This is a genomic window from Sphingomonas faeni, assembly GCF_024273235.1.
GTDB classification, from domain to species: Bacteria; Pseudomonadota; Alphaproteobacteria; order Sphingomonadales; family Sphingomonadaceae; genus Sphingomonas; species Sphingomonas faeni_A.
The window spans coordinates 1-57671 of sequence record NZ_JANBVH010000011.1 but is presented as its reverse complement, the minus strand read 5'-3'; the positions used below and the strand labels follow the sequence as shown (position 1 = coordinate 57671).

48 protein-coding genes and 1 riboswitch (1 of these 49 running past the window's edge) are annotated in these 57671 nt (G+C 67.3%); of the genes, 30 read left to right on the top strand and 18 right to left on the bottom strand.

The features are described 5' to 3' along the window. Both NLI89_RS08010 and NLI89_RS08005 read left to right on the top strand, forming a co-directional pair. Positions 1-1862: the 3' portion of an HAD-IIB family hydrolase gene (locus tag NLI89_RS08010; protein ID WP_254686552.1), read on the top strand. The gene continues 244 nt to the left of window position 1, outside the view; 1862 of the gene's 2106 nt are visible here — the last part of the coding sequence; its start codon lies off the left edge, out of view; its stop codon occupies positions 1860-1862. Then, on the top strand, positions 1859-2716 hold the full coding sequence (locus tag NLI89_RS08005; protein ID WP_254686551.1) for a glycosyltransferase family 2 protein: 858 nt from the start codon (positions 1859-1861) through the stop codon (positions 2714-2716). Before NLI89_RS08010 ends, NLI89_RS08005 begins: the two co-directional genes overlap by 4 nt. Positions 2717-3043: 327 nt before the next feature. On the opposite strand, the gene NLI89_RS08000 is transcribed toward NLI89_RS08005, so the two are convergent. Beyond that, the gene (locus NLI89_RS08000) at positions 3044-4144 is read right to left on the bottom strand and encodes a glycosyltransferase (RefSeq protein WP_254686550.1); all 1101 of its coding nucleotides are present in this window, start codon (positions 4142-4144) and stop codon (positions 3044-3046) included. Further along, positions 4141-4965: a hypothetical protein gene (locus tag NLI89_RS07995; protein ID WP_254686549.1), complete on the bottom strand. Its 825-nt coding sequence runs from the start codon at positions 4963-4965 to the stop codon at positions 4141-4143. The genes NLI89_RS08000 and NLI89_RS07995 overlap by 4 nt, the downstream gene beginning before the upstream one ends. A gap of 323 nt (positions 4966-5288) precedes the next feature. Between NLI89_RS07995 and NLI89_RS07990 the strand changes: the two genes are divergently transcribed. The 3 genes from NLI89_RS07990 to NLI89_RS07980 all read left to right on the top strand — a co-directional run bounded on the left by NLI89_RS07990 (position 5289) and on the right by NLI89_RS07980 (position 10203). Then, positions 5289-8141, top strand: a complete 2853-nt coding sequence (locus NLI89_RS07990; protein ID WP_254686548.1) for a TonB-dependent receptor — start codon at positions 5289-5291, stop codon at positions 8139-8141. A 211-nt stretch (positions 8142-8352) separates the two neighbouring features. Next, complete coding sequence (locus NLI89_RS07985) at positions 8353-9267, top strand: response regulator (protein ID WP_254686547.1); 915 nt, start codon at positions 8353-8355, stop codon at positions 9265-9267. Positions 9268-9363: 96 nt separating this feature from the next. After that, positions 9364-10203 (top strand): amidohydrolase family protein, encoded by an 840-nt coding sequence (locus NLI89_RS07980; protein ID WP_254686612.1) that lies wholly within the window; start codon positions 9364-9366, stop codon positions 10201-10203. 22 nt (positions 10204-10225) lie between these two features. Here the strand turns inward: NLI89_RS07980 and NLI89_RS07975 are convergent, their stop codons facing one another. Further along, positions 10226-11074, bottom strand: a complete 849-nt coding sequence (locus NLI89_RS07975) for a type 1 glutamine amidotransferase (RefSeq protein ID WP_254686546.1) — start codon at positions 11072-11074, stop codon at positions 10226-10228. Between the two features lie 214 nt (positions 11075-11288). Between NLI89_RS07975 and NLI89_RS07970 the strand changes: the two genes are divergently transcribed. The 4 genes from NLI89_RS07970 to pnuC all read left to right on the top strand — a co-directional run bounded on the left by NLI89_RS07970 (position 11289) and on the right by pnuC (position 17504). Then, entirely contained in the window at positions 11289-13271 is a 1983-nt protein-coding gene (locus NLI89_RS07970; RefSeq protein ID WP_254686545.1) for a glycoside hydrolase family 127 protein, read from the top strand. A gap of 49 nt (positions 13272-13320) precedes the next feature. Continuing rightward, a riboswitch (TPP riboswitch) is annotated at positions 13321-13430 on the top strand. 138 nt (positions 13431-13568) lie between these two features. Continuing rightward, on the top strand, positions 13569-15794 hold the full coding sequence (locus NLI89_RS07965) for a TonB-dependent receptor (protein WP_439144494.1): 2226 nt from the start codon (positions 13569-13571) through the stop codon (positions 15792-15794). Position 15795: 1 nt separating this feature from the next. Beyond that, positions 15796-16938, top strand: coding sequence for a phosphotransferase enzyme family protein (locus NLI89_RS07960; protein WP_254686544.1), 1143 nt, complete (start codon positions 15796-15798; stop codon positions 16936-16938). Then, positions 16935-17504, top strand: a complete 570-nt coding sequence (pnuC, locus tag NLI89_RS07955) for a nicotinamide riboside transporter PnuC (protein ID WP_254686543.1) — start codon at positions 16935-16937, stop codon at positions 17502-17504. Before NLI89_RS07960 ends, pnuC begins: the two co-directional genes overlap by 4 nt. Before the next feature lie 9 nt (positions 17505-17513). Here pnuC and pcaF read toward each other — a convergent pair whose 3' ends face one another. Genes pcaF through pobA form a run of 8 tightly spaced genes read right to left on the bottom strand, consistent with a single transcriptional unit; the run spans position 17514 to position 25040 of the window. Further along, positions 17514-18716: a 3-oxoadipyl-CoA thiolase gene (gene pcaF, locus NLI89_RS07950; RefSeq protein WP_254686542.1), complete on the bottom strand. Its 1203-nt coding sequence runs from the start codon at positions 18714-18716 to the stop codon at positions 17514-17516. A gap of 2 nt (positions 18717-18718) precedes the next feature. Next, entirely contained in the window at positions 18719-19921 is a 1203-nt protein-coding gene (gene pcaDC / locus NLI89_RS07945) for a bifunctional 3-oxoadipate enol-lactonase/4-carboxymuconolactone decarboxylase PcaDC (protein WP_254686541.1), read from the bottom strand. 4 nt (positions 19922-19925) lie between these two features. Continuing rightward, positions 19926-21083: a lyase family protein gene (locus tag NLI89_RS07940; protein ID WP_254686540.1), complete on the bottom strand. Its 1158-nt coding sequence runs from the start codon at positions 21081-21083 to the stop codon at positions 19926-19928. Next, positions 21080-21763, bottom strand: coding sequence for a protocatechuate 3,4-dioxygenase subunit alpha (gene pcaG, locus NLI89_RS07935; RefSeq protein WP_254686539.1), 684 nt, complete (start codon positions 21761-21763; stop codon positions 21080-21082). Before pcaG ends, NLI89_RS07940 begins: the two co-directional genes overlap by 4 nt. After that, a complete protein-coding gene (gene pcaH, locus NLI89_RS07930; protein WP_254686538.1) occupies positions 21753-22481 on the bottom strand; it encodes a protocatechuate 3,4-dioxygenase subunit beta in 729 nt (242 codons plus the stop codon). Before pcaH ends, pcaG begins: the two co-directional genes overlap by 11 nt. Then, positions 22478-23155, bottom strand: coding sequence for a 3-oxoacid CoA-transferase subunit B (locus NLI89_RS07925; RefSeq protein WP_254686537.1), 678 nt, complete (start codon positions 23153-23155; stop codon positions 22478-22480). The genes pcaH and NLI89_RS07925 overlap by 4 nt, the downstream gene beginning before the upstream one ends. Then, entirely contained in the window at positions 23152-23862 is a 711-nt protein-coding gene (locus tag NLI89_RS07920) for a CoA transferase subunit A (protein ID WP_254686536.1), read from the bottom strand. Before NLI89_RS07920 ends, NLI89_RS07925 begins: the two co-directional genes overlap by 4 nt. Then, positions 23859-25040, bottom strand: a complete 1182-nt coding sequence (pobA, locus tag NLI89_RS07915; RefSeq protein ID WP_254686610.1) for a 4-hydroxybenzoate 3-monooxygenase — start codon at positions 25038-25040, stop codon at positions 23859-23861. The genes NLI89_RS07920 and pobA overlap by 4 nt, the downstream gene beginning before the upstream one ends. A 125-nt stretch (positions 25041-25165) precedes the next feature. On the opposite strand from pobA, the gene NLI89_RS07910 reads away from it, so the two are divergent. Further along, complete coding sequence (locus NLI89_RS07910; RefSeq protein WP_254686535.1) at positions 25166-26044, top strand: helix-turn-helix domain-containing protein; 879 nt, start codon at positions 25166-25168, stop codon at positions 26042-26044. 5 nt (positions 26045-26049) lie between these two features. Here NLI89_RS07910 and NLI89_RS07905 read toward each other — a convergent pair whose 3' ends face one another. Both NLI89_RS07905 and NLI89_RS07900 read right to left on the bottom strand, forming a co-directional pair. Continuing rightward, entirely contained in the window at positions 26050-27378 is a 1329-nt protein-coding gene (locus tag NLI89_RS07905; RefSeq protein WP_254686534.1) for a sensor histidine kinase, read from the bottom strand. Beyond that, positions 27375-28049 (bottom strand): response regulator, encoded by a 675-nt coding sequence (locus NLI89_RS07900; RefSeq protein WP_254686533.1) that lies wholly within the window; start codon positions 28047-28049, stop codon positions 27375-27377. Before NLI89_RS07900 ends, NLI89_RS07905 begins: the two co-directional genes overlap by 4 nt. Before the next feature lie 95 nt (positions 28050-28144). Between NLI89_RS07900 and NLI89_RS07895 the strand changes: the two genes are divergently transcribed. The 10 genes from NLI89_RS07895 (at position 28145) to NLI89_RS07850 (ending at position 38623) form a co-directional block, all read left to right on the top strand. Further along, positions 28145-29407 (top strand): efflux RND transporter periplasmic adaptor subunit, encoded by a 1263-nt coding sequence (locus NLI89_RS07895; protein WP_254686532.1) that lies wholly within the window; start codon positions 28145-28147, stop codon positions 29405-29407. Further along, a complete protein-coding gene (locus NLI89_RS07890; protein WP_254686531.1) occupies positions 29404-32592 on the top strand; it encodes an efflux RND transporter permease subunit in 3189 nt (1062 codons plus the stop codon). Before NLI89_RS07895 ends, NLI89_RS07890 begins: the two co-directional genes overlap by 4 nt. After that, positions 32589-34010 carry an efflux transporter outer membrane subunit gene (locus NLI89_RS07885; RefSeq protein WP_254686530.1) on the top strand — a complete coding sequence of 474 codons (1422 nt, stop codon included), beginning with the start codon at positions 32589-32591 and terminating at the stop codon, positions 34008-34010. Before NLI89_RS07890 ends, NLI89_RS07885 begins: the two co-directional genes overlap by 4 nt. Positions 34011-34013: 3 nt before the next feature. Beyond that, on the top strand, positions 34014-34640 hold the full coding sequence (locus NLI89_RS07880) for a hypothetical protein (RefSeq protein WP_254686529.1): 627 nt from the start codon (positions 34014-34016) through the stop codon (positions 34638-34640). 106 nt (positions 34641-34746) lie between these two features. Further along, on the top strand, positions 34747-34968 hold the full coding sequence (locus tag NLI89_RS07875) for a hypothetical protein (protein WP_254686528.1): 222 nt from the start codon (positions 34747-34749) through the stop codon (positions 34966-34968). A gap of 212 nt (positions 34969-35180) precedes the next feature. Beyond that, positions 35181-35546 (top strand): hypothetical protein, encoded by a 366-nt coding sequence (locus tag NLI89_RS07870; RefSeq protein WP_254686527.1) that lies wholly within the window; start codon positions 35181-35183, stop codon positions 35544-35546. A 94-nt stretch (positions 35547-35640) separates the two neighbouring features. Next, on the top strand, positions 35641-37032 hold the full coding sequence (locus NLI89_RS07865; RefSeq protein WP_254686526.1) for a mechanosensitive ion channel: 1392 nt from the start codon (positions 35641-35643) through the stop codon (positions 37030-37032). A 40-nt stretch (positions 37033-37072) separates the two neighbouring features. Continuing rightward, positions 37073-37357, top strand: a complete 285-nt coding sequence (locus NLI89_RS07860) for a CsbD family protein (protein ID WP_254686525.1) — start codon at positions 37073-37075, stop codon at positions 37355-37357. A 139-nt stretch (positions 37358-37496) separates the two neighbouring features. Continuing rightward, a complete protein-coding gene (gene aqpZ, locus NLI89_RS07855; protein ID WP_254686524.1) occupies positions 37497-38357 on the top strand; it encodes an aquaporin Z in 861 nt (286 codons plus the stop codon). Next, positions 38354-38623, top strand: a complete 270-nt coding sequence (locus NLI89_RS07850) for a hypothetical protein (protein ID WP_254686523.1) — start codon at positions 38354-38356, stop codon at positions 38621-38623. Before aqpZ ends, NLI89_RS07850 begins: the two co-directional genes overlap by 4 nt. Before the next feature lie 100 nt (positions 38624-38723). Here NLI89_RS07850 and NLI89_RS07845 read toward each other — a convergent pair whose 3' ends face one another. Beyond that, complete coding sequence (locus tag NLI89_RS07845) at positions 38724-39218, bottom strand: Hsp20 family protein (protein ID WP_254686522.1); 495 nt, start codon at positions 39216-39218, stop codon at positions 38724-38726. A 421-nt stretch (positions 39219-39639) separates the two neighbouring features. On the opposite strand from NLI89_RS07845, the gene NLI89_RS07840 reads away from it, so the two are divergent. Both NLI89_RS07840 and NLI89_RS07835 read left to right on the top strand, forming a co-directional pair. Continuing rightward, positions 39640-40674, top strand: a complete 1035-nt coding sequence (locus NLI89_RS07840) for a L,D-transpeptidase (RefSeq protein WP_254686521.1) — start codon at positions 39640-39642, stop codon at positions 40672-40674. After that, positions 40671-43379 carry a cation-translocating P-type ATPase gene (locus NLI89_RS07835; protein WP_254686520.1) on the top strand — a complete coding sequence of 903 codons (2709 nt, stop codon included), beginning with the start codon at positions 40671-40673 and terminating at the stop codon, positions 43377-43379. Before NLI89_RS07840 ends, NLI89_RS07835 begins: the two co-directional genes overlap by 4 nt. Here NLI89_RS07835 and NLI89_RS07830 read toward each other — a convergent pair. Further along, positions 43371-43940, bottom strand: a complete 570-nt coding sequence (locus NLI89_RS07830; protein ID WP_254686519.1) for a GNAT family N-acetyltransferase — start codon at positions 43938-43940, stop codon at positions 43371-43373. The two genes, NLI89_RS07835 and NLI89_RS07830, sit on opposite strands and share 9 nt — an antisense overlap. Positions 43941-44179: 239 nt before the next feature. On the opposite strand from NLI89_RS07830, the gene NLI89_RS07825 reads away from it, so the two are divergent. The 5 genes from NLI89_RS07825 (at position 44180) to NLI89_RS07805 (ending at position 48011) form a co-directional block, all read left to right on the top strand. Beyond that, positions 44180-44761, top strand: coding sequence for a hypothetical protein (locus NLI89_RS07825; protein ID WP_254686518.1), 582 nt, complete (start codon positions 44180-44182; stop codon positions 44759-44761). Between the two features lie 65 nt (positions 44762-44826). Continuing rightward, positions 44827-46263 carry an ATPase domain-containing protein gene (locus NLI89_RS07820; RefSeq protein ID WP_254686517.1) on the top strand — a complete coding sequence of 479 codons (1437 nt, stop codon included), beginning with the start codon at positions 44827-44829 and terminating at the stop codon, positions 46261-46263. Next, positions 46260-47309 (top strand): sensor histidine kinase, encoded by a 1050-nt coding sequence (locus NLI89_RS21865; protein WP_254686516.1) that lies wholly within the window; start codon positions 46260-46262, stop codon positions 47307-47309. Before NLI89_RS07820 ends, NLI89_RS21865 begins: the two co-directional genes overlap by 4 nt. Positions 47310-47364: 55 nt before the next feature. Next, a complete protein-coding gene (locus NLI89_RS07810) occupies positions 47365-47730 on the top strand; it encodes a response regulator (protein ID WP_254686515.1) in 366 nt (121 codons plus the stop codon). An 8-nt stretch (positions 47731-47738) separates the two neighbouring features. Continuing rightward, a complete protein-coding gene (locus NLI89_RS07805) occupies positions 47739-48011 on the top strand; it encodes a DUF3253 domain-containing protein (protein ID WP_254686514.1) in 273 nt (90 codons plus the stop codon). A gap of 60 nt (positions 48012-48071) precedes the next feature. Here NLI89_RS07805 and NLI89_RS07800 read toward each other — a convergent pair whose 3' ends face one another. After that, positions 48072-48692: a TetR/AcrR family transcriptional regulator gene (locus NLI89_RS07800; RefSeq protein WP_254686513.1), complete on the bottom strand. Its 621-nt coding sequence runs from the start codon at positions 48690-48692 to the stop codon at positions 48072-48074. Between the two features lie 85 nt (positions 48693-48777). Between NLI89_RS07800 and NLI89_RS07795 the strand changes: the two genes are divergently transcribed. From NLI89_RS07795 to NLI89_RS07785, 3 genes are read left to right on the top strand one after another with little or no spacing between them, the layout of a single operon-like run. After that, the gene (locus NLI89_RS07795) at positions 48778-50211 is read left to right on the top strand and encodes an efflux transporter outer membrane subunit (RefSeq protein WP_254686512.1); all 1434 of its coding nucleotides are present in this window, start codon (positions 48778-48780) and stop codon (positions 50209-50211) included. Further along, a complete protein-coding gene (locus NLI89_RS07790; protein ID WP_254686511.1) occupies positions 50211-51413 on the top strand; it encodes an HlyD family efflux transporter periplasmic adaptor subunit in 1203 nt (400 codons plus the stop codon). Before NLI89_RS07795 ends, NLI89_RS07790 begins: the two co-directional genes overlap by 1 nt. An 11-nt stretch (positions 51414-51424) precedes the next feature. After that, positions 51425-52999, top strand: a complete 1575-nt coding sequence (locus NLI89_RS07785; RefSeq protein WP_254686510.1) for a DHA2 family efflux MFS transporter permease subunit — start codon at positions 51425-51427, stop codon at positions 52997-52999. Positions 53000-53029: 30 nt separating this feature from the next. Here NLI89_RS07785 and NLI89_RS07780 read toward each other — a convergent pair whose 3' ends face one another. Continuing rightward, complete coding sequence (locus NLI89_RS07780) at positions 53030-56050, bottom strand: ligand-binding sensor domain-containing diguanylate cyclase (protein WP_254686509.1); 3021 nt, start codon at positions 56048-56050, stop codon at positions 53030-53032. A 279-nt stretch (positions 56051-56329) separates the two neighbouring features. Beyond that, positions 56330-57592 carry an IS701 family transposase gene (locus NLI89_RS07775; RefSeq protein ID WP_254686508.1) on the bottom strand — a complete coding sequence of 421 codons (1263 nt, stop codon included), beginning with the start codon at positions 57590-57592 and terminating at the stop codon, positions 56330-56332. Positions 57593-57671 lie beyond the last annotated feature (79 nt).

The window sequence follows — 57671 nt, the reverse complement described above, 5'->3', positions numbered from 1 at the left end:
TCGTCCGCCTGCCGACCGCGTCCGACGCCTATCTGGTCAAGGAAGACCTGTGGACCGAGCATGACAGCCTGGTCGAGGCCCTCGTCGCGCATATCGCCACGCTCAACCGCACACCCGACGTCATCCACGCGCATTATGCCGATGCTGGGCTGATCGCTGCGCGAGTCTCGTCGCGTACCGGCATTCCCTATGTCTTCACCGCGCACTCGCTGGGCCGCGTGAAGCTGGCCGCGTTCGACCGCGATTGTGCGGAGACTGCCGGGCTGGATCGCCGCATCGCGATCGAGGAGGAGGCGATTGCCGGCGCCGCCGCGATCATCGCCTCTTCGCGCGACGAGGCGGAGGTCCAGTATGCTGATTATGCTGCCTATGATCCCGGTCGGATCCGCGTGTTCGCGCCCGGCAGCGACCTCAAGCAGTTCGCGAACTGCCGTGCCGACCTGCGTGTCGATGCGTTGATCGACCGGTTCCTCGACGATCCTTCAAAGCCGGTGATCCTCGCCATCGCGCGCCCGGTGACCAAAAAGAACCTTGCCGCGCTCGTTCACGCCTATGGCCGCTCGCCCGCGTTGCAGGCCGCGGCGAACCTCGTGATCCTGGCGGGTACGCGCGACGACAGTGCGACGCTGGAGCCCGAGATTCGCGACAACATCGCTGAGCTGCTCCAACTGATCGACCGCTACGATTTGTACGGCAAGGTCGCCTATCCCAAGCAGCATCGTCCCGACGATATCGCCGCTGTTTATGCCTACGCTCGCACTCGACGTGGTATCTTCGTCAACCCGGCGCTCAACGAACCGTTCGGGCTCACCTTGCTCGAAGCCGCGGCGAGCGGGTTGCCGGTGGTCGCGACCGACAGTGGCGGTCCGAACGATATCGTCGAGACCTGCGGCAACGGCATCCTCGTCGACCCGCGCTCGGCCTCCGCGATCACCGATGCGATCCTCAAGATCCTCGACGATCCCTCGCTCTGGTCGCGCTATTCGGCAGCCGGGTCGGTCGCGATCCGGGCCTATGATTGGGACCGCCATGTGCAGCTTTATGTGGGGCTGCTCGAAGAGGTCATCGGCGCCTCCGCACCACCGGTCGCCGAGCGCGAAACGGCTTTGCTGCTCGTGTCCGACATCGATGGAACGCTGATCGGTTGCGCGCAGGGCGTCGGCGACTTCGCTGCATGGCACGAGGCGCAGACTGACGTCGCGTTCGCGATCGCCACCGGGCGCAGTTTCCACAGCGCGATGGCGGTGCTCGGCCAGCATGATGCGCCACGCCCCGAAATCCTGATCACGTCGGTCGGGTCGGAAATCTATTACCGGACGGTGCGCGGCGCGGTGTACGATCGCGACACCGAATGGGACGGGATCATCGCCGCAGGCTGGGATCGCGAGGCGGTTGCTGCGCTGATCGGGCAATATGCAGGGCTGACCCCGCAAAGCCCGCTCGAACAGCGCCGGTTCAAGCTCAGCTATTTTGCCGACGGCGACATGGCGGCGGCCGAGCGCGTCCGCGCGCTGCTGGCGGAGCACGGCCATAGCTGTTCGATCATCCAGAGCCATGGCCGCTATCTCGACGTCCTGCCGCACGCCGCGTCTAAAGGCACCGCGGTCGAGCATGTCCGCCGCCGCCTCGGCCTCGAACCGCGCCAGGTGATCGTCGCAGGCGACAGCGGCAACGATATCGAGATGCTGCGCTCGTCACGGCACGCGATCATCGTCGCGAATTATTCCGACGGCCTAGGCACGCGCGCGGACCTTGCGCACGGCTATGTCGCGGTCGGCCACCACGCGCGCGGGGTCATCGAAGGCGTGGCGTATTTCCGCGCCGCAGCCGGACACGGCGAACGGATCAAGCAGGCGTCGTGAGCGTCAGCGCCCTGACGCTGGTCCGCGGCCGCCGCACGCATCTGGTCAACCTGATCGCCGGGCTGAACGCATCGACGCGCAAGCCCGACGAACTGGTGGTCGCGTATATGCAGGACGCGCCGCATGCCGATCTGCCGGCGACCGATTTCCCGATGCGCAATGTGTTCGTCGAGGGCGACGAGATGCCATTGGCCGCTGCCCGCAACCGTGCCGCGGCGACGGCGGTCGGCGAGCAGTTGATTTTCCTCGACGTCGATTGCGTGCCGTCGCCGACCTTGGTCGAGCGCTATGCCGAGACGGCAGGTTGGCCGGGCGGCATTCGGCTCGGCGAGGTGCTCTATCTCCCGGCGGGGGCGATCGATGGCGCGATCGACGTCGATGCGCTCGACCGGATCGGCGTGCGCCACCCTGCCAAGCCACCGATCGCGACCGACGAAATTCGTCCTACGCCCAGCCACGGCGAACTCTGGGGCCTGTCGTTCGCGTTGTCTGCTTCGGACTGGGCGCGGGCAGGGGGCATGGACGAGCGCTATGTCGGCTATGGCGGCGAGGAAACCGACTTCGCCGCGCGGCTGGAGTGTGCCGGCGTGCCGATGTGGTGGATCGGTGGCGCGCGCGCGTATCACCAGCATCACGTCGTCCACACGCCCGCCTTCCAGCATTTCGACGCGATCGTCCGCAACGCGCGGTTGTTCCGTGCGACCTGGGGGCGGTGGTGCATGGACTATTGGCTGGGGCAGTTTGCCGAGCGCGGGCTGATCGCGTGGGATGCGGATACGATTACCGTGTTGCGGGGGCCTACCGCGGCGGAGGTCGCTGCGTCGAGGATGCCGCCGGAGACGCTGTTCAGTTGATGCGAGGTGTGCGTGGCTTCGACCGCCTCTTGAGTGCGCCGGCTCCCAATACGTCACCCCAGCGAAAGCTGGGGTCTTCCGCGTCGCAGCCGACGGGAGTCCCATGACGAGATCCCAGCTTTCGCTGGGACGACGGGTGGAAGAAGATGGGGGCGGGGGGCAGACACGGAAGCCAGCACCTCTCGATCCTCCCCCGCCAGGGGGAGGTGACTGGCGTAGCCAGACGGAGGGGGCGGTAGGCGACACATTTGTTCCATGTCCTTCCCCTCCGTCACCTTCGGCGCCACCTCCCCCTGGCGGGGGGATCGTCTACCCCCGGGAACGTGCTTATCCTGCCGCCCAGAGCGATACCGCCAGCTCTTCCAGATACGCCGCCGCGACCTTCGCCGCGTCGTCGTCATACAACCCGGCCAGCGCCCCGGGATCGAGCGCCTTCGCAGCGTCCAAAATCCCCCGCCACGGCGCCAACGCCCCGGGCCACGCCGGCAGCGCAACCGCCGCCCCAAGCTCCGCCAGCCGCTCCGCCTTGCGTGTCTGCTCGCCGAAATACCGCCACTCGGGCGCGCACACATAAGGCCGCCCGACGCGCGCGATCTCGTGCACCGTGTTGTCGCCCGCCGACGCGATCACCACGTCCGCCGCGGCGATGTGGTCGGTCACGCCCGGCACCCAGCCAAGCTCGACCAGATTGCCGAAGTCGGTCTCATGCCCCTCGCGGTGGACCGGCCCCAGCACCAGCCACAGCGCGTCCGGCACCGCCCGCGCCGCCATCGTCAGCGGCGCATACGGGGTGCCCGCCCCGCCACCACCGGTGAGTACGACGACAATTTCCTGATCCGGATCTAGGCCGAGTTTGGCGCGCGCCTCGGCCTTGGTCGGCACCGGATCGACCGTCGTGCAGAGGCCGCCCGCGTAGCATGTCTTGGCGCGTACCCAGTCCGGCGTGTCGCCCTGCTCGAGCGCTTCGCCGAACGGCGCGAGCAGGCCGACGCTCGCCTGATACGCGCCGAGATGCCCCGGATCGAGCCGGTCGCCGTGCATCCGGATGCTGATCGCCGGGACGCTGGCGATCCGCGCGAGCAGCGCGATCTCCGCCGACACGTCGACCACGAACAGCGCCGGATCGACGTCGTCGAGATGATCCACGATCGTCCGCATCGTCGCCCGCGTCTTCGACACCCCGAGCGGAACGCAGTGCATCACCTCGGGCGTCGCCTGCGCGAACAGCCCCGGGGTCGGCACCGGCGCGCCGATCATGTCGGGCAGCGCCGCGATCGTGATCGGCCGCTCGAACCCGTCGAACAGCGACGGCTTGGCGGTCAGGATCGTCACCGCGCGCTCGGGCGGCAGTTCGCGGATGATCGCCATCGCGCGGTTGGCATGCCCGCGACCCTGGTGATGGATGAAGAACGTGATCGGCTGGCTCATGCCGATCGCTGTACCGGATACGCGCGCAAAGGCGATTGATGCCGATCAGCATAGTCGGCGCTCAACCCGAACGCCGCCTCGACCTCGGGATCGAGCCACGCCGCGATATGCGCCGCATCCTCCGCCGCCAGATCGGGATACGCGGTCGGCACATAGGGCGCATGGCCTTGCCCCTTGTAGCTGGTGATCGGCACGAACGGCTCGTGCCGCTCCAGTCCCATCGCCGCCGCCAGCGCCGTCACGAACGCCGCCGGATCGCGCGCGAACGCGTCATAGCCGAGCAACGCGACGTTGTGCGCGCGGTTCGTCAGCGACGACCAGTGGCGCAGCTTGGCGGTCCGCTTGGCGATGCAATTGGCAAAGCGTTCGCCGGTCTCGGGATTGCGCTCGTGCAGCATCTCGTCGCCGTGCATCGGGTGGCCGGGCTCGATATGCCCGAAATGATCGTCCCAATAACTGTGCCAGTCGCTGCGGATGAACGCGTCGAACGGCTTGGCCTTCAGCTCTGGATGCGCGTGCCACGGCTGGCGGTGCAGGCTGCGCGCCCAGTCATACGCATCGCGCGCCACCACCAGCACCAGCGTATCCTTCACGAACAGCGTCTGCGGGGGCACGAACCAATGCTTGAACCCGAACGCCTCGGTGATCGCGACGCCGGGCATGTTCGCCTCGATCGCGCGCGTGACGAGGTTGGTTCCACTACACCGCTGGCCATAGATCTGGACGCGCGTGATCGGCACGTCGCCACGTTTGACGACCCGCAGCCCGGGCAAAGGCTGTAGCCAGTTCAAGGACTTGGGGGTGTTGGTGGCGATCGACATGATGCCGTGCCGCTAGCCCCGACGCGCGGTTCGTTCAATACCGCCGATCGCGGCAGCCGGCAGGCGACGCGCACCCCCGGTTATGTGTTTCGTGCATGTTCGCAATGTGAATCCCATGACACGCAAAAGTTACGGAAGGTAAAGGTCGGCAATAGGCCGTCATAAACCGTGCCGACCATACAACACCTCACGACGATGACGGTTCGAAGACACTTTAGCGATTGTCGAACATTCAGACGCGCTTCAGATATCGGCGGCGGAACCAATCCGTAATCGCACAAAAATGCCGCAATACATGGGATTGCGGTTCAGGGAGTATCGACATGCGTCTGGATTTTCGCAAGCGCCTTCTGGCGTCCACGCTACTGCTTGGGATCGCTACCCCGGTCTGGGCGCAGTCCGCCGACCAGGCATCGCCGGCTTCATCCGCCGATACGGCGACCGATCCGGCCACGACTCCTGCCGTCACGCCCGAGAATGAGGATACGATCGTCGTGACGGGCTCCCGCCTCGGCGGCGAAAGCCTGAGGGCGTCGTCGCCGATCTCGGTGGTCAGCGCCAAGGAGATCGCGCTGTCCGGCCAGATCAATGTCGAGAATATCCTCAAGGATATGCCGCAGCTGATCCCGAGCTCCACCGGTGCCTCGAACAACCCCGGCGGCGGCGTCGCCACCGCGGATCTCCGCGGCCTTGGCTCGACGCGCACGCTCGTTCTCGTCAACAACCGTCGCTATGTCGCCTATGACTCGAATCAGGTCGTTGATCTCAACACCATTCCGTCGGCGCTGATCGAGCGCGTCGACATCGTCACCGGCGGCCGTTCGGCCGTGTACGGGTCGGATGCGATCGGCGGCGTCGTCAACTTCGTGATGAAGAAGGATTTCAGCGGCGTCCAGGCGAACGCGAACTACCGCATCAACGAGGCTGGCGATGGCGGCAACTTCAACGGGAACCTGCTGCTCGGTGGCAATTTCGAGGACGGCCGCGGCAACGCGACGATCTATTTCGACTACACCAAGCGCAACGGCATCCTCCAGTCGGCGCGCGACTATTCGAAGCAGGCGCAGGTCGACGATGGCGAGGGTGGCCTGATCGCGGGTGGCTCGGGTTCGATCGAAGGCACGCGGTTCGCGTTGAGCGGCGTCAACCGCAAGTTCGAGACCGACGGCAGCTACACGCCGTATAATTCGGCGACCGACGCCTATAATTATGCGCCGTCGAACTATCTTCAGGTGCCCCAGGAACGGTTCCTGATGAGCGCGCAGACGCATTACGAGGTCAGCAAGGCGTTCAACGTCTATGCCGAAGGTCAGCTGATCAACAACCGCGTCAAGAACCAGCTCGCGCCGACGCCGTTCACCGGGTCCGTCCAGATCGACGTCGATTCGTCATTCCTGTCGCCCAGCTCGCAGACCCTGTTGCGCGGTCTCGACACGGACGGCGACGGTTATGTCACCTCGACCATCTATCGCCGCCTGACCGAGGTCGGGGCGCGTGTGTCGAGCAACGACAACACGGCCTACCGCGCCGTGCTCGGCGCCAATGGCGATATCGGCAGCGGCTGGAACTACGATGCGTATTACAGCTATTCGCGGACGCGTTCGACCGAAACCCAATCGGGCAACGTCTCGCGCAGCCGCGTGCTGCAGGCGCTCAAGACCACGTACGATTCCAGTGGTAATCTGGTGTGCTCGGATACCAGCAATGGCTGCGTTCCACTGAACATCTACGGTGCAGGCAACATCAGCGCAGCGGCTGCGAATTTCATCTCGATCCCGACGCAGAACAGCAGCACGATCAGCGAGCAGGTCGCCAGCGCATCGATCTCTAACCGCAACCTGTTCGATCTCGGCGCAGGCCCGGTCGGCATTGTTTTCGGCACCGAGTATCGCCGCGAATATGGCAGCTACAGTCCGGACTTCGCGCTGTCGTCCGGCGATGTCGTCGGCTTTAACGGCGGCGAAGGGCTGAGCGGCGGTTACGACGTCAAGGAAGCCTATACCGAAGTCGCCGTCCCGTTGCTGGCCGATATCCCGCTGATCAAGAAGCTCGAAGTGAATGGCGCGTATCGCTATTCCTATTACTCGACCGCGGCAAAGTCGGTGAACACCTATTCGGGTGGTGTCGTCTGGTCGCTGATCGACGACATCTCGCTCCGGGGGCAATATTCGCGGGCCGTGCGCGCACCGACCGTGAACGATCTCTACAGCGGCTCGTCTCAGGATTTCCCGGCAGCGACGGATCCCTGCACGACCGCGGTTGCACTGACGAACACCAACCTGAACGCAAGCTGCCTCTCGACCGGCGTCCCTGCCTCGTTGATCGGCACCGCCTATGATGGTGGCAGCACGCAGATCCAAACCGTCAATGGCGGCAACCCGGCGCTGCGCGAGGAGACCTCGGATACGTATACCGCAGGCATCGTCCTGCAGCCGCGCTTCCTGCCCGGTTTCTCGTTCACCGCCGATTATTACAAGATCAAGATCGCGAACTACATCTCCACGGTCGGCACGACCAACCTGATCCGTGCCTGCTATGGCGATGCCAGCAACAACTACACGCCGTACAATTCCAGCTACTGCTCGTCGTTGCCGCGTGACTCCAACAGCTACGCGATCACCGATGCCGTCAACACGCTGGCCAATACCGGCGGCGTATCGACCCGTGGCGTCGATTTCGAGGCGCGGTACGGGCTTCCGCTCGATTTCGGTGCCTTCGGGAGCACGACCAGCAAGCTCGACTTCCGGGTCAGCGGGACACGGTTGATCGCGTTCGACTACAATCCGCTGGCGGCGATCCCTGACCTGACGATCAACTGTGCGGGCAAGTTTGGTACGACATGCGGCAACCCGTATGCCAAATGGCGCCTGTCGGGCCGGACGACCTACTCGACCGGACCAGTGACGGTGTCGTTGCTGTATCGTTACCTGTCGCCGGTAAAGGACGACGATGACGGCACGATCTACGCCGTCGAGAAGATCAAGGCGTATCACTATTTCGACCTGACCACGTCGTTCGAGGTGAAGCCCGGCTTCACCTGGTCGGTCGGGATGAACAACATCTTCAACAAGAAGCCTCCCATCCTGGGCGACAACCAGGAACAGGCGAACACCTATCCGTCGACCTACGACCCGTACGGCCGCGCGTTCTTCGTCAGCACGAACGTCAAGTTCTAGCGGCGAAGCGCCTGCAATCCTCTCCGCCAGGCGGAGGATTGCAGGCACTGCCCGACGGGACGTGCGCTCCTTACCCTGCGCTGCCCCCGCCTCCATGTCACCGTGGCGGCAGGGGCAGGGCAGGGCTTTTCCGACTTCGCAATATTGCGTGCAGGCCTTGCTGATACGCGCTTTGTAACAACCGGACATATCGCGGACAAATGCGCGATCCATGACCGCGTACATGATCGCAAACCATTACGGCCTCCCCGTTTCCGTCTCGCTGGGTTCACATGGCCCCGCCCCGCATGGCCCGGCTTCGCATGGCCCGGCTTCGCATGGCCCCGCCTCGCAACTCGACGACCACCCAGCCATCGACGGCACCGATGCCGGCAGTGCGCGCATCGTCATCGTCGACGACGATCCCGGCCTGCGCGAACTGCTCACCGAGTTCCTCGTCGATCACGGCCTGCGCGCCGAAGCGGTCGATAGCGGCGCGGCACTACGCACCCGCCTCGGCCGATCGCCGTGCGACCTGATCGTGCTCGACATGATGATGCCCGGCGAGGACGGCCTGTCCGTGCTGCGGACGCTGACCCGTAATGGCCAGGCACCGGCGGTCATCATGTTCTCGGCACTGGCGAGCGAGGTCGACCGGGTCGTCGCGCTCGAACTGGGCGCGGACGATTACGTCACCAAACCCTCCAGCCCGCGCGAGATCCTCGCCCGGATCCGTTCGGTCCTGCGCCGGCGCGGCGCCGGGCTCGCGCACATGAATGGCGCATCGAATGCGGAGCAACAGGGCGACGGCGCGGTACCGGCGGCGCGGGCGATGACCTTCGCGTTCGCCGGCTGGACGCTCGATTGCCGGATGCGCACGCTCTACGCGCCCGACGGCACGATGGTCCGCCTGACCGATGGCGAGTTCCAGTTGCTCAACGTGTTCGTGTCGCAGCCGCAGACCGTGCATTCGCGCGACGACATGATCGCGCAGTCGGGCCGCACCGACAGCATGGCACGTGGGCGGACGATCGACGTGAACATCAGCCGCCTGCGTCGCAAGCTGCACGCCTATGATACCGTCGAGATCATCCGGACGGTGCGCGGCAATGGCTATATCTTCATGCCGACCGTGACCGCGGCCTGAGCCGTCCCGCGATTGCGACGCGGGCGCCGTCGCAATACACGACGCGTGTATGACGCCATTGCAATCCTTGCTCTCGTTCGCGCGCGGCCGCCGGTGATGCGGATCGACGCGCACCAGCATTTCTGGCGCTATTCGCCGGCCGCGCATCCGTGGATCGAACCCGGCAGCGTACTCGCGCGCGATCATGCGCCGGCCGACCTCATGCCGCTGCTCGATCAGGCCGGGTTCGACGGGTGCATCGCTGTGCAGGCGGAACAGACGGAAGCTGAGACCGACGCGTTGCTCCGGCTCGCCGCGGATACGCCGCGTATCCTGGGTGTGGTTGGCTGGACCGATCTCGCCGCGGGCGATGTCGCAGACCGGCTCGATCAATTGCGTCGGCGTACCGCGCTGGTCGGCTTTAGGCACATGGTGCAGGACGAACCGGCGGACGATTTCCTGCTGACCCCCGCATTCGTGCACGGCGTCCGCGCAGCGCTGGCACGCGGGTTCAGCTACGACATCCTCGTCAAGCCGCGGGAGGCGGGGCATGTCCGCCGGTTCGTCGATCTGGTCGGTGTGGACCAGGTCCGCGACGGGCAGTTGATCCTCGATCACGGCGCCAAGCCCGCGATCGCGGACGGCGGCTGGCAACCCTGGGCCGACGCGATCGCCGACATGGCCCGTGCGCCCGCATTGGTGTGCAAATTGTCGGGGCTGGTGACCGAGGCGGATCATGCGCGCTGGACCGCGGATCACGTCGCGCCGTATCTCGATCACCTGCTCGCGTGTTTCGGGCCCGACCGGCTGATCTACGGCTCCGACTGGCCGGTCTGTCATCTCGCCGCCGACTATCGCACCGTTCACGACCTGATCGACGACTTCGTCACGCGCGCCTGTCCCGAGGCGCGCGACCGAATCTTCGGCGGCACCGCGGCCATCGCCTACGGTCTTTAGCGCCTACGGTCTTTAGCGGCCGTCATCCATCGCGCCGCAGTTCGGCGAGATGATCGAGGAAGTTGGTCAGTTCGATCCGTCGGCTGCCCTCCTGCGCAAACTCGCGGTCGACGCCGAGCGCCCACAGCACCGATCGGCGATCGGGCTCGTCGTGAAGCGCGTCGAGCTTTGCGGCTATCGCCTCGACATCGTCGTCGGTTTGCGCAAGCCCCGCGTCGATAAGGTCCGCCGACTGGCGACGCAATGCGATGGCGATTTCGCCCGGGGCCAGCTCGGGATGATATTGCACGCCCCAGAAGATCCCGCCGGCGTGGCGGATCTCCGCGGCCTGGATCGCGGTCACGCGGTTGCCGGCCAGCAGGGTGGCATTCTCGGGTAGCGTCTCGACCTCGTCGCCGTGGATCGCGGGCGCATCCCAGCTTGCCGCACGCCCCGCCAGCAGCGGATGGTCGCGCCCTGCTTCGGTCGGCGTGATCCGCCGCGCGACGCCGGCCTCCATCCGCTCGGGCATCTTGCGGACCGTACCGCCCGCCGCCACGACCGCCAGTTGCAGCCCCGCGCACGAGCCGAACGACGGCGTGCCGGATGCGAAGACGGTCCGCATGAACGCGATCTGTCGCGCGACTTCGGGCGTGTCGTCGTAGACGTGGAGTGGCGATCCGGTGACGAACACCGCATCGAACGCCCGTATCGCCTCGGCATCCAGGGGTTCGTGGGCGTCGTCGGCGGGGGCGACGATCGTGATTGCGGCATCGGGGCGCAATTGCCGGAGCGTGGCGGCATAGCTCTCACCCGAACTCTTGCCGACATGCGCGCGACGCGCGTCGCGCTGGTCCGCCGTTTCGCTTTCGGCGACGAGAAAATGCAGCAAGGGCAGTCCTTTGATGGCTGGATCGGAAATGAGTGGGTCGAGCATACTGAACGCACCCGCGCGCGTTTCGCCCGTCCCGGGGCGATGATTTCACCGCATCCGGTTGCCCAGCCGCAGGCCGTACGACCTAGCCGGGGTTGCGCGCGGGCTCGCTTGGCGGCATCGTCTGCTACTCAGACAAATAAAGACCCGTGAGTGGCTGGAGGATACCCTGATGAACGACCCGTGCTGTGCCGGACATTCACGTCGCACCTTCCTGACGGGGGTCGGGAGCGGCGCGTTGCTGGCCGGCACGGTGGCGATCGCGCCTCAAGCCGCGCAGGCTCTCGTTCCGCAGGAGACCGTGCGGGATCCGTCGGGCGCCACGGCGGGTGTGCCGGTCGCGACCCTGCGGCCATTCGATTTGTCCGACGTGACGCTGGGTGAGGGACCGTTCCTGCACGCGCAGCGCAAGACCGAGGCGTATCTGCTCGCGCTGAAACCCGATCGGATGCTGGCCAATTTTCGGGTGAATGCGGGTCTGCCGGCGAAGGCGCCGGTCTATGGTGGCTGGGAATCGGACCCGCTCTGGGCGGACATCAACTGTCACGGGCACACCCTCGGACACTATTTGTCGGCCTGTGCACTGGCCTATCGATCGACGGGGGACCGGCGGTTCAAGGACAGGATCGAGCATATCGCGCGCGAACTGGCGGCCTGCCAGGCGGCATCGGGTTCCGGGCTGGTCTGCGCGTTCCCCAAGGGGCCCGCGTTGCTGGTGGCCCATCTGCGCGGCGATACGATCACCGGCGTGCCGTGGTACGCGCTGCACAAGGTGTATGCCGGGTTGCGCGACGCGGTGCTAATGGCGGACAGCGACGCGTCGCGTGCGGTGCTGGTGCGGTTCGCCGACTGGGCGGTGGTGGCGTGCCGGCCGCTGAGCGACGCGCAGTTCGAAACCATGCTGGAAACCGAGCATGGCGGCATGAACGAGGTGTTCGCCGATCTCTACACCATGACCGGGACGGCCGAGTATAAGCGGATGGCCGAGCGGTTTTCGCAAAAGGCGATCCTCGCGCCGCTCGCCCGCCGCCGCGACCACCTCGACGGGCTCCACGCCAACACCCAGGTGCCCAAGATCATCGGCTTCCAGCGTGTGTGGGAAGTGACGGGAAAGCCCGAATATCACGAAGCTTCGATATTCTTCTGGCGGACGGTGGCGCTGACCCGGTCGTTCGCGACCGGCGGGCACGGCGACAACGAGCATTTCTTTCCGGTCGCGGATTTCGCCGACCATGTGTTCTCGGCGAAGGGCTCGGAGACCTGTTGCCAGCACAACATGCTGAAACTCACGCGTGCGCTGTTCCTGCACGACCCGCAGGCCGCCTATGCCGATAATTACGAGCGGACGCTGTATAACGGCATCCTCGCGTCGCAGGACCCGGACAGTGGCATGGCGACCTATTTCCAGGGTGCCCGGCCCGGCTACATGAAGCTGTATCACACGCCCGAGCAATCCTTCTGGTGCTGCACCGGCACGGGGATGGAGAACCACGTCAAATATCGCGACTCGATCTATTTTCACGACGACCGCGCGCTGTACGTCAACCTGTTCGTGCCCTCCGCGGTGACCTGGAAGGACATGGGTGCGGTGCTGACCCAGACCACCGCGTTCCCCGATTCCGCGACGACGACGCTGCGGTGGACGTTGCAGCGCCCGACCGACCTGACGCTGAAGCTGCGCCATCCAGGCTGGAGCCGGACCGCATTGGTGCTGGTCAACGGCGTCGAGGCAGCGCGATCGACCAGCCCCGGCCGGTATCTCGACCTCGCCCGCAACTGGCGCGACGGCGACGCGGTGGAGTTGCGCCTGGACATGCGGACGGGCGTCGAACGGTCGCCCGCCGCGCCCGATATCGTGGCCTTCACGTTCGGCCCGCTCGTGCTCGCCGGTGCCTTCGGGCGCGAGGGCCTCGCGCCGGGGGCGGACATCATCGTCAACGAGCGCAAATATGGCGACTACAACGCCGCACCGTTTACGCCGCCGACGCTGGCGGGTGACCCGGAGACGCTTGCGCGCGGGATCCGTCCGGGCGATCGGCCGCTTGCCTTCACGATCATGTCGGCGGATCGACAACCGATCCGGATGATCCCCTATCATCGCATCGCGCACGAGCGCTACGCGACCTATTGGCAGGTTGCGCCTGCGGTGACGTGAACGATCGAGGCGTTAGCGCTTTCCAATACCGACACGACCACCTAAGCGACGGAAATCCCCGGGGGGCCGCTTATGCGCGGCTGAGAGGTGGGCAGCAGCCCATGACCCGCTGAACCTGATCCGGCTTATACCGGCGTAGGGAGGGTCTGCGGCTGGCCCGTCGTCCCTCCGATTGGAGTGGACGTGAACGTTTTTGGCACTAGTTTTCCGTTTTTGACGTCCGCGGCGGTAACGCGTCGTGGTCATGGGCTGCGGGTCGCACTGACCTTGTCGACGGCCGTGTTCGCGCAGTCCGCAATGGCGCAGGTCGCGCCCGAACCTGCCGATACCACCGAGATCCGCGTCGTCGGCACGCCCGATCCGGCGGGGCTGCTGCCCGACCAGAAGGTGCCGCGCGCGCAGAGTGCGATTTCCGCCGACTTCGTCGTCAAGCAGGCGCCGACGCTCAACGCGTTCCAGCTTGTCACGCTGCTGCCCGGTGCGAACGTCGCGTCGAGCGATCCGTACGGCCTGTCGACGAGTTCGAGCCTGACGTTGCGCGGGCTCGGCCAGGACGAGATCGGCGTGCTGATGGAGGGCGCACCGCAGAACGACATCGGCTATTATTATGCCTATCCGTCGCAGTTCGCCGACCCCGAGAACCTCAAGCGCATCTCGCTCGCACAAGGGTCGGTCGATATCGATTCCCCGACGCTCGGCGGGGCAGGCGGGTTGTTGTCGCTGGCGCTCGACGATCCGAAGGCGCGTCCCGGCGCGCTGGTCGACCTGTCGCTCGGCAGCTACGCGGCGCGGCGCGCGTTCTTCCGCATCGATAGCGGGACGATCGGGAATACCGGGCTGAAGGCGTTCCTGTCCTATTCGAACACCCGCGCGGACAATTGGCGCGGTGCCGGCTACGACACGCGCCAGCATGTCGACGCCAAGATCCTCAACGAATGGGGCGCCGGCAACCGCGCCAGCCTCGCGCTGTCGTACAACGACGCGAACTCGTCGAGCTATCCGAGCCCGACGCTCGCCGAGTGGAACGCGCAGGGTCGCGATTTCAATTTCGACGAGCGCTACACGGCGGGGAACACCAACTACTGGCGGCTGTACCGCGCGCCGTTCCGCAACCTCTATGCCTCCGCGCCGGTGCATATCGTGCTGAACGACCGGCTCGCGCTCGACACCACGAGCTATCTCCAGTTCGGCTACGGCAACTCGCCCTACGGAACGCAGCTGACCACCGAGGGCAATTTCCTCGGCACCGAAGAACTCGCCCAGCCGATCGCATTGCCTGGCGCGGTCGACGGCGTGGCGACCGTGCTCGGCAATTATACCGGCGACCAGATGCGCGTCGGCAACGTCAGCAAGCTGACCCTGAAGGCCGGCATGCACACGCTGACCGCCGGGCTCTGGTTCGATTACGGCACCGACCGCGTCACGCAGTCGTACACGTCGATCGACGCCGACGGGCAGCCGTTCGACCGCTGGGGCTATCGTTCAAAGGCGATCCGCACCGCCGACGGCCGCCTGCTGGCCTATGAGAACCAGCGCACCGTCACCGTGACGAAGGGCTTCTTCATCGCCGACAGTATCGCACTCAGCCCGCGGCTGACGATCGATGCCGGGTTCAAGGGCGTCAACGTCTTGCGCAACGGCCGCACCTATCTGCCGGGACCGCAGGACAAGGTGCGCAACGACAGTTTCGCCGCATTGCCCCGTGCCGCGATCCACTACCGGCTCGACGATCGCCAGCAGCTGTTTGCCAACATCACCACCAACTTCCGCACCCCCAACGAGTTCACGCTCTACAACAGCTATTTCGGCGGCGAACTGGTCGTGCGGGGGACGAACGCGCTCAAGAACGAATATTCGGTCTCGCAGGAGATCGGCTATCGCTTCATCGGCGAGCAGCTCTCGGCGTCGGTGACGGGCTTCCACTACAAGTTCCGCAATCGCCAGCTCGCCACCGTGATCGACCAGGGCGGGGCGCAGGTCAACGCGACGATCAACGCCGGCGGACAGACCTCCTACGGCGTCGATGCGGAGATCGACTACCGCCCGGTCGCCGGTGTCAGCCTGTACCTCTCGGGCGAATATCTGCGCGCACGGATCGACGACGACCTGCCCGTCGGCGTGGACTTCCTGCCGACCCGGGGCAAGCACGCAGTCTCAAGCCCGACCGTCCAGTTCGGCGCTGGCGGGATCTATGACGATGACCGCTTCTTCGGCAGCGTCGCGTCGAAATATATCGGCCGGCAATATGCGAGCTTCATGAACGACGAGCGCATCAAGGGCTATGCGACGCTCGACCTGTCGGTCGGCATGCACCTCGCCGACTGGCTCGACGGCAAGCGCACCGACCTGCGCGTCAACGCGATCAACGTCACCGATCCACACGTCCTCGCCGGCGTCCAGTCGGTCAGCACCAACGCGCAGGACACGATCGGCCGCAACGGCACGGTCATCGCCGGCTCGCCGCCCGCTTATTATGTCGGCAGCGGTGCGGCGGTCATGGTAACGATCTCGCGGGCGTTCTGAGTTGGCGACGCAGCCCGCGCATCTCGTCCACGGCATGGGCACCGCGATGGAGGCGCCGACCTGGCCGGCGATAACCGCCGACGAGGCCGCAGCGGTTATTGCCCGCTTTCCGGCGGCGGGGCGGCTGACCGGGCTGCACTGGCATTCCCCGCGGCCCTTCTCCGCCGCGACACTGGCGCACACGACGCAGGGCGCGTTCCTGTTGAAGCGTCACCATTACAGCGTCCGCACGGTCGAAGGGCTGGCGGAGGAACACGCGTTCATCGCACACCTTGCCGGCGCGGGCATGTCGGTGCCCGAGGTGATGGCGACCGCAGACGGCGCGACGGCGGTGGCGAGCGGCGCCTGGTCGTACGAGCTGCACCGTCAGGCGCCTGGCGCGGACCTGTACCGCGACAGCCTTTCATGGACGCCGTTCGTCTCTCGCGCGCATGCCCATGCCGCCGGGATGGCGCTCGCGACGCTGCACGAGGCGGCGCGCAGTTTCACCGCGCCGCCCCGCCGCCCGCAGCCGTTGGTTGCCAGCTTCACCATCCTGCCCGCCGCCGATCCGATCGCCGCGGCCGAAGCCTATGTCGCGGCCCGTCCTGCGCTGGCCGCGTTCCTCGAATCGAGGCCATGGCCACGCGAGCTGCGGAGGCTGTTCGAAGCCTTGGGGCAGGGATTGGCCCCTCTGCTTGCCGAGCAGACGCCGCTATGGACGCACAACGACTGGCACCCTTCCAACCTGCTCTGGGCAAGCGACGGCAGTGTCCGGACCGCGTTCGACTTCGGACTCGCCGATCGCACCTGCGCGGTCCACGACATCGCCACCGCGATCGAGCGCACCGCCGTTCGCTGGCTCGAGCTGGGGCAGGGGACGGGCGACATCGGCGATCCGGCGGCAGCACTCGCGCTGCTCGCCGGCTATGCCACGACCGCGCCGCTCGGCCGCGCAGACATCGAGGCGATCGTCCGCCTGTTGCCGCTCGTGCACCTCGAGTTCGCTTTGTCGGAGATCGAGTATTTCACCGCGGTCGTCGAAGACCCCGCGTCCGCGGCACTGGCCTGGGACGACTATCTGATCGGCCACGCCGCATGGTTCCAGTCCGCGCCTGGCCGAGACTTCCTCCGCGCGATCGAAACCGGAGCACCCCCGCGATGACTGCGTTCGAGATCGTCGCGGTCGCGGTGAGCGTCACAGGCATATGGCTGACCGCCACGCGCCGCATGCTGTGCTGGCCGGTCAATCTCATAGCCTGCGCGCTGTATTTCAAGCTGTTCCTCGACGTTCGGCTCTATGCCGACATGGTCCTCCAAGCGCTGTTCGGGCTCGCGATCCTCTACGGCTGGGTCGCCTGGACTCGCGGCAAGGACGCTGCGGGGGACGTCGTCGTGGTGCCGTTACGTCCTGCTCACGCGATTGCGAGCCTCGCCGCGGGCGCTGTCGGCGCGGTGGCGATCGGCTGGTTCATGAGCCGCTTCACCAACGCCTCGCTGCCATGGATGGACGCCGCGCTCAGCAGTTTCAGCCTGGTCGCGCAATATTGGACGGCGCGTCGCCATACCGCCAACTGGCTGCTCTGGATCGTCGTCGACGTCCTCTATGTCGGCATGTTCCTGGTCAAAGGCCTGACGCTGACCGCCGGCCTCTACGCGGCGATGATCATGCTTGCGGTGATCGGCTATCGGCAGTGGCGCAAGGCCGAGCTCGATAGGTCGCCTGCGTGAGTGCCGCGCTCAGACGCGTTCGAGCAGCAGGGCGATCCCCTGGCCGACGCCGATGCACATGAACGCCATCGCATAGCGGCCGCCGCTCCGCTGCAGATCCTCGACCGCGCTCATCGTGATCCGAGCGCCGGACATGCCGAGCGGATGGCCGAGCGCGATCGCACCGCCGTTGCGGTTGACGCGCGGGTCGGCGGGATCGATGTCGAGCTCGCGCAGACTCGCGATCGCCTGGCTCGCAAAGGCCTCGTTGAGTTCGATCACGTCGAGCTGGTCGATCGTGATTCCGCCGATCGCGAGCAGTTTCCGCGCGGCCTCGACCGGGCCGACGCCCATGACCCGCGGCGCGACACCCGCGGCCGCCATCGCCACGATACGCGCGCGCGGCGTGAGGCCATGCTTGGCGGCGGCGCGCTCGGACGCGACCAGCACCGCGGCGGCGCCGTCGTTCAGGCCCGAGGCATTGCCCGCAGTGACCGTGCCGTCGGCGGCGACGACGGGCCGCAATTTCGCCAGCGCCTCCAGGCTGGTGGCACGGGGATGCTCGTCCTGCGCGAACAGGATCGGATCGCCCTTCTTCTGCGGGATCGCGACCGGCACGATCTCCGCGGCGAGCCGGCCATTGGCCTGCGCCGCCGCCGCCTTTTCCTGGCTGTGCAGGGCGAAGCGATCCTGGTCCTCGCGGCTGACGTTCCAGTCACGTGCGACGTTCTCGCCGGTCTGCGGCATGGTATCGACGCCGTACGCCGCGCGCATCGCCGGGTTGACGAACCGCCAGCCGAGCGTGGTATCCTGCAACGTCTGATCGCGGCCGAACGCGCTGCCGGCCTTGCCCATCACATAGGGGGCGCGGGTCATGCTCTCGACGCCGCCCGCCAGCATGAACTCGGCATCGCCGCTGCGGATCGCGCGCGCCGCGCTGCCGATCGCGTCCAGACCCGAGCCGCACAGCCGGTTGATCGTCGATGCCGGCACGGTCTCGGGCAAGCCGGCCAGCAGCACCGCCATCCGCGCGACGTTGCGGTTGTCCTCGCCCGACTGGTTCGCGCAGCCGAGGATCGTGTCGTCGATCGCGGCCCAGTCGACCCCCGGATTGCGGTCGATCAGTGCCTTGATCGGCAGCGCCGCGAGGTCGTCGGCGCGGATGCTCGACAGTGCGCCGTTGAGACGCCCGATCGGCGTGCGGATCGCGTCGCAGAGGAAGGCATCGGCCATCGTCAGTCCTTTTCGATGTCGGCAATGATCTTCGCGGCTTCGGCGAAGGCCGTGTTGGCGGCGGGCACGCCGGCATAGATCGCGGTCTGCATCAGGACTTCCTTCAGCTCGTCCTGCGTGAACCCGGCGCGGGTCAGCCCGGCGCGGACGTGGAGGCCGAACTCCTCCCAGCGACCCAGGCTGACGGTGATCGCCAGCACCAGCAGGCGCCGCGTACGGTCGTCGAGCCCGGGGCGTCCCCAGATCTCGTTCCAGGCGATCCGCGTGATCATCGCCTGGAAATCGGCGTTGAACGGCGTCCGGTTGGCGAGCGACCGGTCGACCCAGGCATCGCCCAGGACCCGCCGACGGTTGCGCAGCCCCGCATCGAACAGCGTATCCGCGGCGTCTTGCACGACATCGGTCGAACCGTCGGGGGCGGCGGGATCGCCCAGCAGGAAATCGCGGATCGCCGCGGCGAGTTCGGCGGGGGCCTCGATTGAAGCGAGATGCGCGGCGGCGATATGGACGACCTGCGCACCGGGAATGCCGGCGACGATGCGATCACCGTGGCCCTGATAGGGCGTCGACGTATCGCGGGATCCGGCGACGACCAGGGTCGGGACAGTAATCTCGGGTAGGCGGCCGACGATCGCCATGTCGCGGATCGCGGCGCCGGCGCCCGCATAGCCTGCGGTCGGCGTCGCGAGCAGCCCGGCTCGGACCGTCGCGGCGGCCTCGGGATGCGCCGCGGTGAAACCGGGCGACAGGAAGCGGCCCATCGCCATGTCGGCGATCGCCGCGACGCCGCCAGCCCGCACCGTGGCGATCCGATCGGACCAAGCGGTGGCGTCCATCGTCGCCGAGGTGCAGATCGGCACCAGCGCCGAAATTCGCGCAGGATGATCGAGCGCGATCTGCATCGCGATCATCCCGCCGAGCGAGATGCCCGCGACCGAGGCGGTCTCGATCCCGGCGGCGTCCATCACCGCGACGACATCGGCCGCCAGCGTCGGCAGGTCATAGTCGCCGTCGGGTGCATCGGATGCACCATGGCCACGCGTGTCGATCCTCAGCAGGCGGAACGAGCGCACCAGATACGGGATCGCACCGTCCCACAGACCGAGATCCGAGCCGATCGAGTTCAGGAGCACGAGCGCCGGCTTGTCCTCGGCGCCGTCGAGTTTCCAGTAGAGGCGAACGCCGTGATTGGTGGTGAAGGGCATCGGGTTATCCTTGTCGATGCGGTGCACGGGTCGCGGCGAGCAGCGCGGCGACGATCGCCTCGCTCTCGCCGATGTCGGTGCCGATGCCGGCCGCGGCGAGGTTGCGGGCGATCGCGTCGCGGTCGATGTCCAGGCCCTCGGCGACCACGGCCATCGCCGCGGCACTGCCGGCCGCGAGCAGGAACAGGTCGGCGAGCGCCGGCCCCTCCGCCTGCCAGCCGCCCAGGCCGCGTTCCTCCTCCGCGGCCAGTCCGGACAGGATGCCGGCGACCAGCCCGGGCGCGCGGTAGTGGGCGGCGAGCGCGACCTGGCACCCGGTCGGGTTGCGCTTGTGGGCCATGGCAGACGACCCGCCGCGACCCGCAATCGCGGGTTCGCGGGTCTCGCCGATCTGGTTCTGCGCCAGCAACGAGATGTCGCGCGCCATCTTCGCGAGCGCGCCGATCACGATGCCGGTCGAGGAGGCGATGGCCGCGGTACCCGTGCGCCGCCCGTGCCACGGCGCCGCCGATGCGAGCCCGAGCGACCGGGCGACATGCGCGGCGATCGTGCTGCCCTTGCCGTCCAGTCCTGCGCGCGTGCCGGCCGCACCGCCAAGCTGGACCGTCGCGTGCGCCCCGACGTCGCGCGCCAGTCCGTGCATCGCGTCGTCGATGCCCGCCATCCACTGCGCGATCCGGACGCCGAACCCGATCGGCAGGGCATCCTGCAACAGCGTCCGTCCGACCGCGGGCGTCGTAGCATGGCGATCGGCGAGCGGAGCCAGCGCGGCACCGATGCGAGCGACATCGGCGGCCAGCAGCGCGGTGGCCGCCCTGACCTGACTCATCAGCGCGGTGTCGGCCACGTCCTGGCTGGTGGCGCCGACATGAACCCAGCGCGCGACGTCGGGCGGACAGGCCGCTCGCAGCCGCGCGACCAAAGGAATCGCCAGCGTGCCGGCCAGCGCCGCCTCGTCGGCGAGTGTCGCCGGGTCGATCTCCAACGTGGCGCACGCCGCACCGATCGCATCGGCGATCGCCGGCTCGACCAGCCCCTCGGTCGCCTGTGCGCGGACAAGTGCCGCCTCGAACGCGAGCGCGTGCGCGATCGTCGCGTGGTCGCCGAACACCGCCAGCATCGCTGGCGTCGCTGCCGGTCGGGTGCGGAGCCAGTCGCTCATAGGTCGAAGAAGACGGTCTCGCGGTCGCCGCCGAGCGCGATGTCGAACCGCCAGCGTCCTTCCGCGTCGCGCGCGGCGATCAGCGTTTCGCGGCGGGCAGCGGGAACGGCCTGCAACACCGGATCCTCGTCATGACCCTCGTCGCCATCGAAATACAGCCGCGTCGCCAGCCGTTTCAGCACGCCGCGTCCGAAAACCGACACCGCGATATGCGACGCCTGCAGCGTGTTGCCGGGGCCGGGCACGCGGCCGGGGCGAACCGTCCGGAAGCGATAGAGCCCGTCCGCATCGATCGACGCACGGCCGAACCCGACGAAATGGGGATCCGGCTCGCCCTCAGGTCCGCCGGGATAGCGGCCTGCTGCGTCCGCCTGCCAGATCTCGATCATCGCATCGAGGATGACGTCGCCGTTCGCATCGCGGACATCGCCGACGATCTCGATGACCTCGCCCGCCGGCGTCCCGCTGCGCGACGAGCGCGCGAGGACGTAATGATCCGGACCGAACAGATCGGGGCGGGCGCCCATGTCCGACGTGCCGACCAGATCCGCGCCGCCTTTCCAGGGCAGGCCGTAATGGAAGAAGGGCCCGACGGTCTGCGACGGGGTCTGGCCGAAGATCGCCGGGTCCTGATTGTCCTGTCGCGGCGCGGGAGCGCGGGTTTCGAGATCAATGGTCATGATCGTCTCCGGCATCGGGCTCGAACGGCGTCTCGTCGCGGCCCTTTAGCACGATATCGAACAGATAGCCGAGCGCCCAGGCGGGCACGGACGTGTCGATGTCGAAGCGGCCGACCATCCGCTGACGATAGGGCATCGGCACCGCGTTGGCGATCGGATCGATCTCGATCAGCGGGTCGTCGGGGAAATACATCTGCGTCACGAGTCGGGTCGCGAACGCGGGCCCGAGCAGCGAAAGGTGGATGTGCCCCGGCCGCCATGCGTTCTTGTGATTGCCCCAGGGATAGGCGCCGGGCCGGATCGTGACGTAGCGATAGCGGCCCTCGGCATCGGTCACGACGCGACCTGCCCCGGTGAAATTGGGATCGAGCGGTGCATCCCAGGTATCGGCCGAATGGACGTAGCGACCTGCCGCATTGGCCTGCCAGATCTCGATCACGGTGTTCGGCACGGGACGTCCGCGATCGTCGAGCACGCGACCCGACACGACGATGCGCTGGCCCTGTGGGGCCCCCGGATGCTGCGTCGTCATGTCGATGCCGGACGGCCCGACCATCAGTCGTTCCCAATGGCCGGTCGGGCCGCTGGTCTCGGTCAGCGTCGCCGGGATCCGTACCAGCGGTTGGCGCGGGCTGCGCAGGACGGTCGATCGATAGTCGGGGACCAGCGAGGGCGGGGCGCCGGCATCCTCGCGATCATAGGCCACGACCCCGGTCATGCCGCCGCCTCCGCCTCGAGTGCCACGGCGAACGCCGCGCCGGTCTTCGCCCGCACGTCGTCGAGCGAGATGCCGGGCGCGAGTTCGATCAGCGTCAGCCCGCCGTGCGCCGTGTCGACGACCATCACGCACAGGTCCGTGACGATCAGGTCGACCACGCCCTGGCCGGTCAGCGGCAACGTACACGCTTCCAGGATCTTGGGTTCGCCGTGCTTGTTGGCGTGATCCATCACCACGACCACGCGCTTCACGCCCGCGACGAGGTCCATCGCGCCGCCCATGCCCTTGATCATCTTGCCGGGGATCGTCCAGTTGGCGATGTCGCCATTCGCCGCGACCTCCATCGCGCCGAGTACGGTCAGGTCGATATGCCCGCCACGGATCATCGCGAAGCTGTCCGCGCTCGAAAAGAACGACGATGTCGGCAGCGCGGTGATGGTCTGCTTGCCGGCATTGATCAGGTCGGGATCCGCTTCGCCCTCATAGGGAAACGGCCCCATGCCGAGCATCCCGTTCTCCGATTGCAGCGTCACGTCGATGCCGTCCGGAATATAGTTCGCGACCAGCGTCGGGATGCCGATGCCCAGATTGACGTAATAGCCGTCGCGCAGTTCGCGCGCCGCGCGGGCGGCCATCTGTTCGCGGCTCCAGCCACGGGTCTGCTCGGCCATCATGCGGTCTCCCTGGGGCGGACGGTCAGTTTCTCGATCCGCTTCTCGTTGATCGTGCTGAGGACGATGCGGTCGACATAGATGCCCGGCGTATGGATGCAGTCGGGATCGAACGTGCCGGCCTCGACCATTTCCTCGACCTCGACGACGGTGACCTTCGCCGCGGTCGCCATGACGGGATTGAAGTTGCGCGCGGTCTTGCGGAACATCAGGTTCCCTGCCGGATCGGCGCGCCACGCCTTGATGATCGCCAGGTCGGCGCGCAGCCAGGTCTCGCGGACATACGCCTCGCCGTCGAACGTCTCGACCGGCTTGCCCTCCGCGACGACGGTGCCGACCCCGGTCTTCGTGTAGAAGGCGGGGATGCCGGCGCCACCAGCGCGGATGCGTTCGGCGAGCGTCCCCTGGGGGTTCAGCTCTAGCGCGAGGTCACCGCTCAGATATTGCTGCTCGAACAGCGCGTTGTCGCCGACATACGAGCTGATCATCCGCGATATCTGGCGGCTTTGCAACAGCATCCACAGGCCGAAGCCGTCGGCGCCCGCATTGTTCGACACGACCGTCAGATCCTTGACGCCCGAGGCGCGGATCTCGGGGATCAGGCTTTCGGGATTGCCCGACAGCCCGAACCCGCCCGACATGATCGTCATCCCGTCGAACAACAGGCCGTCGAGCGCTGCTGCCGGGCTGTCGTAGTTTTTCCTGCTCATGCTGCCTCCAGGGGAAGTCCGACGTAATTCTCGGCGAGGGTCTTCTGCGCCGTGGGCGAGGTACGGATATAGTCCAGCTCGGCCATCTGCAGTCGCCGCGAAAAGCCGTCCATGTCCGGGAACCGGTGCGTGATCGAGGTGAACCACCACGAGAACCGCTCCGCTTTCCACACCCGCGCCAGGGCGCGGGCGGAATAGCCGTCGATCCCGGCCGCCGATCGTTCGATGAAGAATTCGGCCAGTGCCTCGCCCAGCATCGTCACGTCCGACACCGCGAGGTTCATGCCCTTGGCCCCGGTCGGCGGCACGATATGCGCCGCGTCGCCCGCGAGGAACAGCCGACCCCAGCGCATCGGTTCGGCGACGAACGAGCGCAGTGGCGCGATCGTCTTCTCGAACGAGGCGCCGCGAGTCACGCGCTCGCCGAGCGTCGGCCCCAGCCGCACGCACAATTCGTCCCAGAAACGGTCGTCGGACCACGCGCCGACATCGTCGTCTAGCGCGCACTGGATGTAATAGCGGCTGCGCGTCGGCGACCGCATCGACGCCAGCGCGAAGCCGTTCGCGTGGTTGGCATAGATGAGTTCGTGGTCGACCGGCGGCACGTCGGCGAGGATACCGAGCCAGCCGAACGGATAGACCCGCTCGAACGTCTGCAACACGTCGGCCGGGATGCTCGCGCGGCAGACGCCGTGAAAGCCGTCGCAGCCGACCACGATTTCGCAGTCGAGCCGCCGCGCGACGCCGCGTTCGGTCCAGCTGACCGATGGCCGGTCGCCATCCAGATCGTGCAGCTGGACGTCGTCGACGTTCCACAGGATCGACAGGTCGCGGGTCTCGGCGGCATCGAACAGGTCGCGCATGACTTCCTGCTGGCCATAGACGGTGACGGTGGAGCCACCGGTGAGCGCCGCCATGTCGATCCGGAACAGCGCGCCGTCGAGCGACAGGTTGGTGCCGCCATGCACCAGCCCCTCGCGCTCAAGCCGGTCGGCCAGGCCGAGTTTCCGCATGAGGTCGACGGTGACCTGTTCCAGCACGCCTGCGCGGACGCGACCCTCGACATAGGCGCGGTCGCGCCGTTCGATCACGACGGCTGCTATGCCTTGCTGATGCAGGAGATGGGCGAGGAACATCCCCGCCGGTCCGGCGCCGATGATCGCGACCTGTGTCCGCATGCCCTGCTCCTCTCCACCGACGGTATCCGCCTGGTCCTGATGTTGCGCGCGGACGCCGGCCTCGCCCATGGCAAAGCTGCGCGGAAAGTTGGACGATCCGCCTGCATCGTGACAGTATGCGATACATGGCGAACGATCCGGTCCCGCGTTTCTATCTGTACGGCGAGCCGCATCGCGCGGTCGCCGATGGCTTCGTCCATGCCGAGCATCTCGATGATCGCTCGCGTCCCAGCGAGTGGACGATCGCCCCGCACGCGCATGCCGAGCTGGTCCAGATCTTCGTGGTGACGACCGGCGGCGGGACGATGCGCGTCGAGGATCGCGTGCTGCACTTCGATGCGCCGGCGGTGCTGATCGTGCCGGCGGGCGTCGTCCACGGCTTTGCCTGGCACAGCGATTCCGCGGGGTCGGTGCTGACGCTGGCGCAATCCTATTTCCATGCGCTCGGGCGACGATATCCGGAGATCGGCACGGTGTTCGATCGGCCGCGCGTCCTCACCCCCGGCGAGGCGGACCTGCCGCCGATCGCCGCCGCGGTCGCCGTGCTGATGCGCGAACTGGGCTGGTCGGTGCCGGGCCACGCCGCGGCGGTCGACGCGGCGCTGCTGACGCTGCTGGTCTGGGCGCTGCGGCGGATCGATCCCGAGGACGGCGACCGGATCGCGATCCCCGGCACCGCCGCCCGGCTGGTCGCGCGGTACCGGGCGCGGCTCGACGAACGCTATCGCCTGCGCGAGGGCGTTGCCGAGCATGCCGCGGCGCTCGGCACCAGCGAGAGCCGGCTGCGGGCGGCCTGCGCGACGATCGCCGCATCGTCACCCGCGGCCATGCTCGATCAACGTGCGATGCTGGAGGCGCGCCGGTTGTTGCTGTATTCGAACCTGTCGGTCGCCGAGATCGGCTATGCGCTCGGGTTCGGCGATCCGGCCTATTTCACGCGCTTCTTCACGCGCCATTCGGGGCATTCGCCACGCTGGTTCCGCCGGGACCGCGCGGCGCACTAGCACCTTCAAAGCGGGGCGGGGTGACCCAGGCTCATCTGAAATCGCAGTCCCTTGCCGCCGGGGCCGGTCGCGACGTCGAGGACGCCGTGATGCGCGCGGGCGACCCGGTCGACGATCGACAGGCCGATTCCCGAACCTTCGGAGCGGGAGCCGTCGGCGCGCCAGAAGCGGTCCTTCAGCCGTGCAAGCTGGTCGGGCGCGACGCCGTCGCCGTCGTCGGTGACGGCGAGGCAGGGACCCGGCCCGATCTGGACGACGATCGCGGTGCCGGGCGGGGTGTGACGCACGGCGTTGTCGACGAGGTTCTCCAGCGCGAGGACGATGGCGCCCGGATAGCCGGTGCCGCGGATGTCCGACGACTGGTCTTCGAGTGCGATCGTTCGTCCGCCTGCGATGATTCCCGGCGCGCGACCGGCGATCACGGTTTCGGCCAATGCGAGGAGGTCGAGTGGTTCGCCGTCCTCCTCGACCGGCCGTTCGAGATCGGCGAGTGCGAGCAGTTGCGTCACCACGCGGGCGGCGCGGTCGACGGAGGCGAGCAGCGCCGTCTTCACCGCCGCATCGTCGACCGCATCCGCGCGCAGGCGGATCACCGCGAGCGGCGTGCGCAGTTCGTGCGCGATGTCCGCGGCGAACGCGGCCTGCGTGCGGAAGCCGTCCTCGAGCCGGTCGAGCGCTTCGTTGGTGGCGGCGGCGAGCGGCTCGACCTCGGACGGCAGCGTGCCGCGCGGCAACCGCGTGTCGAGCGTGCGCGGGCCGATCGCGGCCGCAGTTGCCGACACTGCCTGCATCCGCCGGGTGAGGCGCCGGGTGAGCAGCGCGCCGATCAGCGGCACCAGCGCGGCGATCGGCAGGACGAGCAGCGCGAACCGTTTCAGGAAGGCGCTGACGATGTCGTCGGTGACCACTTCGGGCGCGGCGCTGTCCTGCGATGCGACGATCCAGCGCCCGCCTCGCGTCGGCAGGCTGTACGCCTCGACGACCCCGCGGCGGAAGAAATGCGCGCCGCGATCCAGCGGTGCCGCGGCGATGACGTGCGGTCGGGCAGGCCCTTTTGCCAACAGGACCACGCGGTTCCGGTCGATGACCGCGATCGCCATGCCATCGGTCAGCGCGTCGCTGCGGAGCGCGGCATACGAGGGCAGGGCGCTCGCGACGATCGCCGCCTGCTGGCGGAGCAGCCGCCGCTGGTAATGATCGGCGGTGCTATGCAGCAGCGCAGCGACGCCGAGCGACAGCGCGATCGTCGCGACCAATGCGGTGACAATATGGAGCGCGACGAACTGGCCCAGCAGGGACCGGGGCAGCAGGGACCGGGGCAGCCTGGGCCTCACGGCTTGCACACGATCATGTAGCCGACGCCGCGCACCGTCTCGATCCGCGCGCCGCTATCCGCATCGTCGAGTTTCTTCCGCAGGCGGTGGACATAGACCTCGACCGCGTTCGAGCCGAGGTCGCCGCCCAGCCCGAACAGATGATCCTCCGCGATCCGCTTGGGCACGACGTTGCCCGCGCGCCGCAACAGCAGTTCGAGCAGCTCGGTTTCGCGCACCGACAACGCGATCGCCGCGTCCTCGACCCGCACCAGCCGCGTTTCGAGATCGAAGCTCAGGCGGCCGCACGTCAGCGACCGGCCGATATAGCCCCCCTGGCGTCGCAGCACCGCGAGCAGGCGGGCGTGGAGTTCGTCGACGTCGAACGGCTTCACCAGATAATCGTCGGCGCCTTCGTTCAGCCCGCGGATGCGCGCGTCGATCGCGCCGCGGGCGGTGAGGATCAGCACCGGGCGGGTGTCGCCGCGCCCACGCAACCGGTGCAGCAGCGAAAGCCCGTCCTCGTCCGGCAGCCCCAGATCGAGCAGGATCGCGGCATAGTCGCCGTGCTGGAGATAGGCGTCCGCTTCGTCGCCGCTGCGCGCGAGATCGACCGCGAAGCCGCGCGGGGACAGCGCTGCGGTCAGCGCCTGGGCGAGATCGCGGTCGTCCTCGATCAGCAATACCCGCATCGATCTTCGCCTCGTTTGGGTGCGGTGCAGCATCCGTAAGCGCGCTGTAAGCCAGCGACGCTACCGGCTCCAGTCTAATCCCCAAGGGGCTGATTATGCACGCATCCACGACACCCGAAACGCTCCCCCCGACCCGCGCTCTCTCTCGATCCGCCCAGATGCGCTGGCTGGGAATCGCGGCCGCCGTGATCGTCGGGCTGGTGCTGATCGTCGCGCTGATCGGCAAGCTCACGCATCACGAGCCCGCGCCCGCACCGGTCGCGCCGGCCGGGACGTTCCGGCCGACCAAGGACCAGATGGCCGGGCTGACGACGATGCGCGTCGGCTATGGCGCGTCCGATGCGCGGACGCTGGCGAGCGGCGCGATCACCGTCGACGGCGACCGGAGCACGCCGGTGCTGATGCCCTATTCGGGGCAGGTGGTGCGCGTGCTCGCGGATGCCGGGCAGCATGTGACGCAAGGCCAGCCGCTGTTGCTGATCAAGACCAGCGATTTCGTCGATGCGCGTAGCGGGCTGTTCGCGGCACGGGCGGCGGCGCAGAACGCGCAGGCGCAACTCGCCACCGCGGAGCGTACCGCGGATCGCCAGCGGCAGATCTACGAGACGGCGGGCGGCGCGCTGAAGGATTATCAGCAGGCCAAGACCGATCTCGCCGCCGCGCAGGCGACCGCGCGTACGGCGCAGGCGGCGCTGGGGGCGGCACGCGACAAGCTGTCGATTCTCGGCAAGTCGCAGGGCGAGATCGCGCGGTTGGAGAGCGTCGGCGAAGTGTCCGGCATCCATGACGTGACGACGCTGCACGCGCCGATCTCCGGCCTGATCGCCAGCCGCGACGTGTCGGCGGGGCAGTATCTGTCGCAGGGCGGCGACAAGCCGGTGATGACGATCACCGATCCGTCGCGCGTCTGGCTGATCGCGCAACTCGCCGAGGGCGATGCCAGCGCGGTGCATCTCGGCGACAGCGTCACCGTGACGACCCCCGCGCTGCCGGGGCGCAGCTTCCATGCGACGATCGACCTGGTCGGCGCCGCGCTCGATCCGCAGAGCCACCGCCTGCCGGTGCGCGCGACGATCGCCAATCCGGACGGCGCGCTCAAGCCTCAGATGTTCGCGAGCTTCTCGATCCAGCGCCCGCACAGCGACGACGCGTTGCTGGTCCCCGCCGAAGCGGTGATCCATGAAGGCGACGATGCCCGCGTCTGGGTAGTCCGGCCCGACGGCCTGCTCGTCGCGCGCACCGTCACGGCCGGCGAGGAACAGGACGGCAAGGTCGCGATCGTCGCCGGACTCAAGTCGGGCGAGCGCATCGTCACCGCGGGCGCGCTGTTCGTCAACGAAGCCGGTCTCGGCGAATGAACCGCATCGTCGAATTCGCGCTGCGTCAGCGGCTGCTGATCGTCGGCATCTTCGTCGCCATGCTGGTGGCGGGGGGCGTCGGCTTCTACAATCTCAACATCGAGGCGTATCCCGATCCGGTCCCGCCGATGGTCGAGATCATCACTCAGACGCAAGGCCTGTCGGCCGAGGAGATGGAGCGCAACGTCACCATCCCGATCGAGGTCGGCATGGCGGGCATCCCACATCTGACCGCGATCCGCGCGATTTCGCTGTTCGGGCTGTCGGACATCAAGATCCAGTTCAGCTACGACCTGACCAACGATCAGGCCAAGCAACAGGTCATCAACCGCCTGTCGCAGCTCCCCCCGCTCCAGGGAGGCGCACAGCCCACATTGTCCCCGACCAGCCCTGTCGGCGAGATCTTCCGCTACAAGATCACCGCGCCCAAGGGCTATTCGGTGATGGACCTCAAGACGTTGCAGGACTGGGTCCTACAGCGCCGGTTCAAGCGTATTCCGGGTGTGATCGACGTTACCGGATGGGGCGGCAAGCTGCGCGCCTATGACGTGGTCATCGACAACGACCGGCTCGCCACGCACAACGTGACGGTCGCGCAGGTACTGGCGGCGCTCGGCAAGAGCGACGGCAATGTCGGCGGCCAGACGATCAACTTCGGCGCGCAGGCCGCGATCGTCCGCGGCATCGGCCTGATCCAGTCGGTGTCGGGGATCGAGAACGTGCTGGTCGGCACCGGCGGCGGCCAGCCGGTGCTGCTGAAGGACGTCGCGCATGTCCGCATCGGCAACGAACCGCGCCTCGGCATCGCCGGCTACAACGACCAGGACGACATCGTCCAGGGCATCGTTCTGATGCAGCGCGGCGCGCAGTCGATGCCGACGATCCTCGCGGTGCAGAAGGAAGTGTCCGACATCAACGCGTCGGGCATCCTGCCGCCGGGCGTCCATCTCGACCGTGTCTATGATCGCTCCGACCTGATCCACCTGACGATCCACACCGTGCTGGAGAACATGGTGGTCGGCATCCTGCTGATCTTCGCGCTCCAGTGGATCTTCCTCGGCAATCTGCGCAGCGCGATCATCGTCTCGGCGACGATCCCGTTCGCGCTCGCCTTCGCGATCCTGATCCTGGTGTTGCAGGGCGAGAGTGCCAATCTCCTCTCGGTCGGCGCGCTCGATTTCGGGCTCGTGGTCGATGCCTGCGTGATCATGGTCGAGAACATCTTCCGCCATATGGTCGAGCGGTCCGCGCACGTCGAAAGCGGGAAGGGGCACTACACTTTGGCCAGCCGTTTCTCGGCGGTGCTCGGCGCGAGTTCGGAAGTCAGTCGCGGCATCTTCTTCGCCGCCGCGATCATCATCGCCAGCTTCCTGCCGCTGTTCACGCTGACCGGCGTCGAGGGGCATATCTTCGGGCCGATGGCGAAGACCTATGCCTATGCGATCTCCGGCGGGCTGATCGCGACCTTCACGGTCGCACCGGTGCTGGCGACCCTGCTGCTGCCCGACAAATTGTCCGAAGTGGAGACGTGGATCGTCGGCAAGCTGCGCCGCGTCTACGAGCCGGCGGCGGCGTTCGCGCTCGGCAACCGGGTCGTCGCGATCGGTGGCGCGCTGCTGCTGATGCTGCTCGCGGTGGTCGGTGTGCGCTCGCTCGGGATCGAGTTCCTGCCGCATCTCGAAGAGGGCAACATGTATATCCGCGCCACGCTGCCGGCGTCGGTCAGCCTTGAGGCGGGGCAGCCGGTGGTCAACGGCGTCCGCCGGATCCTGATGCAGTATCCCGAGGTGCAGGCGGTATTGTCCGCGCATGGCCGTCCCGATGACGGCACGGATTCGACCGGCTTCTTCAACGCCGAATATTTCGTGCCGCTGAAGCCGTTCGATACCTGGCCGAGCGGCGTCACCAAGGAGACGCTGACCGAGGAGCTGTCGAAGCGGCTGTCGGCCAGATATCCCGGCGTCGACTTCTCTTTCTCGCAGATCATCGAGGATAACGTCGAGGAGGCCGCCTCGGGCGTGAAGGGGGCGAACTCGATCAAGCTGTTCGGCCCCGACCTGACGACGCTCGAGAAATACGCCGACCAGATCAAGGCGCAGATGTCCAAGGTCCGCGGGATCGAGGATCTCGGCGTGTTCCAGTCGCTCGGCCAACCGACGGTGCGGATCGACGTCGATCGCGCGCGCGCCTCGCGCTACGGGCTGACGCCGGATGACATCAACGCGACCGTCGCCGCGGCGATCGGCGGCAAGTCGAACGTCGACCTGTACGAGAAGGACACCGATCGCCACTTTCCGATCGTCGTCCGCCTGAAACCCGAACAGCGCGACACGATCGACGCGATCCGCCGGATCACGATCGGCGCGCCGTCCCCCGATGGTGCCAGCACGATCCAGGTGCCGCTGTCGGAGGTCGCGGACGTGAAGCTCACCTCGGGCGCGTCGTTCATCTACCGCGAGCATCAGGAGCGCTACATCCCGATCAAATTCTCGGTCCGCGGCCGCGATCTCGGCGGTGCGGTCGACGAGGCGCATGCGCGGATCGAGCGGACCGTCCACCTGCCATCTGGCTATCACCTCGAATGGGCGGGCGAACTCGACAACCTCAACAACGCGGTCGCGCGACTGGAGGTCGTGGTGCCGATCAGCCTGCTGGTGATCCTGCTGCTGCTGTATGCGAATTTCGGCTCGATCCGCGACAGCCTGCTGGCGTTCTCGGCGATCCCGATGGCGATCATCGGCGGCGTGCTTGCGCTGGCGCTGACCGGCACCGCGTTCAGCATCTCGTCGGCGATCGGTTTCGTCGCGCTGTTCGGGATCGCGGTGATGGACGGGATCCTCGTGGTCACGACCTATAACCACGCGGTCGACGAGGGCGCGCGGCGGGAGAATGCGCTCGCGACTACAGTCCGCCATAGTCTCAGGCCGGTCGTCATGACCTGCCTCGTCGCGGCGATCGGGTTGCTGCCGGCTGCGCTGTCGAGCGGAATCGGCAGCCAGGTGCAAAAGCCGCTCGCGCTGGTCGTGGTCGGCGGGATGACGCTCGCGCCGCTGCTGATCCTGCTCGTCCTGCCGGTGCTCATCGATCGCTTCTCGAAGCGCGTGCCGCCCGAGGATCGCGGTGCGCACGGGCGCGACGTCGGCCATCATCCCCATCAAGACGGCCAGACGGAGGCCACGGCATGAAGCGTTTCGCCATCCTCCTGCTCGCAGGCGTCACCGGCGCGTGCACGATGGGCCCGCGCAATCTCGATGCGCACGCCAGCCTCCCGCCGGCCCCCGCGGCGCAGACCTTCGCACCGTCCAGCGGCACGGCCCAGGCTACCACGCTTTTGGCGGTCCCGGCCGAGTGGTGGCGCAGTTTCGGCAGCGCCCAACTCGACGCGCTCGTGGACGAGGCGCAGGCGCATGCGACCGACATCGCCGTGGCCGAGGCCACGTTGCGGCAATATCGCGAGCAGGGGGCGGCGACCTCAGGCTCGGCGCTGCCGCAGGCCGATGTGAACTATCAGGCGGAACGCACGCGGATCTCGAACGCGCTGTCGCCCGCGGTCGCGGACCAGAACCAGCAGCTTTATACGCTGCACACCGCGCAGGTGACGGTCAGCTACGACCCGGATGTGTTCGGCGGCATCCGCTCGAAAATCCGCTCCGCCCGCGCCGCGACCGAGACGCAGCGCCAGCGGCTTGCCGCGGCGCGGACCACGGTGATCGCCAATCTGGTCGAGGCGGTGATCCAGCGCGCATCGCTCGCCGAGCAGATCGCCGCTGCGCAGACGGCCATCTCGGTCAATCGCGATATCCTCCAGACGCTGGTCAAGCGTCAGCAGCTCGGTGCGGTCGGGGCCGCCGACGTCTCGACGCAGCAGGCAGCGCTGGCGACTGCCGAAGGCGCGTTGCCGCCGCTCGTGCGCGCCGAAGCGCATCAGCGGGTGGTGATCGGGACACTGATCGGGCGGTCGGCGGGCTCGGACCTGCCGCCGCTGCCGACGCTCGCGTCGCTCACTTTGCCGCGAGACCTGCCGCTGGTCGTTCCGTCCGATCTCGTCGCCCGTCGACCGGACGTGCTGGCCGCGCGCGCGCAACTCGAAGGGGCTGGGGCCGATGTCGGCACCGCGATCGCCGCGCGCCTGCCCGTGATCTCGCTCAGCGGATCGGCGGGCGGCACCGCCGAACGGTTCGGCGACATGTTCAAGAGCGGCAACCCGTTCTGGACGTTGATAGGCGGCATCACCCAGCCGATCTTCCACGCCGGTGCGCTCCGCCATCAGCAGCACGCCGCCGAAGCCGCGCTCGATGCCGCCAAGGCGCAATACCGTGCCGCGGTGCTCCAGGCGTTCGGCGACGTGTCCGACGCGCTGACCGGGCTGCGGACCGATGCCGACGCGCTCGACTCCGCCACGCGGGGGACCAATGCGTCGAGGCGTGCGCTGGACTTCGTCCGCCGCCAGCTTGCGCTCGGCGATGTCGGCACGCCTGCGCTGCTCAACGCCACCGCCACCGACGCGCAGGCCCGCGCGCAGGCGGTGCAGGCGCGCGCCGCGCGGTTGTCGGACACGGTCGCGCTGTTCCAGGCCGCGGGCGGCGGCGTTTCGGGAGGGTAAACGATGGGCGGCATAACCGGCGCGACGAGCGGCAAGTTCGTCCTGATGGCGGCGACCCTGTTGTTCCACGGCAGGGTCGACAACGCACGCACCCTGATCGCGATCGTGCCGGGCGCGCCGCATTCGGCGATCGGCGCAACGCTTGCCGATCGGATCGTGCACCGCGACCGGGTCAAGATCGGCATCCGCGCGGAGTATCTCTACGCGCCGATCGCCGCGGTCGAACCCGATCCGGCAGCAGGCGCGGACCTGCGGATCGGCCAGGATATCCTCGACGCCAACCCGATCGAGATCGACTTCCCGCACCACGAACTCCGCCTGTTGCTGCCGGGCGAAGCAGCGCGTGCCGAACGCGGGATGACCGCGATCCCGGTCACGCACCAGGCGGACGGCTCGATGACGGTGCCGCTGACGCTCGACGCTGCGCCACCGACTGCTGCGGTGCTCGATCTCGTCCATGCTACCGACGTGGCCGCGCCGACCACCGCCAGCGCCGTCGCGCTCGGACATGCGGTCCTGAAGAACGCCGTCATCTTACACGGTGCCACCCCGTCGGTCGGGCTCAAGGCCTTCAAGGACATGCGGGTGATCTTCGACCTCGGCCACGACCGGATCTGGGTCGCGACCTGACGGTGCCTCGGCTGGGTTAAGTATCTCGAAGATGAACGATTTCTCACGGAACGTCCCGCCTCCGCCGCCAGTATTTCAGGTCCACACTTCGTCATAGGAAACCGATATGCGCCTCGCTCCCCTGTTCGCTCTTCCGCTGCTCGTCCTGTCGGCCTCGCCCGTCCTCGCCAAGGGGTGCCTGCGCGGCGCCGCGGCCGGCGGTGTCGGTGGCCATTTCGTGGGCAAGGGCCACGCGGTCATGGGTGCCGCCGCGGGCTGCGTGGTCGCGCACCACCATTATGCCAAGCAGGCCCGCGCCAGAAAGGCTGCCTCCCGCGCCAACGGGTAAAGCGGCGTCCGATGATCCAGCCCGAACGCTCAGCGTTCGGGCTGGCGTCGAAATGCACCTTGGCGTGATGGCCGATAGTATAAAACAACCCCATTCCGGTGTGTTAAATACCTGGGATACAACCTGTCCGACGCGGGTTATGCGTTTGGGAAATATGGGTTTTACGTTCGATCGGACGGAGACCGCATGGCGCCCGAAGACAGGGGCTTATCATGACTCAGCATCGTAGTTTCGCACGCATCGCAGGGGTTCTCACCATCGGCATCGGCGCGCTGTCGCTGTCCGCGTGCGTCAACCCGTCGGCAAAGATCGCCACCTCGCTCGAGGGCTATGGCTTCCAGCCGGCGCAGTCGCAGTGCGTCGGCGATCGGCTTGAGGCGAACCTGTCGCTCGGGCAGCTCCAGCAGCTCGGTCGCGCCGCCAAGGCATCGCGCGAAGGCGACACGACGCCGGGCCGCCTGACCGTGAGCGATTTCATCCGCGTATCGGGGCAGGTCGAGGATCCCAAGGTACCGCTCGAAGTCGGCAAGGCCGCCGCTGCGTGCGGTATCCTCGCCGATCCGGCATCGCCGCTCTGAGGGAGCAGGGTCGGGCGCGGCATCGGCGTCCATTCGCAGGATGCCGCGTACCTTCCGGGATCAGGCCCCGTAGAGGGTTTTTAGGGATATAATCATGCAAGACGTAACCTATGCGGGCGATACGGTCGTATCGAACACCCGCGACTTTGGGGCGCAAGCCTGGAGCTATGTGGAAATCTGGACGCCGCGGATCATCGCCGCGCTGATCATCCTGGTGATCGGCTGGGCGATCGCCCGCGCCGTGAAGTGGGGCGTCGCCAAGCTCGTCAACAAGACGCCGCTCGCGATCCACGCCAACGAGCCGAACGCCAACCCGCGCAACCCGACCACGATCGGTGCGCAGGTCGGCGATGCCGCCTATTGGGTTGTCCTGCTGATTGCGCTGTTCCTCGCGACGCAGCCGCTGGGTCTCGCCGGCGCGACCGGCCCGCTCGGCGACATGCTGCAGGGCTTCGGCCAGGCGGTACCGCGGATCATCGGCGCCGCGCTGATCTTCTTCCTGGGCTATGTGCTCGCCAAGGTCGCCAAGAAGGCGGTCGAGGCGGTCATCACGGCCAGCCATGTCGAGCGTTTCTCGACGCATGTCGGTGCAACCAAGCCGAGCGATCCGACCATGCTGCCCCGTACCATCGGTGGCATCGTGTTCGCGCTGATCATCATCCCGGTGTCGATCGCGGCGCTCGACACGCTGAACATCGCGGCGATTTCGCAGCCGGCGACCGCCATGCTGCGCATCATCCTCGATGCGATCCCGCACGTCATCGCCGCCGGCATGATCCTCGCCGTCGCCTATGTCATCGCCAAGTTCGCGTCGCGTCTGCTGACGCAGTTCCTCGCCACGACCGGCTTCGACCGGACGATCGGGTCGATCGGCATCTTCGGCAATGTCGAGAACCGCGAGCTCGGCACGACCGGACCGTCGTTCGTGCCGTCGAAGGCGGTCGGCACCGGTGCTTTCGTCGCGATCCTGATCTTCGGCCTGATGGAAGCCTTCCGCCAGCTGAACTTCGCCTATGGCTCGCAGATCATGGCCGAGGTGCTGACGCTGTTCGGGCAGGTCGTGTTCGGTGCGATCATCATCTTCGCATCGGTCGTCATCGCGCGCTTCGTGGCCCATGCCATCGAGCGTAACGGCGACCAGGGCACGCGCGTCGCAGCACCAGTCGTGCGGATCGCGATCATCGTGCTCGGTACCGCGATCGGCCTGCGCTTCATGGGCTTGGCCGACGACATCATCAACCTGGCGTTCGGGTTGCTGCTCGGTGCGATCGCGGTGGCCTTTGCGCTGGCGTTCGGCCTGGGTGGTCGCGACGCTGCCGGCAATGCCGTCAAGCGGATGCTCGATGGCGCCAAGGCAAACGACGACGCTGCCACCGAGCGTGCGCTCGGCGAAGAAACGACGACGGATTCGATGAACCGTCCGCAATCCGGATCGTTCGAGGATCGTAACGACGTCCGCGACGTTACCGACACGCCCCGTTTCTGATCACTTCTTTTCAACCTGTTATCAACCAAGGAGACTATTCATGAACACCGACACCCTCGCAGGCGCAGCAACCGATTTCGGTGGCAAGGCCAAGGAAGCTCTCGGCACCGCGACCGGCGACAAGGCGCTCAAGAGCGAAGGCGTTGCGGATCAGTTGGGCGGCACCGTGCAGAAGACCGTCGGCCAGGCCAAGGACGTCGTCGAGGACAACATCCGTCCGCTCGTCGACTATGTGCGCCAGTTCTCGAAGGAGCGCCCCTTCACCGCAGCAGCGGTCGCCGGCGTCCTCGGCATCGCGCTGATCAACACGCTCCGCGGCAAGTAAGCCGTACGGGTAAGCTAAGCCGTACGGGTAAGCCGTACGGGCTCAGCCCAAAAGGGCGGCGGATGGCCAAAGCCTCCGCCGTCCCCATTTTCGAGGATCAGAGACGCACGTCGAGGCGTCCTGTACGAGGCATAAGAGGATGACCGAAGCGTCACAGTTTCGCGCCGCTGCCGGAGCAGCGCGGCGCCCCCGTCCGATCGCGACCGCGCGCCGTCTGGCAGCCGAGACGATCGGGACATTCTGGCTGGTCCTTGGTGGCTGCGGCGCCGCCGTACTGGCAGCCGGCACCGATGTTCCCGGTTCGATCGGGCTGGTCGGCGTCTCGCTCGCCTTCGGCCTCACCGTCTTCACGATGGCCTTTGCCGTCGGCTTCATTTCCGGCGGCCATTTCAATCCCGCGGTCAGCCTGGGCCTGACGATCGCCGGGCGGTTTCCCGCGCGCGATCTGCCCGGCTATGTCATCGCGCAGCTCGTCGGCGGGATCCTCGCCAGCGCGGCGCTGGCGGCACTCGCGTCCGGCACGGCCGGGTTCGACCTGGTCGCCAGCGGGTTCGCCGCCAACGGCTATGGCGCGCATTCGCCGGGCGGCTACAGCGCCGCGACCGCGTTTCTTGCCGAGGCGATCCTGACTGCCGGCTTCCTGACCGTCATTCTCGGCGCTACCGACGAGCGTTCTCCAGCAGCATTCGCGCCGCTCTCGATCGGCCTCGCGCTGACGCTCATCCACCTGATTTCGATCCCGATCGACAACACGTCGGTCAATCCCGCGCGCAGCACTGGCCCCGCCTTGTTCGTCGGCGGCTGGGCATTGTCGCAGCTCTGGCTGTTCTGGCTCGCACCGCTGACCGGTGCCGCCGTTGCCGGGCTGCTCGGCCGTTGGCTGTTCGTGCACAGCGACGAGGATCAGTCGCCCGGGCCGATCGGCGATACCCCGGTCGAGATGCTCGTCGCGGACGATCGCACCCCTGCGAACGCCCGCACGGAAGGGGGCCGCGCGTGATAGAGCACGGCGACCACAGCGATTACGATGCGGACTTCGACGAAGCCCATCACGAGCCCCGTTCCGAGGAGGAATGGGAGGGCCTGTGGAATACCGAGGAGCGCAACCGCGACACGCTCCGCAAGATCGAACTCGGGCTGGTCGTCGTCGCGGCCGCCGCGGCGATAGTTGTCCTACGCGGCGGCTGGTTGCGGCTTTCGTCGGGGCCGACCCACGTCGTTCCGTCTGCCGCCGATATCTACGTCAAGCCGCCGCCGCCACGCTGAAATCAGATGCGGCTCGCAAACTGCGGGCCGCATCGCGGAGAAAAAAGGGGCGGTTGCCAGCATCTTCGCCGGCAACCGCCCCTTGGGTCATCAAGGCCGATCAGGCGGCGTTACGGTCCGCCTGGTGATCCTCGATCCGGACCTCGGCATCGCGCGCGCGATCGTTCGCCGCGGCGCCGGTGATCTCGATCCGGCGCGGCTTCATCGCCTCGGGGATTTCCCGCTTCAGGGCGATCCGCAACAACCCGTTGTCGAAGCTCGCCGTCTGTACCTGGACGAAATCGGCGAGCTGGAAACGCCGCTCGAACGCGCGCGTCGCGATCCCGCGGTGGACGAAGCGACCCTCGTCGCGGTCGTCCGGCTTGCGCCCGCTGACCGTCAGCTGGTTGTTCTGCGCGACGATCTCGATGTCGTCGGGGCGGAACCCGGCGACCGCGAGCGTGATCTGATAGCTGTCCTCGCTCTCGCGCTCGATGTCGAACGGCGGATAGCCATCGACCGTCTCGGTCCGCGCGGTCGCCTCCAGCAGGTCGAACAGCCGGTCGAAGCCGACGGTGGACCGACGATAGGGCGTGAAATCGAAGTTCGTCCTCATATCCAAATCCTCCTCATGAGCAATCTGAGCACGAGGAGCACCGGGAGAGCCGGTGCCCTCAGTCACCGGACCGATCAACGCGTCCGGCGAGGACAAAAATAATTTTGGGCCCGCGAGCGTCAAGATTTCCGCATGAAATTTTTTTGGATCGGGTGTTGCCGGCCTCGACGGGAAACCCTGCGTAATTCCCGACGGTGATGCACGATCGGGCCGAACGCTAGGATGACGCCAGCCTTTCGCCCCCGACCATCGGGCTCCGATCATCGGGGCTTTCGCGGCAGGCCTCATCACCGGGAACACCAGGCATGACGACGACTCCAATCGCGGACACGGCGACCTCGTCGAGGCCGATCCTCCACCTCGTCGCGCTATCGTCGCATGCACTCGGCAGCGTGCCCGATCATAGGCCCCGCAAACGATCGTGGAGCTACCCACGTTCGTCACGCCCGGCGCGTCACGCGGCCATTCCGGCGTGAGGATATCGCTGGCCCTCGCAGTGCTGACGATGTCATCTCTGCCGCTCTCGATCGACGCAGTCGCGCAGACACCGCCCGTCGCCAGCAGCGATGGCAGGATCGAAGCGCTCAAGCCCGGCGAATATCTCTGGGCGCCGGAGATCGCACCGGCTGGCCCGGTCACGATCATCGTCAGCCTGAAGGCGCAAAAGGCCTATGCCTACCGCAACGGCGTGGCGATCGGCGTTTCGACGGTGTCGACCGGAACTAAGGGCCATGCGACCCCGACCGGCGTCTTTACCGTCCTCCAGAAGGACGCGGACCATGTGTCCAACATCTACGACGACGCGCCGATGCCGTTCATGCAGCGGCTGACATGGGGCGGGATCGCGATGCATGGCGGCAACCTGCCCGGCTACCCCGCGTCGCATGGCTGTATCCGGCTGCCGATCGCGTTCGCCAAGTTGTTGTTCGGCATCACGCGGATGGGCATCACGGTCGTCATCACGCAGGATGCGCTGGTCCCCGTCGTCGTGGCGACGCCCTCCGTTCTCCAGCCAGGCCCCACGACCGACGACGTCCCGGCCTCGCCCGATGCCAGCGTCTGGAGCCCCACGCGCTCGCCCACGGGGCCGGTCTCGATCGTGATCAGCGGGCGCGATCGGCGGATCGTGGTCCTGCGCAACGGCATCGAGATCGGATCGAGCACGATCGCCATCGATGGTCCGATCGAGCGGACCGCGGCGTTCACGCTCCAGTCGATCGATGCAACCGGCGAGCATTGGCTTCGCCTGCCGCTGCCCGGCGATCCGCCCCCCAGCGCCACGCAGGCGGCGGAACTGACGCCGGCGGACCGCGCCAAGGGGCATCTGCCCGACGGGTTCCGCGCCCAGCTCGCGACCGTGCTGACCCCGGGCACGACCCTGTTGGTGACACGCGAGACGCTTGCCAGCGCCGGCACGGGCACTGCGGTCACGCTCATAGAGGCAGGCGGTTCATGAACGTCGAACGCCCGTTCGATACGCGCCCGCTCGACAGGCCGTTGCAGCGTGAGCCCCGAGAACGATCCGCGACTGAACCCGTCACGGCATGGCATTCCCTGTCGACCACTGACGTCGAGGCCCGGCTCGGCACCACCGACGCCGGGCTGGCGCCGATGGAGGCCGCGGCCCGGCTCGTCCGCGATGGCCCGAATGCGCTCGCGCCGCCGCCTGCGCCGTCGTTGCCGCTGCTGTTCCTGCGACAGTTCAACAGTCCGCTGATCTACCTCCTGATCGCGGCGGCGGCGATTTCGCTCGCGCTGGGGCACCGGACCGACGCCGGGTTCATCGGAGTCGTCCTCGTCGTCAACGCGATCATCGGCACCGTGCAGGAAGGCAAGGCGGTGCAGAGCCTCGCTGCGCTGCGCCGGATGATCGGTCAGACCGCGACGGTGCGCCGCGGCGGCGCAGTGTCGATCGTCGATGCGCGCGATGTGGTCGTCGGCGATATCGTCGTGCTGGAAAGCGGGATGGCAGTCCCGGCCGACATCCGGCTCTCGTCGAGTACCACCCTGCGCGTCGATCAATCGACGTTCAGCGGCGAATCGGTGGCGGTCGCCAAGACCGAGACGGCGCACCTAGTCGCGAACACGCCGCCCGGCGACCGCGTGACGATGCTGCTGGCCGGTACCATGATCGAGCAGGGCCGCGGCGTCGGTATCGTCGTGGCGACCGGTGCCGACACCGCGCTCGGGGCGATCGATGCGTCGCTCCGGGATGCGACCCCGACTCCGCCGCCACTCGTCCTTCGGCTCGATCGTCTCGCGCGGCAGATCAGTATCGCGACGATCGCGCTGATCGTGCCGTTCGCCATCGTCCTGTTCGTTCAGGGGCGTCCGGGGGACCAGATCCTGCTGCTCGCGGTCGCGCTGGCGGTGTCGGCGATACCCGAGGGGCTGTCGATCGCGGTCACCGTCGCGCTGGCGGCGGGTACGCGGCGGATGGCGGCGCGCAAGGTCATCGTCCGGTCGCTGCCGGCGGTCGAGGGGCTCGGCGCGTGCACGATCATCGCCAGCGACAAGACCGGCACGCTGACCCGCAACATCCTGTCGGTCGAGCGGATCCTGCTGGCCGATGGCACCGTGTTCGATCGCGCGGACTGGCCGACCCATGCTGCCGAACTTGCTGCGCCTCGGCATGCCGCGGCGCTGTGCAACGAGGCGTCGATCGGGCCGGACGGCGTGGCGATCGGCGATACCGTCGATACCGCGCTGCTCGGGTTTGCCGGCGATGGCGGGGCCGACCTGGCGGCGCTCCAGGCCCTAGTCCGGTGCGCCGCGCTTCCTTACGAACCCGCGAACAAATTCTCGAGCGTGGCGGTCGACGAAGGAGAGGGCGTGCGCGTCTTCGCCAAGGGGGCGCCCGAGGTCGTCCGGGAGATGTGCCGTCCGGTCGCTCCGTCGGTCATCGACGCGGCGATCGCGATGGCCGGCAAGGGCTACCGCGTCATCGCCGTCGCCGCGTCCGACGGATCGGCGGCGGCAGCGGACGCGCTGGCGCCGCGCGATCTCGTGCTGCTCGGCTGGATCGGGCTGATAGACCCGGTCCGTCCCGAGGTGCCCGCGGCGATCGCGCGTTGTGCGGAGGCGGGGATCGGCGTTCGCATGGTCACGGGGGATCATCCCGGTACCGCCTTGACGATCGCGCGCGGTCTCGGGCTCGACGTGCGCGACGACCAAGTGGTCACCGGCACGCAGATGAGCGATCTGGCCGACCAGCCGGGGGCGCTTTCCGCGCTGGTGCTCGACGGACGCGTGTTCGCGCGGATCGAACCGGTGCAGAAGCTGGAGATCGTCCGGATCCTGGCGGCCAGCGGCGAACTGGTCGCGGTGACGGGCGACGGGGTCAACGACGCCCCCGCGCTGCAGGCCGCGCATATCGGCGTGGCGATGGGAATGGCAGGCACCGACGTCGCGCGCGGTGCGGCGGATCTGGTGCTGGCCGACGACAATTTCGCCTCGATCGTCGCGGGGGTCGAGGAAGGCCGGATCACCTATGCCAATGTGCGCCGGATCGTCATCATCCTGCTGGCCACCGGCATCGCCGAGATCGGCATGTTCCTGGGTGCGGTCGCGTTCGGGCTGCCGATGCCGCTGACCGCGGTGCAGCTGCTGTGGCTGAACCTGGTCACCAACGGCGCGCAGGACGTGATGCTCGGCTTCGGTCGCGGCGAAGGCGACGAACTGCGCCAGCCACCCCGCCGGCCGGGCGAACCGCTGCTCGATGGCAGTGCGATCGCGTTGATGGTGCCGCCCGCGCTGATGATGACCGGGCTGGCGCTGTTCCTGGTGCACGGCATGCACGGCGACGGTCGCCCGGTCGCCGAGATCCAGAATGCGGTATTGCTGATGACGGTGCTGTTCCAGAACGTCTATGTGCTGTGCATGCGAAGCGAGCGCCGCTCGATCCTGCGCGAGCCGGTCTTCTCGAACCCCTGGCTGCTGCTCGGCATCGGCATCGCGATCACGCTGCAACTGCTGGCGATGGCTTGGCAACCCTTGGGCGGGGTCCTCGGGACGGCGCTGGTCTCGAGGGAGACATTGTGGTTCTGCCTTGCCGCCACCGCCGCGACAATAGTCGTGACGGAGCTGACCAAGCAGGTCGTTGCCCGCTGGCAGCGCGGCGCCCGATCGGTGCCGCCGATCGGACGCGCCGGATCACGCTAGCGTCATGCGCAGCACCACGACCGTAGAGTCGCCGGGACAGGCCGATGCCGTCCAGCCGCGCTCGCGCTCCAGTTCGATCGCCGCGTGATTGTCGCGGCTCTCGATCGACTCGAGCGTCTTGATCCCCTTGGCGACGGCAAACCGCGCGACGTGATCGAGCAGCGTCCAGCTGATGCCCCTCCGCTTGAAATCGGTGCGGATCGCGATGGCGACTTCGGCGTGCGTCATCGTCGCATCCGCGGCCAGCATCGCGGTGGCGAGGATCGTGCCGGTCCCGGCGTCGATCGCGAGGAAATTCTCGGTGCGCTCGTGATCGACGCCGACCAGCGCCTGCAACTGGTCGTGACCGACCTTCTGGACCGCGCTCAGGAACCGGAAGCGCAGATCCTCCTTGTCGACATGCGTGAAGAAGTCCGACAGCGCCGGTTCGTCGGCCGGTGCCGCCGGGCGTACATGGAAGGCGTAACCGGTTCGCGTGACGAGTTCGCCGCTCCAGTCGGTAGCGGGCGCGACCGAGGCTGGTTTCAGGTCTTTCGTCCGTTCGGGCATGAGGTCGGCCATCTTGATTTCCTTCGGCATAGCGACCCGCCGGCACGATGCGAGGCGGCAGCGCCGGACTAGCGGCAACCCGCGTCCTCCCGCAGCGTCGGAAAACACCTAGCATCGCGGTGAACGGAACTCCCCCCGCGACCGCGGCGATCACCGTAGTTTCCGAGGCTATCGAGCAGCGCCAACGCCGCGATACGGAACCGGACGCACCCGCCCACCGACACCGCCGCGATATCAGGAGAAAACGTCGCATGACCCAGCGGATGCAGGATCTCGCGCATGAGATCGTTCGCCTCCAGACCGAACTCGACCGCGAGATAGAGGGGCGGCGGCGGGCGCTCGGCGTCGAGATCGCCGGCAGGATCGTGGGGTTCGAACGCGGCGTCCTCGATGCACAACGCCAGCTTCGGGTTTCTGTCCGGCGCTTCGTCGCGCAGTCGGAGCTAGCCTCATGGCTGACCGCGCCGGTGATCTATTCGCTGATCGTGCCGCTGCTGATCGTCGATCTGTGGGTCAGCCTGTACCAGGCGATATGTTTTCGCGCCTATGGCATCACGCGCGTCAGGCGATCGGACTTCATCCTCTTCGATCGCCGGCATCTCGCCTATCTGAACCGGGTCGAGGCGCTCAACTGCATGTTCTGCTCCTATGCCAACGGCCTGATCGGCTTCGTTCGCGAGGTCAGCAGCCGAACCGAGCAATATTGGTGCCCGATCAAGCACGCGCTGCGCGTCGACGATCCGCTCCACCGCTATTACGAGTTCCTCGAATATGGCGATGCCGACGGCTATCGGACGCGACTGGCCGAGTTTCGCGATCGCCTGCGTGCGTGATCCCGACGCTCACTGGTCGCGCCCGGCATTTTATGGCAGTCAGCGCGCGACTGCCGGAGATCGTCGTGACCAAGCGTAAAATTGCCAAGCCCGTCGCGACAGGTGTCGCTGGCCTCGACGAAATCCTGCGGGGCGGACTGCCGCCTTCGAACCTGTACATGCTGCAAGGTGCGCCCGGTGCGGGCAAGACGACGGCGGCGTTGCAGTTCCTGCGTGCGGGCGTCGAGGCCGGCGAGCGCTGCATCTATGTCAGCCTGTCGCAGACCGCAGCCGAGCTGGAATCGATCGCGGTGTCGCACGGCTGGACGATGGACGGAATCCGCGTCGAGGAACTCTCGGCCTCCGACGCGGTCAATGGCGCCGCGGACCAGACGATCTTCCAGACCGCCGAACTGCGTCTCGACGAGACCCGGCAGGCGATCGAGAAGGCGATCGAGGAGCATAAGCCGAGCCGCCTGGTCTATGACTCGCTGCTCGAAATCCGCCTGATCACCGGCGATACGCCACGCTTCCGGCGCGAGCTGATCGGCTTCAAGGCGTTCCTCGCCAAGCGCAACGTCGTCGCGCTGCTGCTCGATACGCAGAACGGCGAAGCGATGAACGGCGAAGAGGTCGAGGGGATCGCGCACGGCGTGATCCGGTTCGACAAGACGCTCGAGGATTACGGCGCGGTACGGCGGCGGATCGAGGTCAGCAAGATGCGCGGTGTGCCGATCGCCGACGGCTATCACGACATGGCGATCCGCGAAGGGCAGGGCGTCGTCGTATTCCCGCGGATCATCCCCGGCGACGCGTCCGATGTCGAAAAGCCCGAGCTGATCAAATCGGGCGTCGAGACGCTCGATGCGATGTTCGGCGGGGGGCAGGAATCGGGCACCACGACGCTGGTGATCGGCCAGTCCGGCACCGGCAAGTCGACGATGGCCTCGCTCTACGCCACGGCGGCGCTGAAGCGCGGCGAGAACGTCGCGCTGTTCCTGTTCGAGGAGCGGCTCGAGACGTTCTTCCGCCGGTCGGAAGGGCTCGGCATGGACCTGCGCAAGTTCCACAAGGACGGCGCGCTGGTCATCAAGGACTTCAATCCCAACGAGATTTCGCCCGGCGAGTTCGCGCAGGTCGTCCAGACCATCGTCAAGACGGACAAGACCCGCGTCGTCGTCATCGACAGCTTCACCGGGTATCTCAACTCGCTGCCGCAGCGCGACAAGGCGGTCCGCGATATCCAGTCGTTGCTGAAATACCTGGCGCGCTCGGGTGTCCTGACCATGTTGATCGTCGCGCAGCATGGCCTGCTCGGCCAGAATGTCGGGATCGACGTCGATGTGAGCTTCCTCGGCGATACGGTGCTGCTGTTGCGGATCGCCGAGCATGAGGGGCGCCTGCGCCGCAACATCACGGTGGTGAAGAAACGGCACGGGCCGCACGACCTGTTCGTGCATGAACTGATGATCCAGGGATCGGGAATTTCCGTGGTGCCGTATAATCCTCTTCCGGAATCGTGAGCGCACTCGATCCGATCGATCATACCACGCTGGACCATGTGCTGGTCCTGGCGCCCTATCGGCGTGATGCCGACTATCTGAAGCAGTTGTTCGTCGAGCACGACATCCCCGTCGACGTGTGCATCGATGTCGCAGAGATTCCCGACTATCTGGCGAGATCCCCCGGCGTGCTGGTCGCCACGCACGAGGCGCTGACGCCGGTTATCCTGAAGGACGTCGCCGGCCATCTGGCGTCGCAACCGAGCTGGTCGGAAATGCCGATCGTCGTGCTGCTGGATCGGACGTCGAACCAGATCCGCGTCCGCACCGAACTCGCCCGCGTTTGGCCGCGCGCACGGCAGCTCTTCTACCAGCGCCCGGTCACGCCGGTCGAGCTGATCAGCGGTGTCCAGTCGGCGATGCTGGCGCGGTTGCGGCAGCGCGACGTGCGCGATCATATCGAGCGCGAGATCGAACTGCGCCGCGAACTCAACCACCGCGTGAAGAACATTCTCGCCAGCGTCGCCTCGATCTTCGAGATGACGCATCGCGGCGCCAACACGCTGGCCGAGTTCGCCGACGATTTCCGGGGGCGGCTGGATGCGTTGTCGCGGGTTCATTCCGCGGTCTTCCACGCCGCCGACGAGGAGGTCTCGATCGCCGAGATCGTCGACCTGACGTTCGATCCGTACCAACTCCAGGGACAGAGCCGCGTCGTGACCGGTGGCCCGGCGGTCATGTTGACGCGCGAGGCCGGGACGACGCTCGCGCTGTGTCTCCACGAACTGGCGACCAACGCGATCAAATATGGGGGCCTTTCGACCCCCGAAGGCCGTGTGTCGTTCGAATGGACCTTGTCGGAGGACGATCCGGCCATGCTGTCGATCCTGTGGATCGAGCAGGGCGGTCCGCCGGTCGTCGAACCTTCGCGCACCGGCTATGGAACCCGCTATCTCCGGGCCGCGCTCGGCAGCCTGTTCGGCAGCAAGCCGGTCATGACCTTCGCACCCGCCGGCCTCCGATGCGAGGTTTCCGGACGTGTTTCTCGGTTGTCGCGCAACCCCTGATGCCCGACGGCGTTGGGCGCTCATGCCCGAAAGCTCGATATCTCCGGACACGCGATTGCGTGTCCTGTGCCTTGAAGACAATCCGCTGATCGTGTTCCACCTGGAACAGCTGATCGAAGACCTCGGCCATGAGTTCGCCGGCTCGTTCGAGAGCTTCGCGGATCTGAAGGCGGATGCGTCCCTCGACCGGATCGATTGCGCGCTCGTCGATATCGATCTCGCCGACGGGCCGACGGGTCCGGCCGCCGCCCGCTGGCTCTCGTCGAAGGGCATCCCCTGCATTTTCGTCACCGGTCAGGAACAGGTCGCCGCGCGGCATCCGGACGTGGCGGTCGATACGGTCGTGAAGCCGATCACCCCGGCCGCACTCGCCGCGGCCCTGACGCTTCTTGCCAACGCAAAGCGGCCTTCTTCGGATTAGGGCGACGGATGGCCGATTCAGCTTCGGAAGCACGAACGGCGACCCTGGCTCTGCTCGCCACGCGCGCGCCCGGCGCGACGATATGCCCCAGCGAGGTAGCGCGCGTGTTGGCCGACGCCGGCGCCCCCAGCGAGAAGACCGATTGGCGTGACATGATGCCGACCGTCCATGCAGCGATCGATGCGTTGCTGGCGAGCGGCGAGGTCCACCTCAGTTGGAAGGGCGAAGTGCTCCCCTCGCGCTCGGGACCATATCGCATCAACCGCGGCCCGGCCGCCTGACAAGCGAAGTTCGATGATAGATGGCGCTCCCGCCCACATTCGCAGACGGCAAAAATACGGTCAGGGGGCGTAGGCGCGGCTGAACAGGTTCAGCGCCTCGATCGCGTGGTCGCCGACATCCTCGACCCGCGCCCCGTCGACGACGCCCCACAGCCTCAGGCTCTGCTGGACCTGGGACAGCTGGATGAGGCTCATCGCCGCCTGTACCGGATCGGCGCTACGCAGGACCCCGGCGTCCATCTGCGTGCGGATATAGGCGGACAGCTGTTCCAGCACGACCTGAGGCCCGCGCGTGTAGAAGATGCGGCCGATCTCGGGAAACCGGCCGGCTTCGCCGATGATCAGGCGGTGCAGGCGGATACTGTCGGGTTGCAGCAACTTCATCAGGAACCGCTCCGCGAAATCGAGCAGCGTCGTGTAGCAGTCGCGCCCCGGACGCAGCGCCTCCCTGACGTTCTGGCGAAAGCTGGCCGTCACGTCGTCGATGACCGCGGTGAACAGGTCTTCCTTGGACGGGAAATAGGCCCAGAGCGTACCCTTGGATCCACCGAGCTTGGTCGCGATCGTCGACATCGACGTGGCCGCATAGCCGTGCTCGAGAAAGGCATCGCGGGCGGCGGATACGATCGCGGCGTGGCGTACTTCCCGGTTCTGGTCGCGACGTGTCTTGGGCTCGATCATCGTCGTACTATAGAGTACGCTTTTCGATTGACAAGGCGAGGGCGCAGGACCATTGGCCCGCCGTACCCAGGAGTACGGTAATCCAATGAGACTGATTTCGCTCGCCGGTTGCGCAGGCATCGCGGTGGCACTGGCGGGTTGCGCGGCGCCCGATCTGGGGCCGCGTCCCGAACTGTCCGCCCCCAGTGCCTATGCCTCACGCGACAGCCTTGCGGTCGCGAGCGACGCCGCGTGGCCGGCTGCGCAGTGGTGGCGGGGTTACGGCGATCCGCAACTCGATGCGCTGATCGGTGAAGCCCTGGCCGGATCGCCCGACATCGCGATCGCCGCGGCGCGCGTGCGCACGGCCCAGGGCGCGGTGCAACAGGCGGGGGCCGCCAACCTGCCGACGCTCGACGCCGAAGCGTCCGCGGGGCTCAACAAGCAGAGCTACAACAACGGTATCCCGGCCGCGTTCGTACCGCGCGGGTGGAACGATACCGGCCGGCTGGCGCTGAACGCGGGCCTCGATCTCGACCTGTTCGGGCGCAACCGGGCGTCGCTCGTGGCGGCGACCTCGGATGCCGAGGCCGCGCGGCTGGACGGCGAGCAGGCGGCGCTCACCCTCGCGACCGATATCGCCGCGCGCTATGCGGATCTGGCGCGGCTCTATGCCGAGCAGGACGTGCTCCAGCGCGCGATCGACGTGCGGACCATGACCCAGAAGCTGGTGGCGGACCGAGTCGCGATCGGCCTCGATACGCAGGCCGAACTGAAGCAGGCACGCTCGGCGGTGCCGGCGTCGCGTGTCGACCTCGCGGCGAACGCGGAACAGATCGCGCTGACCAAGAACGGTATCGCCGCACTGCTCGGCGCCGGGCCCGATCGGGCGCGGTCGATCACCCGCCCGTCCGCGCCGGTACTCACGACCGAGCTTCCGGCGGACGCGGGGATCGCGCTGATCGGTCGGCGACCCGATATCGCGGCGGCGCGCGCGCGTGCCGAGGCGGCAGCAAGCCGGATCAAGGTCGCGCGGGCAGACTTCTACCCCAATATCAGCCTGTCGGGATTGATCGGACTGCAATCGCTCGGGCTCGACTATCTGTTCAAGGGCGGGTCGAGCTTCGGCAGCGTCGGTCCGGCGGTCAGCCTGCCGATCTTCCGTGGCGGCGCCCTGCAAGGCCAATACCGCCAGGCGCGCGGGCGATATGACGAGGCGGTCGCGACCTATGACCGCACGCTGGTCGGCGCGCTGCGCGAGGTCGCGGACGCCGTGACCAGCCGGAACCAGGTCGCCGCGCAGATGATCGACGCGCGCGCCTCTCTGGCCGATGCGGAGGGCGCCTATACGGTGGCGCAGTTGCGGTATCGCGGCGGGCTGTCGACCTTCCTCAACGTGCTGAGCGCCGAACAGGCCGTGCTGACCGCGCGGCGCTCGCTCGCGGACATCGACGCACGCAGGTTCGCGCTCGACGTCCAACTGGTCCGCGCGCTCGGCGGCGGCTTCCAACCTAATCTTCAGACACGTGGGACACGATGATGGCTACCCCATCCAACGACAGCGATCAGGCGCGTTCACCCGAAGCCTCTTCGCACGAGGCGCCTTCGCACGGGGCCCCTTCGCCCGAAACCAAGGTCGATACCGCCAATCCAGGCAAGCGGAAGCGGCTGTTGCTGATCTTCGCCGCCGTGGTGATCGTCGTCGCGGCAGCCTATTTCCTCTACGATACGCTGGTCCTGTCGAAGCGCGTGACGACCGACAACGCCTATGTCGCGGCGGAGACCGCCCAGGTCATGCCGCTGGTCAGCGGGCAGGTGATCGACGTCACCGTCAGCGATACGCAGAACGTCAAGCGCGGGCAGGTGTTGATGCGGCTCGACGATGCCGATCAGCAGATCGCGGTGGCACAGGCCGAGGCTGACCTTGCCGCGGCGGAACGGCGCTATAGCCAGACCGCGGCGACCGGCGATGCGCTTCAGGCGCAGGCCAATGCCCGCAGTGCCGAAATCGGCACCGCCCGCGCGCAGCTTCTGTTGGCGCAGGGCAATCTTGAACGCGCGCAGATCGACTATCAGCGTCGCCAGGCACTGGTCCAGGCCGGCGCGGTTTCGGGCGACGAGGTGACGGCGGCGACCAACGCGCTCCGCACCGCGCGCGCCAATGTCGCGATCGCCCAGGCGGGTATCGCGCAGGCTACCGCAACGCGCGTCTCGGCGTTGCAGGACCGCGCCGCCAATACTGCGCTGACCCGCGGCACGACTCAGGCGACCGCCCCCGAAGTGCTCGCCGCACGTGCGAAGCGGCGCCAGGCGAAGCTCGATCTGTCGCGCACGGTGATCCGCGCGCCGATCGACGGCGTCATCTCCCAGCGCAACGTCCAGATCGGCCAGCGGCTCGCGCCCGGCACCGCGGCGATGATGATCGTCCCGGTCGACAAGCTGTATGTCGATGCGAACTACAAGGAAGGCCAGCTGCAGGGCGTGCGCGTCGGCCAGCGGGCCACGCTGACGTCGGACCTGCACGGCGACGACGTCGTGTATCATGGCCGGGTGGTCGGGCTCGCAGGCGGAACGGGAGCGTCGTCCGCGCTGATCCCGGCGCAGAACGCGACCGGCAACTGGATCAAGGTGGTGCAGCGCCTGCCGGTGCGGATCGCGCTCGATCCGCGCGAGCTGCGCGATCATCCGCTGCGGGTCGGGCTGTCGATGGACGCCGAGATCGACATTTCGGGCGATCGGTAGGATTTCGTCAGATGGCCTCCGCCACATCCTCACCTGATACGTCCGCACCTGATACGGCCGGCTCCGAGACGTCGGCGCCGACGCTGACCGGCACGCGCCTGCTGCTGGCGGGCTTCGTGCTGGCGCTGACCAACTTCATGGTCGTCCTCGACACGACCATCGCCAACGTCTCCGTGCCGCACATCTCGGGTGGCCTAGGCGTGTCGGCGACTCAGGGGACGTGGGTCGTCACCTCCTATTCGGTGGCGGAGGCGATCTGCGTGCCGCTGACCGGGTGGCTGGTCCGGCGCTTCGGGACGATCCGCGTGTTCATGACCGCGATGATCGGCTTTGCGCTGTTCTCCGCGCTGTGCGGGCTGGCGTCGTCGCTCGGCGCGATGGTCGCGTTCCGCATCGGGCAGGGGTTTTGCGGCGGGCCGCTGATGCCGCTGACGCAGACCCTGCTGCTCACCATCTTCCCGCCCAAACAGCGCGCGGCGGCGATGGGCGCCTGGGCGATGACGACCGTGACCGCGCCGATCCTCGGCCCGATCCTGGGCGGCGTTATCAGCGACAGCTGGTCGTGGCCGTGGATCTTCTACATCAACCTGCCGATCGCGATCTTCTGCGTCATCGGCGTTTTCACGCTGCTCCGCAAATCCGAGACCAAGACGGAGATCGTGCCGATCGACCGCGTCGGCCTGGTCCTCATGATCGTGTGGATCGCCGCGTTGCAGGTGATGCTCGATCTCGGCCGCGAGCATGACTGGCTGGGCTCCAGCTTCATCGTCGGTTGCGCGATCGTCGCCGCGATCGGTTTCGTCACCTTCCTGATCTGGGAGCTGACGGCGGGCAATCCGATCGTCGACCTGCGCGTGTTCCGTCACCGTGGCTTCACCGTCGCGGTCACCGCGCTCGCGTTCAGTTTCGGCACCTTCTTCGCGTCCGTCGTGATCATCCCGCAATGGCTGCAATCGACGATGGGCTATACCGCCACCGACGCGGGCTTCGTCACCGCGTTCAACGGCGTGCTGGCGGTCGTCTTCTCGCCGATCGTGGCCAAGCTCAGCACCAAGGTCGATCCGCGCGCATTAGTGTGTTTCGGAATCTGCTGGCTCGGGCTGACCTCGATCCTGCGCACCTTCTGGTTCAGTGGCGCGGACTTCTGGATCCTCGCCGCACCGCAGCTGGTGCAAGGGCTCGGCATGCCGTTCTTCTTCATCCCGCTCACGATCATCGCGCTGGGTGCGGTCGATCCCGAGGAGACCGCGTCGGCCGCCGGCATCATGAGCTTCCTGCGCACGCTGGCGGCGGCGATCGGCACGTCGATCGGCAGCACCCTGTGGCAGAACGGTGCGCAGCGCAGCCGCGCCGAACTCACCAACGTCCTCAACAATGGCGACCAGGTGATCGCCAACGCGGTGCAGCACGGCATGACCGCGGAGCAGGGCCGCGGGTTGATCGAGCGGATGGTCGACCAGGAAAGCTATGCGTTGGCGACGACCCATCTGTTCGCGCTGGCGGCGCTGGTGTTCTTCCTCTCCGCGGCGATCATCTGGCTGGCGCCGCGTCCAGCGAGACCGGTCGATACGTCCGCGGCGCACTAGGGCTCGTCACTAGCCTCGGCGTGGACCGGGTCAGGCGCAGAGCTTGACCTGGTTCCGCCCCGCATCCTTGGCCGCGTACAGCGCCGCGTCGGCACGCGCATAGAGTTCGTCATAGTCTTCGCCGGCGCGCAACTGGGCCACGCCGAAGCTGGCGGTGACACGGATGTCGCCGCCCTCCACCGGCACCTCCAGCTCGCTGAGCGCCTGTCGCAGCTGGTCGGCGTGGAGGCGCGCGCCCTGTGCGGCGGTGTTCGGCATCAGCAGCGCGAACTCCTCGCCGCCGATCCGACCGAGCAGGTCCGCCGCGCGGCCATGATGGCGGAGCACGTGTCCGGCGGCCGCCAGCACGGCATCGCCGCCGGGATGCCCCCAGGTGTCGTTCACGCGCTTGAAATTGTCGAGATCGAGCACCGTCAGGCTGAGCGGCAGGTCGTGTCGGGCCGCGAACACTATCATCTCGTTGGCGCGATCGAGAAGGTGGCGGCGATTGGCGCAGCCGGTCAGCATGTCGATCTGCGCCAGTTCGGTCAGCCGGTCGTTGGCGGCGCTGAGATCGGCGGTCCGGTTCGCGATCTGGCGCTCCAGCTCGCGCTGCCGCCGGCGGAGATGCGCCGTCCACCCGCGAAGCAGCGCCACGATCGCCAGCGCGAGCAACGCCATCAGCGCGATCCGGAACCACAGGCGCTGGTACGAGGCCGGCAGCACGCTGATCCGCAACGCCAGCGCGCGCTCCGTCCATTGGCCGTCGCGGTTGGTGCCGCGCAGCCGCAGCGTGTAATCGCCCGGCGGCAGGTTCGTGTAGGCCGCCAGCCGCCGGCTGGGGTCGGTATCCGTCCAGTGCTCGTCGAACCCCTCGAGCTTGTAGGAAAAGCTGTTCTGCTCAGGCGCGGTGAAGTCGAGCGCGGAAAACTCGACGGCCAGGCTGTTCGTATCGGGCGTGATGACGATCTGCGCCGGCACGGAGGTATCGTTGTACGGCCCGACCGGAACGGATGCCCCGCCGATGCGCAGGTCGGTGACCATGATCCGCGGTGCGAACCGCCAGACGGGCGGCGTGCCGGGCCGGATCACGGTCAAGCCGTCCTTGGCGCCGAGCAACGCTTCGCCGGCCGCGGTCGCACCGTGCGCACCGACGAAATAATCCCGCAGGACGCCGCCATCGGCGCGTCTCACCGCGCGGATCTCCAGCGTCCTCGGATCGATCCGGGCCAGGCCATCGTCGGTGCCCGCCCAGAGCGTTCCGGAGCCATCGAGCGACAGGCTGTCGACGTTGAGGTGCGGCAGGCCGTCGGCCAGTCCGAACCGCCGGAAGCGCAGCCGGCCGCGCGCGTCGCGCCCCGTCGTCACCGCAAGGCCGCCGCCGAACGTGCCGACCCACAACCGTCCCGTGCGATCCAGCTGCAACGCCGCCACGAACCCGGCGGGCAGGGCGTGTGGATCGCTCTGGTCGCCGGGTATCGCCTCGATCCTGCGGCTGCCGAGATCGATCCGGTTGAGCCCGTCGCGCGTCCCCGCCCACATGTCGCGGCCCCTCCCGCGGAGCAGGGTGTTGACGTCGGGGTTGCTCAGCGCCGCGGTATCCGATGGCGAGAAGACGATCCTGTGTACCGCGCGCACGGTCGCGCCGGGTACGATGCCCCACACGCCGTCATATTCGCCGCCGACCCACAAGATCCCCGCATCGTAGAGCAGCGCGTTGATCGGCAGGCGCGGATCGCGACCCTTCACGGTGATCAGCCGGACCGATCGGCCCGACAGATCCGCCACGTACAGGCCGCGTCGCGTGCCGATATAGACCCGGTTGCCGCTGCCCTCCGTCATCGCGAACACGGTGTCGCGGGGCAGCGACCGATCGAGGCGCGTACGGCTGGGTCTCAGCGCTGCGATGCGGCCCCGCATGGGATCGATCACGTCGACGCCGCCGTCGAGATAGCCGAGCCAGACATGGCCGTCGCGTGTCGCCAGGATCGATACGACGTCGCTGCCGCTGAGGCCGCCCGGTCGCTGTTGCGTGCCGAAGACCGTCGTGATCTGCCCTGAATCGCGCGGGTGATAGCTGAGCCCACCCGTGCCGCCGACCCACATCGATCCGGCATCGTCGCGCAACAGCGTCCAGACGTCGTCATGGGCGAGGCTGGTCGGCACGGTGCGGTCGTGCAGGATGCGGGTCGCGACTTCAGTGGACGTGTCGACGGAGACGATGCCCGAACTGCGCAGCGTGGCCCAGATCTCGTGCGGCCCGGCCACGCCGATCGCGGAGACCGAGCTCGGCGGCAAGTGCGCCGCGACGCCGATCGGCCGGGGGACCGCGCCGCGCCGGTCGATCACGAACAGGCCGTTGCGAACGGTGCCGATCCACAGGCGACCGTCCGCGCCTTCGAACAGCGCCGATACGCCGAGCATGCTGCCGCCCAGCGGCACCGCGGCGAATGCGGACCCTTTGGGCGACCGCCGCGCAAACCCGGCTGCGGTGCCGACCCAGAGCGCGCCCGATCGATCGCGCAGTACCGCCTGCGTCCGGCCTTCGGGATATCCGAGCATGCCGGCTCGCACGATGCTCACTACCTTCGCATCGGCATTCAGGTGGCGAAGCCCGTCGTCGGTCCCGACCCAGAGACCGCCGCCGCCATCGTCGACGATCGCGCCGATGTGGATCTGGCCCGGTTTCAGGGCCAGCGATATCGGATCGAAGCGGTCGTGCAGCGCGTCGTACCGCGCCAGTCGGCCGGATGTCGTGCCGACCCAGAGCCGTCCGGCGGAATCGACGTGCAGCGTCTGGATCCAGTTGTCGGGCAGGCTGCCCGGCACGGACGGATCGGCCTCATACCCCTTGAACCGATACCCGTCCCACCGCGTCAGCCCGCCCTGCGTGCCGATCCAGATGAACCCGTCGCGCCCCTGCGCCAGCGCGGTCGCGACAGGATGCGGCATCCCCTGGTCACGATCGTAATTCCGGAACACGGTCGAGGCGAGGCTGGCCCAGCGATCGGCGGCACGCGCGGGCGCTGTGGCGAGTCCCGGCAGTCCTGCGCAGGCGAGTACGGCGACCAACCCGAGGACGAACCACGTGGCCCGGAGCGATCGCCTCGGCCCGCCGGCTCGGTCGACACCGATCGATGGGGTTCGAAGGAACGACCGCGCACCGATATCTTGTCGACCGACCCGATGAAACATCATTGCGCTGTCATAACGAGCCAATGCTTAACAAATAAGCCGTATAACGTTAAACATGACTGAAGCTAGCACTACTTTGGCAGAATTGGTTCGTCTGCGGTCGCCAGCCGCTTATGACAGTGCGGGCACTGCGTGGGTGGCGGTCTTGCCAGCTGGTCAATGATTGCTTGTCGAATGGCAGGCAGGGTCGGTTGCGGGGGCGGTCCGCCGACTCTTTTTTTTCCGCCCCGCCGCCTTGAGGCGGCGGGATTGCAGGAAGGCGTAGGCGAGCATCGTCATCAAGGCATGCCTGTGCAATCCAGGCCATGACCGACCCTCGAAATGGTCGAGCCCGAGTTCCTCTTTTAGTTGCTGGTGGGCCTGCTCGCAGACCCATCGCGCCTTGATGGTAGCGGCAAGCTGGCGCAGCGGCGTATCGGGCGGGAGATTGGACACATAGTATTTGCGCTCGCCACTTGAACGGCGTTCGCCAACCAGCCAGACCTCCTCCCCAGGCATGGCCTGAACGCGGTTGTCGGCCATACGATGGCGGTGGCCCTCGGCGATCCGAACGCGCCGAGCGGCGAACAGGCAGGTGAGCCGCCCCTTGGTGCCGCGGCGCCATGCGACCTTTCGCCACGCCTCGCTGGCCAGGATGTCCGCAACCGATACCGGTGCCTGGTCGGGGATATGGTATTTGCGCGGCCTTCCGCCGCGTGCTGCTGGGAAGGTCAGTTCGACATCGGCCGCGTAGACGGTTTGGCGGGACGACAGACCAACCGCCCAAGACAGTCCTCGCTCGCTCAGCGCCTGACGGAACGCCGCTCCTGAGCCGTACCCCGCATCGGCCAGCACGCATCCGAAGCGGGCGCCTGCGGCCATGACCCGGTCGATCTCCGCCATGGCGATGTCGGGTTTGCTCATCACCACTTGCCGCTCCGTCGGCACCCGAGCGCGTTTCATCCGCGCCAGATCGTCTGTCCAGCTTTCAGGCAGGAACAAGCGGAGCCCAACCATCACCGGGACCTCGCGCGATGCCAGTGTTATCGAGACCAGCGACTGGCAGTTCGCCGTTTTGCCCTGCGACGATGCATATTGCGGTGCCACACCCACCGAATTGCGCCCCTTCTTCGGTAGGGCAGTGTCGTCGATGACGAGGTAGCCTTTTGCATCGCCAACAAGCCGGTCCGCCTCAGCCAGCAACCTGGTCTCGAACGGCGCGGTGTCCCATGTCCCGTTCGCGATGAAATGATGAAGCTGATCGTAGCCGACATCGTCCGTCCGCGCCGCCAGCGGCTGGATACTCTTGCGGTCGCCCGGGCCGATCAAGCCGGCAATGTACGCCGGACACATCCGCCGTTGCGCCGGGTGCGTCAGTTCCGCGAGAAACGGCGCCAGCCACGTCTCCAGATCCTCTCGCCAGCTATCGCTCGACACCATCGCGCACCGTCCCGGTCAGCCTTCATGCCACCGGAATCAACGACGATTCCACCGGGTTCCTTCAATCTGCCAAAGTAGT

Excerpts from the sequence above, each read along its gene's own strand:
- NLI89_RS08000 (WP_254686550.1), bottom strand. The coding sequence starts at position 4,144 with ATGAGCCAGCCGATCACGTTCTTCATCCATCACCAGGGTCGCGGGCAT.
- NLI89_RS07995 (WP_254686549.1), bottom strand. The coding sequence starts at position 4,965 with ATGTCGATCGCCACCAACACCCCCAAGTCCTTGAACTGGCTACAGCCT.
- NLI89_RS07990 (WP_254686548.1), top strand. The coding sequence starts at position 5,289 with ATGCGTCTGGATTTTCGCAAGCGCCTTCTGGCGTCCACGCTACTGCTT.
- NLI89_RS07985 (WP_254686547.1), top strand. The coding sequence starts at position 8,353 with ATGACCGCGTACATGATCGCAAACCATTACGGCCTCCCCGTTTCCGTC.
- NLI89_RS07980 (WP_254686612.1), top strand. The coding sequence starts at position 9,364 with ATGCGGATCGACGCGCACCAGCATTTCTGGCGCTATTCGCCGGCCGCG.
- NLI89_RS07970 (WP_254686545.1), top strand. The coding sequence starts at position 11,289 with ATGAACGACCCGTGCTGTGCCGGACATTCACGTCGCACCTTCCTGACG.
- NLI89_RS07965 (WP_439144494.1), top strand. The coding sequence starts at position 13,569 with ATGGCGCAGGTCGCGCCCGAACCTGCCGATACCACCGAGATCCGCGTC.
- pnuC (WP_254686543.1), top strand. The coding sequence starts at position 16,935 with ATGACTGCGTTCGAGATCGTCGCGGTCGCGGTGAGCGTCACAGGCATA.
- pcaF (WP_254686542.1), bottom strand. The coding sequence starts at position 18,716 with ATGGCCGATGCCTTCCTCTGCGACGCGATCCGCACGCCGATCGGGCGT.
- pcaDC (WP_254686541.1), bottom strand. The coding sequence starts at position 19,921 with ATGCCCTTCACCACCAATCACGGCGTTCGCCTCTACTGGAAACTCGAC.
- NLI89_RS07940 (WP_254686540.1), bottom strand. The coding sequence starts at position 21,083 with ATGAGCGACTGGCTCCGCACCCGACCGGCAGCGACGCCAGCGATGCTG.
- pcaG (WP_254686539.1), bottom strand. The coding sequence starts at position 21,763 with ATGACCATTGATCTCGAAACCCGCGCTCCCGCGCCGCGACAGGACAAT.
- pcaH (WP_254686538.1), bottom strand. The coding sequence starts at position 22,481 with ATGACCGGGGTCGTGGCCTATGATCGCGAGGATGCCGGCGCCCCGCCC.
- NLI89_RS07925 (WP_254686537.1), bottom strand. The coding sequence starts at position 23,155 with ATGATGGCCGAGCAGACCCGTGGCTGGAGCCGCGAACAGATGGCCGCC.
- NLI89_RS07920 (WP_254686536.1), bottom strand. The coding sequence starts at position 23,862 with ATGAGCAGGAAAAACTACGACAGCCCGGCAGCAGCGCTCGACGGCCTG.
- pobA (WP_254686610.1), bottom strand. The coding sequence starts at position 25,040 with ATGCGGACACAGGTCGCGATCATCGGCGCCGGACCGGCGGGGATGTTC.
- NLI89_RS07910 (WP_254686535.1), top strand. The coding sequence starts at position 25,166 with ATGGCGAACGATCCGGTCCCGCGTTTCTATCTGTACGGCGAGCCGCAT.
- NLI89_RS07900 (WP_254686533.1), bottom strand. The coding sequence starts at position 28,049 with ATGCGGGTATTGCTGATCGAGGACGACCGCGATCTCGCCCAGGCGCTG.
- NLI89_RS07895 (WP_254686532.1), top strand. The coding sequence starts at position 28,145 with ATGCACGCATCCACGACACCCGAAACGCTCCCCCCGACCCGCGCTCTC.
- NLI89_RS07890 (WP_254686531.1), top strand. The coding sequence starts at position 29,404 with ATGAACCGCATCGTCGAATTCGCGCTGCGTCAGCGGCTGCTGATCGTC.
- NLI89_RS07885 (WP_254686530.1), top strand. The coding sequence starts at position 32,589 with ATGAAGCGTTTCGCCATCCTCCTGCTCGCAGGCGTCACCGGCGCGTGC.
- NLI89_RS07880 (WP_254686529.1), top strand. The coding sequence starts at position 34,014 with ATGGGCGGCATAACCGGCGCGACGAGCGGCAAGTTCGTCCTGATGGCG.
- NLI89_RS07875 (WP_254686528.1), top strand. The coding sequence starts at position 34,747 with ATGCGCCTCGCTCCCCTGTTCGCTCTTCCGCTGCTCGTCCTGTCGGCC.
- NLI89_RS07870 (WP_254686527.1), top strand. The coding sequence starts at position 35,181 with ATGACTCAGCATCGTAGTTTCGCACGCATCGCAGGGGTTCTCACCATC.
- NLI89_RS07865 (WP_254686526.1), top strand. The coding sequence starts at position 35,641 with ATGCAAGACGTAACCTATGCGGGCGATACGGTCGTATCGAACACCCGC.
- NLI89_RS07860 (WP_254686525.1), top strand. The coding sequence starts at position 37,073 with ATGAACACCGACACCCTCGCAGGCGCAGCAACCGATTTCGGTGGCAAG.
- aqpZ (WP_254686524.1), top strand. The coding sequence starts at position 37,497 with ATGACCGAAGCGTCACAGTTTCGCGCCGCTGCCGGAGCAGCGCGGCGC.
- NLI89_RS07845 (WP_254686522.1), bottom strand. The coding sequence starts at position 39,218 with ATGAGGACGAACTTCGATTTCACGCCCTATCGTCGGTCCACCGTCGGC.
- NLI89_RS07835 (WP_254686520.1), top strand. The coding sequence starts at position 40,671 with ATGAACGTCGAACGCCCGTTCGATACGCGCCCGCTCGACAGGCCGTTG.
- NLI89_RS07830 (WP_254686519.1), bottom strand. The coding sequence starts at position 43,940 with ATGGCCGACCTCATGCCCGAACGGACGAAAGACCTGAAACCAGCCTCG.
- NLI89_RS07825 (WP_254686518.1), top strand. The coding sequence starts at position 44,180 with ATGACCCAGCGGATGCAGGATCTCGCGCATGAGATCGTTCGCCTCCAG.
- NLI89_RS07805 (WP_254686514.1), top strand. The coding sequence starts at position 47,739 with ATGGCCGATTCAGCTTCGGAAGCACGAACGGCGACCCTGGCTCTGCTC.
- NLI89_RS07800 (WP_254686513.1), bottom strand. The coding sequence starts at position 48,692 with ATGATCGAGCCCAAGACACGTCGCGACCAGAACCGGGAAGTACGCCAC.
- NLI89_RS07795 (WP_254686512.1), top strand. The coding sequence starts at position 48,778 with ATGAGACTGATTTCGCTCGCCGGTTGCGCAGGCATCGCGGTGGCACTG.
- NLI89_RS07790 (WP_254686511.1), top strand. The coding sequence starts at position 50,211 with ATGGCTACCCCATCCAACGACAGCGATCAGGCGCGTTCACCCGAAGCC.
- NLI89_RS07785 (WP_254686510.1), top strand. The coding sequence starts at position 51,425 with ATGGCCTCCGCCACATCCTCACCTGATACGTCCGCACCTGATACGGCC.
- NLI89_RS07775 (WP_254686508.1), bottom strand. The coding sequence starts at position 57,592 with ATGGTGTCGAGCGATAGCTGGCGAGAGGATCTGGAGACGTGGCTGGCG.